Raw genomic sequence first — 41,754 nt, forward strand, 5'->3', positions numbered from 1 at the left:
TGATCGACGATTCCATATATCTGGTTGTAGGCGCCATCCGTCGCCGCGTACAGACGTAGGCAAGTGAATTGCCGCCCCTGATCCGCGTCGTTATAACTGATAACCAGGCACGCTTCAGGCCTCTGCTGATCGCCGATCGACATTCCGTACTGTCTCATTGCCGCTCCTGAAATTTGAAAGCGCACGTCGCGCTGCATTCAATCTAGCGGCTGTGCCTGTTCGGAACCATGAGGCATCGGACATAGGTGTAGCCAGGGGATGTTCTTCCCATGTCTATGACGTCGCGGCACGACGCGTTTGGTTCTCGGCCTCGCCCAAACGTCTCTCCGGTTTCTTACATCGTGTCATGTCCACGGGTTCATGGCGCTGAGTGAGTGGAGTCGTACAGTTGAGGGCATGCCGTGGCGATCAGCGAAACCGTGATGCCGGGGACGGTCGTACCGTCTACCAGCAAATCCGAAACGCGGCTTCCATGTCGTAAATACCCGCCCTGCAATTGATTGCAATCGCCCGGGCTAGATCAGAAAATCAGCGATCGCGGCACTGCGCCTTGTTCTCATCTTTGCGACGTTTTCGGCGCTCGCTTCTATCTCGCGGATAAAGACCGCGAACACGCGCCCACTGCAACAAAAAGCACCGTGTAGAGCGTTCCAGTCGACCGGTCTGGTGCCGCTGGTTTCACTCAGGCGCGTTACAAGATTGAAACGATTTGTGACGGTATAGAGCGTTTAAACAGTCACGGCACCTCGGCATTCAAATGCACGCCTTGGTTAGTTCAAGGATGGCTCGCTTTTTGCATTGACACACTACAGACCATCAAGACACTGCATCAAGCGAATTCAATACAGCAGCACAAGCAGCAAAAAGACAATATACGAACGGGGGAAAACGATGGAATTCTTACTTGGCTTTGGAGTGGGGGGATCCTTTGGCGCGTGCCTTGGTCTGCTGGTCGCAGTAATGCTTCGAGCAAGCAAGGACGACGCCTTGGAGACACGGTTCACTGAGCCGGACGGAGCAGCGCTGCGCAAAGCCTGCAGAGTCGCCGAATGACAGTCGGGTTCTCGTCGGAGAACAGGCACGAGGCCGGTCATTCTAGAACGACAACATCCGCTTGGACTGTCACATGGCGGTGACCGCGCGGATGTAATGGAGGACGTTCGGAGGTCGGGCGGGAGTCGTTCGCAAATGAACGAGGGCAGCGCCGCTGGCAAACCACCACAGCGGCGCTGATTCGAAGAAAGCCTGGAAACCCGCTCTCACCCTCTGCCGAGCGCGATAAACCGCTCGAGATGATGATCCTCATCGCCCAACTGATGGTCGATCATCACAAGGCGCTTCGCATAGTGCGCCATCGGCAACTCCCACGTCATGCCGATACCGCCATGCAACTGAATACATTCTTCGGCGACCATCGTCCCTATTCTGCCGATGCTGTATTTTGCCGCTGAAACCGCGCGTTCCCGCACGGTGCGCTCAGCGCCAAGCGCTGCCGCAGCATTGATCACGGCCGAGCGCGCCTGCTCGATCTCGAGTAGCAGATCCGCCATCCGATGCTGCAATGCCTGGAAGCTGCCGATCGGCACGCCGAACTGCTTGCGCGTGCGCAAGTACTCAAGCGTGTAGTCTTTCGCGACATCCATCGCGCCGACTGCTTCGGAACACAGCGCAAGCACGCCGCAACTGATCGCGTACTCGAGCGTCGCAAAACCTTCACCGACCGTGCCGAGCAATGCGTCGTCGCCCAGCGTAACGTTGTCGAACGCGACCTCGGCCGCACGACCGCCATCGATCTTGCGATAGCCACGAACGCTGACACCCGCTGCGTCGCGAGGGACGAGAAAGAGCGTGATGCCGGCTTCGGCGTCGTCGGTACCGGCGGTGCGCGCGGAAACCAGGAAGAGCGAGGCGTTCTCGCCCTGCTGAACGACCGCTTTCGCGCCATTCAGCTTCCACGCGTTGCCGTTGCGTTCCGCACGCGTTGTGACGCGCGATAGTTCGTAGTGGCCGTCCGGTTCGCCATGCGAGAGCGCAACCTGACGCGAGCCGTCGATCAGTTCGGCCAGCATCGCTTTCTGCGCTTCGCTGCCGTCACGTGCAATAGCCTGGCCGACGATCAACGTATCGAGAAACGGCTCGACCACGAGACCACGACCCAGGCTCTCGAATACAACGGCGATATCGAAGCCGCCGCCGCCAAACCCACCGTCCGCTTCATCGAACAGCGCGCCGATAATGCCGAGTTCCGCGAAACGATTCCACAGGTCCGCGCTGAATCCTTCAGGCGAGCCTGCGATCCGGTCGCGCGTCTCGAAGCCATATTGCTCAGTGACAAAGCGGTTGAGCGTATCCGCCAGCATGCGGCGGTCTTCGGTGTGCTGAAAATTCATGGCGTGAGCCCCTTACAGTCCCAGGATCATTTTGGAAATGATGTTCTTCTGGATTTCGTTGGAGCCGCCGAAGATCGACAGCTTGCGGTTGTTGAAATAAAGCGAGGCGGCACTCGCGGCTTCATCGGGGCCGACTGGCGTGCCCTCGAAGCCATCGTGCAAGGCTTCCTCGATGAACGGCTGCGCATACGGTCCCATCGCCCGGCGCGTGAGCGAAGAGATTTCCTGGCGGATCTCCGTGCCGCGAATCTTCAACATGGAACTCTCGGCGCCCGGCACGCCGCCGCCGGCCACCGCCGCGATCACGCGCAGATTGGTGGTCTTCATATTCTCCAGATCGATTTCGACTCGCGCCATGCGCGCCGCAAACGACGGATCTTCCGCGAGCGGCCGGCCGTTGCGCTGCTGCTTCGCGGCGATCTTGCGCAGCCGGTTGAATGCGGCCACTGAGAAGCCGACGCCCGCGATATTGGTGCGCTCATACGTGAGCAGGTATTTGGCGTAGGTCCAGCCCTTGTTCTCTTCGCCCACGAGGTTCTCAGCCGGTAGACGCACATCGGTGAAGAACACTTCGTTGACTTCGTGCTCGCCATCGAGTGTGATGATCGGGCGCACTTCGACGCCCGGCGTATTCATGTCGATCAGCAGGAAGCTGATGCCTTCCTGCTTGCGCACGTCGGTGGCGGTGCGCACGAGGCAGAAGATCATGTTCGCGTAGTGGCCGAGCGTGGTCCACGTCTTCTGACCGTTGACGATGTAGTGCTCGCCCTGCGCGTCGCTGCCGCGTACCGCAGTGGTTTTTACCGCCGCGAGATCGGAACCCGCGCCCGGTTCCGAGTAGCCTTGGCACCACCAGTCCGAGCCGTCGAGAATGCGCGGCAGCCAGTGGTGCTTTTGCGCCTCGTTGCCGTATTTGATCATCACCGGGCCAAGCATGTTGACGCCGAACGGCACGACACGCGGCGCCCCGGCCAAGGCACATTCATTCTCGAAGATGAATTTCTGCACGGCGTTCCAGCCCGGGCCGCCGTACTCCTTCGGCCAATGATTGGCGAGCCAGCCTTGCGCGTTGAGAATCGCGTGCCACTCAGCCATGTCGTCGCGCGTGAGGCGGCGGCCGCCGTGCACTTTGTCGGCGAGACGCTGCGGGAGCTTGTCACGCAAAAAGCGCTGCACGTCAGCGCGAAAAGCTTCTTCTTCAGGCGTGAAGTTCAGATCCATAGTGGGTTCTTCCCTGGATATTGATTGGATCGGCGGACCGGCGGACTGGCGGGAGGGCGGACCCCCACCGGTCAAGAATGCGCCAAATGATGTGCCGTCTCAAGCCGTTTGGTTGAGGCTCGCAAAATCGGCGCCGCGCTCGACCAGATCGATCAGCAGCGGCGATGCTTGCCAGAACAGCGGGTCTTCTTTGGCGAATTCGCGGATGTCCGCGAGAACCGTGGCGAGGCCCACGGTATCGGCGTATTTCATCGGACCGCCGCGATAACGCGGAAAGCCGTAGCCATAGAGAAAGGTCACGTCGACGTCGAGTGGCCGCAGCGCGATGCCTTCATGCACGACATTGGCACCTTCGTTGATCATCGCGGCCATATAGCGGCGCATGATTTCTTCGTCGGTGAAAGTGCGCGGCGTGATACCGGCGCGTTCACGCTCGGCGTCGATGATGGCCTCGACCTCTGGGTCGGGCGAACCGCTGCGCGAACCTTCGGGGTACAGATAAAAACCACGGCCGGTTTTCTGGCCGAACCAGCCGCGTTCGCAAAGACGATCGGCGATCTGCACATAGCGTGCTTTGGGGTTGCGCGTGGCTGCGCGCCGCTTGCGCGTAGCCCAACCGATGTCGCCGCCCGCCAGATCGACCACCTGGAACGGACCCATCGGGAAGCCGAACGCACGCACTGCCGCGTCGATCTGATACGGCGACGCACCGTCTTCCATCATCGCGTCCGCCGCGCTGCGATACACCGCCAGCACGCGATTGCCGATGAAGCCGTCGCACACGCCGGCACGCACCGGCGTCTTGCGCAGCTTCTTCGCAAGTTCGAACGCCGTGGCGACCACTTCGGCGCTGACCTGCTTCGGCACCACGACTTCCAGCAGCTTCATGATGTTGGCGGGGGAGAAGAAGTGCAGGCCGATCACATCCGCGGGGCGGGAAATACTGGTCGCAATCGCATCGATGTCGAGATACGACGTGTTGGTGGCGAGCACCGCGCTGGCTTTGCAGACGCGATCGAGTTCGGCGAACACGGCCTTTTTCACCTCCAGGTCTTCGAATACTGCTTCGATCACCAGATCGGCGTCGGCGAGTGCGTCGTAGGAGGTGCTGCCCTGCCAGCGCGACATCACGTCGGCTTTCTTCTCCGCACTCATGCGGCCTTTGGCGATCAGGCCGTCGTAGACCTTTTCGATGTGCGCGAGGCCGCGTGCGAGCGACGCGTCGTCGCGTTCGATCATCGTCACCGGCAGTCCTGCATCGAGCACGGCGACGGCGATGCCGGCGCCCATCGTGCCGCCGCCCACCACGCCGATCTTGTTCAGCGCGCGCGGTTTTGCCTCGCGTGTTTCCGGTGCTTTGAGCACTTCGCGTTCCGCAAAGAACGCGTGAATCAACCCGGCACGCTGCGGGCTGTCGATGCATTCCAGAAACAGTTTGCGTTCGAGTCGCAGGCCGTCTTCGAAAGATTGTTCTATGGCGGCTTCCACGGCATCGACGATTTTTAGCGGGGAGAACAGGCCGCGCGATTTCTTCGTCGTTTCCGCGCGTGCCGTGGTGACCGCGGCGAGGCTCGCGGCGCGGTCGCTTAGCGCAGCGGCGTCGCGCGTGCGTCGCACGGGAGCGTGAGCGGCCAGCAGTTCGTGCACATAGGCGAGTCCTTCAGCGAGGATGTCGTCGCTGCTGCCGAGCCGGTCGATGAGGCCGAGCGCGAGCGCTTCTTTCGCACCGGCATGGCGCCCGCTCAGGATCAGGTCCAGGGCGGCCGGCGCGCCGATCAGGCGCGGCGTACGCTGCGTGCCGCCTGCGCCCGGCAGCAGGCCGAGTTGCACTTCGGGCAAACCGAGCTTCGCGCCATTCACGGCGAGCCGGTAGTGCGCCGCGAGCGCCACTTCCAGGCCGCCGCCGAGCGCGGCGCCGTGAATGGCGGCGACCACCGGCTTTGCACACGCTTCGATGCGGTTGCAGACGTCCGGCAGCGACGGCGGCACCGGCGGCTTGCCGAACTCGCGAATGTCCGCCCCCGCGATGAAGTTGCGCCCGGCGCCGACGATCAGCACGGCCTCGACGGCGCTGTCGGCATCCGCGGCTTCGATCGCGGCGAGCAGGCCGCGCCGCACGTCGGCGGAGAGGGCGTTGACGGGCGCGTGGTCGATCGTGACCAGCAGGACTTTGCCGCGCAATTCGCGCGTCACAACGTCGGCGGAAGGGGTGGGGGTCATCGTGTCGTCTCCTGAGTGTTTATTACCGGACCAGATCGAGCCGAATGCGGACAGATTGGGGTATGCCGGGTCTGGCGAATTCTCCGATTGTCGGTTGGTCAAGGTTTATTGACAATTGCATAGTCCATTGACAGACTGTCAAAATTATTTTGACAAAGGCCGCATCATGGACGTCAATTCGCTGACCTTGCTGGTGGATATCCTCGATGCGGGCAACCTGAGCGAAGCCGCGCGCCGGCTGAAAATGAGCCGCGCGAACGTGAGCTACCACCTGAACCAGTTGGAACGCTCGATCGGTATGCAACTGGTGAGGCGCACCACGCGCCGCGTCGAACCGACCGAAATCGGTCTGCAGTTATACGAGCACGGCCGCACGATCCAGAACGCGCTGCTGGCCGCGCGGGAATCGGTGACCACCCTCGGGCAGAGCTTGCAGGGGCGCGTGAGATTGAGCGTGCCGAGCGGCTACGGGCAACTGGTGATGTCGGATTGGCTGATCGCGTTCAAGCGTCTTTATCCGGGCATCGTGCTGGATGTGATGTTCGAGAATCGCGTCGAGGATCTGATGCGCGACGAAGTCGACATCGCGGTCCGAGTGATGTCCGAGCCGCCGCAGAATCTCGTTGCGCGCGACATGGGGCCGGTGCGATATGTGGCTTGTGCATCGCCGGGTTTTGCCGAAAGCCGCGGCATGCCTGTGCGGCTCGATGATCTGCGCACAGCGCCGTTGATTACGTCGGCGGTGGTCGGCAGGCAGTTGCGCGTTGCGGCCTATCTGCGCGATGAACGCCACGAAGTGCTGCTTGAGCCGACAATTATTTCCGAGAACTTTCTGTTCTTGCGCCAGGCGGTGCTGGCTGGCCTGGGTGTCGGCCTTGTGCCCGACTATGTGGTGCAGGACGATCTGCGTCGCGGAGATGTGGTGACGGCGCTCGACGAATGGCGTCTAAGCATCTTCGGTACGAATATGTACCTGCTCTATATGCCGAATCGCCATCACACGCGGGCGGCGGCGAGTTTTATCGAGTTCATCCTGGAGCAGGCGCGGGGAAGTGGCAGAGGGGTGGCTGCTTGAGCCGCACTGAAGCGTTTTTCCCTCAGCGCGCTGATGATCTGTGCGCTGCAGGTGAGCAGATCGAAAATGGACTCACTGCGTTGGCGCCCAGAAGAAAGCAGCACCAGCACCGGTGCCTCACTCACGGGTATGCTTAACAAAACGGCGAGATAGCCGTGCGCCTGGCAGCACATCAACCTTCAGGGGAGACGGGGATGAAATGGACAATCGCATTTCTTGCTCTGCTTGCAATCGCCATTGTCATTGTGTTGGTCTCGCGTCTCCCGAGTGAGGACGCCATTCGCCTCGCCGGCTACGCGGCCACTGCGGCCTTCGCCGCATTGGTCAGCTTCCTGATTCGCTGGCGAGCAAATCGCGCTCAACGAAACAAACGCACCGGGTGAACACACACACGCCGGGTATTCGCCCGACCCGCGTGATGGCCCTGCAGCGCCCGGCTCACCGCACGCGCTAAGCCGATCGAACACTCGCTTGCAGTTCGTCGCCGAGAAAGTCGATGAACGTCCTGAGTTTCGCCGACAGCCGATGCCGCTCCAGATAGATCGCGTGAATGTCAGCGTTCGGCAGCGCCCAGTCCGTGAGCAACGGCACCAGCTCGCCGCATTGCAGGTGTCGGGAAATCTCCCATGCGGAGCGCACGGCAATGCCGCGCCCATCGAGCGCCCACTTCAGCACGGCGCTGCCGTCGTTGCTGCTCAACGGACCATCCACCTTCACCGTCTCGGACTTCTTGCCGCGCGCAAAATGCCACGTGCCATACGCCGATTCGTTTTCGCGTAAGACGAGGCACGCATGGCGCGTCAAATCGTGAGGCATGGCCGGCGCACCATGCCGTTTCACGTAGCCAGGCGTGGCACACACCAGCCGCTGGTTTTTCAGCAGCAAACGCGCATTGATACGCGCATCCGGCACCTCACCAAAGCGAATACCCAGGTCGAAGCCTTCTTCCTGCAAGCTGACCGGCCGGTCAGTGAGATGCAACTGAATTTTCATTGACGGAAAACGCTCGCTGAACCGCGAGATGGCCGGCGCGACGTGCGCGCGGCCGAAACCGAACGACGCGTTCACGCGCAAGAGTCCAGTCGGCTCGGCGCGGCTGCTGGTGACCAGTTGCTCCAGTTCAGCGAGGTCGTCGAGGATGCGCGAGCCATTCGCCAGATAGATCTCGCCCTCGGCCGTGAGGCTCAGGCGGCGCGTGGTCCGGTTGACCAACCGCACGCCCAGGCGCTGTTCGAGTTGCGCGAGACGCTTGCTGATCGACGGCGGCGTCACGCCGAGCTCACGCGCCGCGGCCGCCAGATTGCGGTGGCGCGCCACCAGCGCGAACAGATTCAGGTCGGAAAAGCCGTCCATCGATTCGTTCCCAAAAGTTAATTCCGGATTGCCTCAATAGAAACCATATCGCTGTAGGCATCAATTAGACTGCATTCAGATACGGGAGGCAACGATGTTTACAGAATTCACCGACGCGTCGACCCACGTCGACGGCATCCAGATCCACGCGATCCGTGGCGGCAGTGGCCCGGCTTTACTGCTGCTGCACGGCCATCCGCAGACCCATGCGATCTGGCACAAGGTCGCGCCCACGCTGGCACAGCACTTCACGGTCATTGCCGCGGATCTGCGTGGCTATGGCGACAGCGGCAAACCGCAAGGCGCGCCTGACCACAGCACCTATTCGAAACGCCGCATGGCCGCGGATCAGGTGTCGTTGATGCGCGCCCAAGGCTTCACACAATTTGCCGTTGTCGGTCACGACCGCGGCGGACGCGTTGCCGCTCGCATGGCGCTCGATCATCCGCAAGCCGTGACGAAGCTGGTCACGCTGGACGTCGCACCGACACTCGCCATGTACGAGCAAACCTCGTTCGAGTTTGCGCGCGCTTACTGGCACTGGTTCTTCCTCGTGCGTCCCGCACCGTTTCCCGAGACGCTGATCCGTGCGGACCCCGATCTCTATCTGAAGCAGACGATCGGCGCACGCAGCGCGGGGCTTGCGCCATTCACCTATGCCGCCTACGCCGAGTATTTGCGCTGTCTGTCAGACCCGGCCACCGCGCACGGCATCTGCGAGGACTACCGCGCGAGCATCACGATCGACCTCGATCACGACCGTGCCTCGCTCGCCGAAGGGCAGAAGATCGTGTGCGATTTCCTTGCGCTGTGGGGGGCACATGGCGTGATCGAGCAATGCTTCGAGCCGCTCGCCGAATGGCGGCAGTGGTCGGCGCACGTGAGCGGCGAGGCATTGCCGTGCGGCCATTACATTCCCGAGGAAGCGCCCGAGTTGTTGCTCGAACGCCTTCTGCCGTTCCTGCAGTCCTAGCCGCCGGCCGACCCATCATGTCAAAGCGAACCCTTTACCAGAAGCTCGTCGATTCGCACGTCGTCACGCGCATCGACGCGCAAAACGTGCTGCTGTACGTCGATCTGCATCTGATGAACGAATACACCAGCCCGCAGGCGTTCAGCGCGCTTGCGGCGAAAGCGCGGCCGGTGCGTCGTCCGCGGCAGCAACTGGCGGTAGTCAGCCACATCATTCCAACGCATGCGGAATCGCCGCGCGTGATTCGCGATGCCGCTTCGCTATTGCAGGCGAATAATCTCGCGCGCAACTGCGAGCAGGCGGGTATCGAACTGTACGCGGCGAACGATCCGCTGCAAGGCATCGAACATATCGTCGCGCCTGAACGCGGCCTGATTCGCCCGGGGATGGTCGTGCTGTGCGGCGATAGTCACACGACCACGTACGGTGCGCTCGGCGCGTTGGGTTTCGGCATCGGCACCTCGGAGGTCGAGCACGTGCTCGCCACGCAAACGCTGGTCTATCGCGTCGCGCAAACCATGCGCATCACGATCGAAGGGGCGTTGCCGTACGGCACATCCTCAAAGGACGTGATCCTGTTGATCATCAGCCGCATCGGTGCACAGGGTGCGCGTGGTTATGCGGTGGAGTTCGCAGGCTCGACGATTGCGTCGCTGTCCGCGGAAGCGCGCATGACCTTATGCAACATGACCGTCGAAGCCGGCGCGCGAGCCGCGCTGATCGCACCCGACGCGACCACGTTCGACTACGTCCGCGCGCACGCAACATCGCTTGACGGTGCCGCGTGGGCTGCTGCCATGAACGACTGGCGCGAACTGAAATCCGACGCCGGCGCGGCCTTCGATGTCGAACATCATTTCGATGCGCACGATATCGCGCCGTTCGTCACATGGGGCACGAGCCCCGATCAGGCGATCGCAGTCGATCAGCGCATTCCCAGCGCCGCTGCGCAAAAGACACTGGAGGCCGCCGCGGCGCTCCGACGCGCGCTCGACTATATCGGGCTCGATGCCGACCAGCCAATTGCGGGCACGCCGATCGATCGCGTGTTCATTGGCTCGTGCACCAACGGACGTATCGAGGATTTGCGCATCGTCGCCTCCATCGTGCGCGGGCGCCACGTCGCGGAAGGTGTGCGCGCGATGGTCGTGCCGGGTTCTGGCAGTGTGCGCCGCCAGGCCGAGGCTGAGGGCATCGCCGCGATACTGCGCGATGCCGGTTTCGAATGGCGTGAACCGGGGTGTTCAATGTGCCTCGCGATGAACGACGATTTTCTCGCGGTGGGCGAGCGCTGTGCATCCACGACCAACCGCAACTTCGAAGGGCGGCAGGGGCGCGGCGGCCGCACGCACCTGATGAGCCCCGCGATGGCCGCGGCCGCCGCACTCACCGGGCGCATCACCGACGTCCGCACGCTAGAGACGCAATCATGCTAACGAGACTCACCAAAATCGACGGAATTGCCGCGCCTTTGCCGATTGAAAACCTCGACACCGATCAGATCATGCCGAAGCAGTTTCTTCGCATCATCGACAAGGGCGGCCTGAGTGAGGGCTTGCTGTACGACTTGCGTGTCGACGCGGATGGCGAGCCGCGCCCGGATTGCGTGCTGAATCAGGCGGCGTATCGCGGCGCGCGCATTCTGATCGGCGGCTCTAATTTCGGCTGCGGCTCGAGTCGTGAGCATGCGGTATGGGGGCTTCAGCAATTCGGTTTCGAAGCGGTGATCGCGCCGAGCTTCGCGGAGATTTTTTATTCGAACGCGATGAATAACCGCTTGCTGCTGGTGCAACTGGAACGCGCAGCAGTCGACGTCTTACTGCATGACGCCGCGACACAACCGGCTGCGCCGTTACACATCGACATCGAACAGCAAACGGTGACGTCCGCCGGTGGTCGCGTGTTCCCGTTCCCGCTCGGCGCACGTCACAAACAAATGGTGATCGAAGGCATGGACACCATCGACCTCACGCTTGCTTCACTGCAGGACATTGAAGCGTTCGAGCGGGCCCATTTCGAACGGCACAACTGGGCCGCCGTACTGTAAATCCCCTGGCGGCACGTGTGCCGCCATTCAACCGGAACGCGCGTGACGATTTCCCCGCCAGAAGGGAAGGGATGCGCTTTGCCTTTAAAAAACGGAGGAGACATGAAGCGCAATCCGCTCTATAAGGTGCTGTACGTGCAGGTGATCGTAGCGATTGTTATCGGTGTGCTCGTCGGCCATTTCCTGCCTGCGGATGCCGTGGCGATGAAACCGCTTGGCGACGCCTTCATCAAACTCGTGCGCATGATCATCAGCCCGGTGATTTTCTGCACTGTCGCGACCGGTATCGCCAGCATGCACGACATGCGCAAGGTCGGCCGCGTGGGTGGCAAAGCGCTGCTGTATTTCGAAGTGGTGTCGACACTCGCGCTCGCGATTGGATTGCTGGCCGCGCACATCCTGAAACCCGGTGCTGGCTTTAACGTCGATCCCGCCACACTCGACGCCGGCGCCGTATCCAGTTACGCCGCGCAGGCCGCGCACGGCGAGGGACTCGCGGGCTTCTTCATGCACATCATCCCGGAGACCTTCGTCGGCGCGTTCACGCAGGGCGATATTTTGCCGGTGCTGTTGATCGCCATGCTGTTCGGTACCGCGCTCGCGGTGATGGGCGAACCCGCCAGACCGGTCATTGGTTTGATCGAACTGCTGTCGAAAACTTTCTTCCGCATGGTGCGCATGATTACGAGCCTCGCGCCGATTGGTGCGTTCGGCGCCATCGCGTTCACGATTGGCAAATATGGCATTGTCTCCTTGCTGCCGATGATGAAACTGATTGGCACGTTCTACCTCACCGCATTCCTGTTCGTCTCGTGCGGCCTCGGCCTGATTACGAGAGCGTGCGGCTTCAGCTTGTGGCGTTTCGTCGTGTACATCAAGGATGAACTGCTGATCGTGCTTGGCACGTCGACATCTGAAGCGGCCTTACCGCAGTTGATGGAAAAACTCGAACGGCTCGGATGCGCTCGCGGAATTGTCGGACTGGTCGTGCCGACGGGCTACTCGTTCAATCTCGACGGCACCAATATCTACATGACGCTTGCGGTGCTATTTCTCGCCCAGGCCACGAACACCCATTTGACGATTGTTCAGGAGATCACGTTGCTGGCGGTGACGATGCTGACGTCGAAGGGTTCGACTGGTGTCACGGGGGCGGGGTTTATCACGTTGGCCGCGAGTCTTTCGGTCGTGCCGACCGTGCCGGTGACGGCGATGGTGCTGATTCTCGGCATCGACCGTTTCATGTCCGAGTGCCGCGCGCTGACCAATACGATGGGTAATGGCGTGGCATCGATCGTGATTGCAGCGTGGGAGAAGGAGCTGGATCGGGACAAGCTCAAGGCGGCGTTGGCGAGGCCAGTTGGCGCGTCTGACGCAGTCGGGTTGGAGGAGGGGGCGGCCGTCGTGGATCGCTTGCCTGAACGTGAGGCGCAGCGCTCCATCTGACTAAGCCGCTGTGGTGGCCTCATACGCATGCACCAGCGACAACGGCCCGCCGTGCCGATACACCCCGTTGGTTTCCCTGGCATACCGATCCGCGACGCACGCAGTGCGGAGTGGGAGCTGATGAGCCCTTTTATATGGACGCCTCCCGTTTGCCAAGGAATTTTATGTGCTGGTAGACAGGAAGGCTGCGGCTTTATATCCGGCCTTGTTGCAGGTCGAACCCGCTGGCCTCGATGGATTCCGCTGGCTCACGCCTCATTTGTCACACGGGCTGTTAGCCCGCAAAGGGCTTCAGGTTTGGTGAGTCCCGGTCTGACCTGTGTGCCATCACACTCAATTACCTTGCACAACCTTTGACGTTTTCCTCTTTGCAAAACCGTTCTGTTCAGACTTCGCTGCGTTCACACCGGCCGAACACTGACATGAGCTTTCTCGTACTTCCGGTCGTGTGCCAGCAAGGCCCAGATCGTTCGGGCCAGCTTGTTGGCCAGTGCGACGGTCACCACGTTGTTCGGGCGGCGCCTGCGCAACTGCTCGATCCACGGCCCCGGCTCTTTTGTGCGTGCAAGCACCGATCGGGCGCCGTGTATCAGCAGCGTGCGCAGGTACACATCCCCACGTTTGCTGATCCCATGTAACCGGAGCTTGCCACCGGTGCCGGTCTGTCGCGGCACCAGCCCCAGCCAGGCCGCAAACTCACGGCCCGAACTGAATGTCTTCGGATCCCCCATCGTCGCCACGGCAGCGGTTGCCGTCAGCAACCCGACGCCTGGAATGTCCGCGATCTGCCTGCAGGCGCGCTCTTCCTTCATCCACTCCGAGAGCCGGCGCTCGATCTGCGCAATCTGCTCATCGAGCACGTCAAGCCGCTGCCATTGTTCACGCAGTGTGTCCATCAACATCGCAGGCAAACGCTCGCTCAGGCGCGCCAGCACACCGGCCATCGCCCGGTTCAGCGCGGCCCGGCCCACCGCCATCACCTCACCGTATTCCGTCAGCAGTCCACGCAGGCCATTAATCTGCATCGTGCGGAATCTGACCAGCTGCTGGCGCATCCGGTGCAGCGCCAGCACCGCCTGCTGCGTTTCAGTCTTGACCGCCACCGCCCTCACGCAAGGCTGCTGTACCGCGTTCCAGATCGCGCGCGCATCGGCCACATCGTTCTTGTTGCCAATCACGAATGCCTTGACCGCCTTGCCCGGCATCAACCTGACCTGATGCCCCATTTCGCCCAGCCGACGCGCCCAGTGCTGGGCTCCGCCGCACGCTTCCATGCCGATGAGGCAGGGCGTGCGATTGGCGAAATGCTCCAGAAACGCGGCGCGCCGGATCTGTCGGCTGATGACCTCGCCGGTTTGCGGATCAACCCAGTGCACCTGGAAAACCTGCTTTGCAATATCCACACCGACCGGAGTAAAGTTCATTTGGGTTCTCCTTCCTCAAGTGGTTCGTTGCCCAACTTCCACTCTGGCACATCTGATGCCGTCGGTTGCGAGAACCCACCCTACCTTTGCCCGCCCCCACGGTCAGTGATCAGCAGCCCTTACGGGGGGAGGCGTCCATTCCATTTGTCACTAACGCCAAATGTGCGAGGGCACAGATTCCAGATGCACCACTACCATGGCTGCGCGGGGGACCCGCTTATGAGCTAGCGGGGGTGAGCCGCTTTCTTTTGCCTACTTTTCTTTGCGGCAGGCAAAGAAAAGTAGGTGCCCGCCCCGCACAGGGGCGACGCTAATAGACCAATAACAAATCAAGGAAAGGCCAACACCGTAAGGGCACAGACAAAGAACGCCACGCAGGCAAACAACACAGGAAAAGCCCAACGCCATACGCACCCCCCCGCGTCTCCCGCGAAGGCGCCCAGCCCGCATGCTACGATGTTCCGCTCGCTGCAAAAACCGTCGGAGACATAGATGCGCCCAGAGAGTGCCGCCCGTTTCGATGAACAGTTTGCGCCTCGCATCGCCGAGGCGATCGCCGCCTGTTTCGCCACCACCGTGCACACCGAAGTCCTTCCATACGGCGGCCACGGACATCCCACCCGCGTGCGGATCCACGCAACGCCGATCGAAGACCTTCGCCACTACCCACATCCGCTGAATCTGTTTCTAACATGGGACAGCGACGAAATCGAACGGCTGATGGGCGCGGAAGGGCCGACGCGCTTCGCCAGCTATCTGGCGGCATTACCCCGCAAGCTCGAAGCATGGCGCCACGTGCGCGAACTGGATTTTGTCTCGCACACGCAGGCCGAGCCGGCAGTACTACTCGGCGGCCTCGACTTCGGGTCTTAGGAAACCGCCGCGCCGATCCGGAAGAAGCTCACGCTTTGCACCAGACCCGATGCCTTGCTCTGCACCGCATCAGCAGCCGCGGCCGCTTGCTCCACCAAAGCCGCATTGCTCTGCGTCACCTGATCCATCTGCGTGACCGCATCGTTCACTTCCGCAATACCCGCTGCCTGATCGACGCTGGCGGTCGCGATCGCCTCGACGATGCGCGTCACGCTGCCCGCGCTTTGCACCACGCCGTCCATCGTATTGCTCGCATGATTGATCAACTGCGTACCGGCGTCGATCGTGGCAACCGACTCGCGAATCAGCGCCTTGATCTCGCGCGCGGCATCGGCCGAGCGTTGCGCGAGACTGCGCACTTCGCTCGCGACAACCGCGAAACCGCGTCCTTGTGTGCCGGCACGCGCCGCTTCAACGGCTGCGTTGAGGGCCAGAATGTTGGTCTGCGCGGCAATCGCTTCGACCACCGCGATGATATCGACGATGCGCTTGGACGCCGCGTTGATCTGGCCCATTGTGCGCACCGCGTCGCTCATCACGGCGCCGCCGTCGCGCGCCGCCTGCGCAGCGGTTTGCGCGAGCGAGGTGGCTTCGCGGGCGTTGCTGGCGTTGCGCTGAACCGAGTCGGTGAAATGCTGCATCGACGCGGCGGTCTCTTCCAGCGAGGCGGCCTGTTGTTCGGTGCGTGCCGACAGGTCGAGGTTGCCCGCGGCGATCTCCTGCGTCGCTGAAGAGATCGTGTTCGCGCCTTCACGAATCTCGCTGACGATATGGCGCAAGCGCTGATTCATTTCATTGAGCGCGACCAGCAACTGGCCGGTTTCGTCGCGGCTCACCACGGCGACATCGGCGCGCAGATCGCCTGCCGCAACCGCTTGCGCGACCCCCACGGCCTGCCTGACCGGCAACGTGATGCTGCGGCTCAGGAACCAGATCGCGATGGTGCCCACGCCGAGCGAGCAGATCACGACCGACAGCAGCAGCGTGCAGGCGAGCGTGTACGCGCGTTCTGCGGCCTCGCTCGTGCGCACGTTGGAGTCTTGCGCCTGCTGCATCACCGTGACGACGATGTCGTCGATAGCGGCGGTCGGCGCGCGGTCGATGCCTTTGACCAGACCGTCGACGACGTGCGCCGTATTCGGATCGGCCGCATCGTAGTGCTTGAGCGCTTCGAGGTAGCTGTCCTGCAACGAGGCGTGTGTGGCGAGCGCTTTGTCGACCCCGTCCACGTTGGCGCCGAGTGCATTCAACTGATCTTTCAGCCGCAGCAGGGCAGCGTGCGTCGTGCCGCTTTCCTTGCTGAAGGCGTCGCGGTACTTGGTGAACGAAGCGGGATCAGCGCCGCGCAGCAACAGGTCTTTCCATTCCTGCACCTGCTTCTTGAATTCGACCTGCGCGACGCGCGCGGTGTCGGCGGTTTGCGCATACTGGCTGAGCGTCTGCGCGGACTGAATTTGCAACGCATGCGTATTGGACAAGGCGTGCCAGCCTTCGAGGCCCACCACCATCGTGGCGGCGAGCAGCACTGCGCCGAGCAGCGCCAACTTAACGGCGATCTTCAGATTTCTATAGAACGTCACTGCGATTTCCTTTGGCGAACCTTAGTCCAGTTTGAATTGCGTCACAGCAGTGGCAAGACTCACGGCCTGGCTTTGCAACGCGGCGGCGGCCGCCGTCGATTCCTCGACCAACGCGGCGTTCTGTTGAACCATTTCATCCAGTTGGCTGACCGCGCGGTTCACTTCCTGAATCCCGCGCGTTTGCTCGTTGGCGGCCTGCGTGATTTCGGAAATGATGGTCGTCACGTTGGCGACGTTGCTGACGATTTCCGTCATCGTCGCGCCGGCCTGGCGCACCTGGCCCGAACCGGAGGTCACGCTCCCGACGGTCGATTCGATCAGCGCCTTGATTTCCTTCGCTGCCTGCGCGCTGCGTTGCGCGAGGCTGCGCACTTCGCCGGCCACCACCGCGAAGCCGCGGCCCTGTTCGCCGGCGCGTGCGGCTTCCACCGCGGCGTTGAGCGCGAGAATGTTGGTCTGGAACGCGATACCGTCGATCACGCCGATGATGTCGGAGATCTTCACCGATGCCTGTTCGATCTCGCCCATCGTCGTAATCACTTCGGAGATCACCACGCCACCGCGCGAGGCGACTTGCGATGCGGACACGGCCGTATCGTCGGCCTGCTTCGCGGCGCTGGCCGATTGCGTGACCGTCGAGGTGATTTCTTCCATCGACGCCGCCGTCTGTTGCAGGCTGGCCGCTGCGGATTCGGTGCGGCCTGACAGGTCGACGTTACCGGCGGCGATTTCATTGGCGGCCACGCGCACCGATTCGCTGGCATCGCGAATCTGGCGCATCACGTGGCTGAGTTTGTCGATGAAGGTGTTGAACGAGCGCGCGATCTGCGCGACTTCGTCGTTGCCGACGGCCGGCAGACGTTGTGTCAGATCGCCTTCGCCCGAGCCGATCGCGTCCATCGCATCGCGTACTTTCGACAGTCGCTGGAACGACACCGCGGTGACCGCGGCCACGATTGCGGCGGCGATGGCGGCGATCACGATCAAGGCGATCACTGAAGCGGTCAACAGCGATCGCATGCCCGCCGTCGCTTCCGATTTGTCGAGCGCGACGACCGCGTACCAATCGGTGCCGGGAATGGCCTCGGCGCGCAGCAGCTTCGTGCTGCCGCTCACGTCGACCTCGACCGGGTGCTCGGCGCTGAAGAGCGCGGCCAGCTTGTCACCGGTAAGCGCGGGTGCGAGGTCCGATACCGGCTTCAGAGTCAGTTTGGCGTCCGGGTGCGCGACGATATGGCCGCTCGCGTCGATCAACATGCCGAAGCTCGCGGGCGTCGGATGAATCGCCTTGACGTTGGCAATCACGCTGTCCATCGCGACATCGCCGGACACCACGCCTTTCACCACGCCGTCGCGCACCACGGGCGCGGCGAACGCGACCACTAGCTTGCCCGTGCCCACGTCCACATACGGCGGCGTGACCACCGGTTTGCCGGCTGCGACGGCCTGCTTGTACCAGGGGCGGCCGGTCGGATCGTAGTCGGGCGGAATGCCGGTCGGGTCGGAGAACTTCGCGGTCTTGTCCGCGTAGCCGACGTACACGTTGGTGAACTTGCCGGCTGCGGCGATCTGCTTTAACGCGGCGGACGGATCGGGTTGCAGCACGGCGTCCTGCAGCGAGTTAATCATCTGACTATTGGAGGTGATCCAGTCGTTGATACCGTCTGCATGACCACTTTCGACGGCGTTCAAACTGCTTTCGATGGCATCGGCGTTATACGAGTTGGCGACGACATAGTTGAGAACCGCGTTAGCAGCGAGCGCAACCACAACGATGGCGACGCACAGGGCGACGATGCGCGCGCGAATGGAGGAGAACATGTTGGGAGTCTTTCGGAGTAAGCAGTAAGCCGTAGTCGGTGAGGCGGGGGCCTCATACGCGGTATACGGCGTGGGCAGGGGGGACTTGAGCGGGGAATGCTTACAGCTTGTGACGCTTGCCGGGAGAGCCGCTTGTGGCGGCGCGCCGCGATGCTACACACTTTTTCCTTCGATGCTGGGTTTTCAATAGATGCCGAAACAGTGCCGCTGCAATGGACTGCAGGGCGCTGTATTCATATGACGATAGCGGTGGGTACGACGCGATGTGAAGCTATGTGCCGATGCAGGCAGATGGTTTCACATCACCGGGGAATGCAGATGATGGGGATGATCGAGTGTCTCGCCCACGATGCGCAGCGCCTCTTCGCATTCGTCGCGCGTCTTTGAGCCGCCGAGGCACACGCGCATCGCGTTCGGCGGATTGCCGTCGGTGGAAAACGCCGCACCCGCAACCGCGGCGATGCCCTGGTTGCGCAGTTGCAATGCGAGTTCGGACGTGCTCCAGCCGCTTTCTACCGGCACCGGCAACCACAGATGAAAGCCGTCCGGATGCGCTTCGTAGGGCCACGCTTCGAGCATGCGCGATGCAATCGCCTGGCGTGCGCGCGATTCATTGCGGATCGCGTTGAGCATATCGAGCGCCGTACCGTCGACGATCCATTGCGTCGCGAGCGTGACTGTGAACGGACTCGCCATCACCGTTGTCGCGCGCAATGCGCCGGCGAGGCGCTGGGTTTGCCTGGCAGTCGGCGCGTGCAGATGCGCGACCCGCAAACCTGCGCCGAGGCTCTTCGATAAACCCGTCACGTAGTAGGTCAGTTCCGGCGCGAAGCTCGCGAGCGCATCGGGCGCGCTCTGCGGCAGCATCGCGTACGCATCGTCTTCAATGATCGGGACGCTGTAGCGCAACGCGACGTCGGCGAGCGCCTCGCGCCGTTTGTGCGTGAGCGTCAGCGTGCTCGGGTTTTGCAGCGTCGGATTGCAATAGAACGCGCTCGGCTTGTCGGTCTTGCAGAGCGCTTCGAATGCGTGGGCGAGCGGGCCTTCGTCGTCGCGCGGCAGGGCTTGCAGGCGCACGCCGAGTTGCGCGGCAATCGCCTTGATGCCGGGGTAAGCAAGCGTGTCGAGACAGATCGTGCCGCCGGGCCGCGCCAATTGCGAGACGAGCGCCACCAGCGCGCTATGAATGCCGGGGCACACCAGTACGTTCTGCGCGTCGCAATGCGGCACGCGACGCTTCAGCCATGCGGCGCCGGCGTCCTTGTCGGCAACCGAGCCGCCGAAGTCCTGATAGCGCAGCAACTGATAGGGATCGCTGCCGCTCATCAGGCGCGCTGCCGAGTCGCGCAAACGGGCCGCGTAATCGGGCGGCTCGGGTGGCGTATTCATCGACATCTCGATGCTGCTGCCGCCGGCGAGCGGCAGGGTTGCGGTTCGGCCACGCACGAAGGTGCCGCTGCCCGCGCGCGAATCGAGCAGGCCGCGCTTGCGCGCTTCCGCATACGCGCGCGCCACCGTCGTGTAGTTCAACGCGAGTTCTTCAGCCAGATCGCGCAGTCCCGGCAAGCGGTCGCGCGGACGTAGGCGGCCGGTAGCGAGATCTTCTTCGATCAGATCGGGAATCGCGAGGTAGGCCGGCTTGCGGATGTCGGCGAGGCGTTTGATCCAGTGATGTGTCGGGCTGCTCATTGATAGGCTCTGGCTGGAGGTGAAGACCACTGATCGGATTTAAATGCAATCAATGATCGGATTGATCGTCCGTGGTGAATGAGTGCACCACGCCGACACGTCTCTATCGGCAAACCGCACCTGGCTGGTGCGATATCGCGGAGTCGAGGGCGACTGCTCACGATGCCCCGGCTATATGCAACCTTCGCGCCAAAAAAATTTTCAAGTCGCATGTCGAATCGAGACCGAATTGATTGCTGATTGATCGCATTTACGCGGGCCATCAATGGCACGGCCGTTGCATTAGGAGAAGCGCGCACACATTGAACGCGCCATCTTTTACTTAGCAAACCTGATCGGAGAGTGTCATGCCAGCCGTCAACAAACCGCTGCATCAAAAAGGCGATTACCTTGTCGACTACGAAGAGAAAGTCTTCGAAGACGTGAAGGCTGAACCAGGCGAGAAGGCGCTCGTCACATTTCATACGGTCGCGTTCGAAGGTTCGATCGGCTTCGTCAATTTACTGCAGGCCACGCGGCTGCAACGCAAGGGCTTCGAAACGTCGGTGCTGCTTTACGGGCCAGGCGTCACGCTCGGTCTGCAACGCGGATTTCCAACGCTCGGCGACGAAGCATTCCCCGGCCATCTGAATTTCAACAAGCAACTAATGAAGTTCATGGAAGAGGGCGGCAAGGTGTACGCCTGCCGCTTCGCGCTGCAAGCCTTGTATGGACACGGCGAGGCCTCGCTGATCGAAGGCATCCGCCCGATCAGTCCGCTCGACGTGCTCGATATCCAGCTGCTTCATCGCAAGGACAACGCGCTGATCATTCACACGTGGACGGTTTGACGAGAGGCCGGTGACCACTATGTCCGACAAACGCATCGTGCGTGCCGCCGCAGTCCAGATCGCACCGGACTTCGAACGCAGCGGCGGCACCCTCGAAAAGGTATGCGAAGCCATCGAGAAAGCGGCGCGCGAAGGCGTGCAGTTGATCGTGTTTCCCGAAACTTTCGTGCCGTACTACCCGTACTTTTCTTTTGTGCGCCCGCCGGTTGCTTCCGGCGCCGATCACATGAAGCTCTACGAGGAAGCCGTGATCGTGCCGGGCCCGGTGACGCAAGCGGTGGCCGAACGGGCGCGTTTGCATCGGATGGTAGTGGTGCTCGGCGTCAATGAGCGCGATCACGGCAGCCTCTACAACACGCAGTTGATTTTCGACGTGGACGGCCAACTGCTGCTCAAGCGCCGCAAAATCACACCGACGTTTCACGAACGCATGATCTGGGGGCAGGGCGACGCGGCCGGTTTGAAAGTCGCTCAAACGGCGGTGGCGCGTGTCGGTGCGCTTGCCTGCTGGGAGCATTACAACCCGCTCGCGCGCTACGCATTGATGACGCAGCACGAAGAGATTCATTGCAGCCAGTTTCCCGGTTCGCTAGTTGGGCCGATCTTCGCCGACCAGATCGAGGTGACGATCCGGCATCACGCACTGGAGTCGGGTTGCTTCGTGGTCAATGCAACGGGCTGGCTGAGCGAAGCGCAGATTGCGTCGGTCACGTCCGATACGAGTTTGCAGAAGGCGCTGCGCGGCGGCTGCAATACCGCGATCGTGTCGCCCGAAGGACAGCATTTGGCGCAACCGCTGCGTGAGGGCGAGGGCATGGTGATTGCCGATCTCGACATGAGTTTGATCACCAAGCGCAAGCGCATGATGGATTCGGTCGGCCACTACGCGCGGCCTGAATTGCTGAGTCTTGCGATCAACCGGCGGCCGGCGGAAACCGTCGCGCCGATGCCGGCCTGGTCCAGTGCTTCGAGCACGGGTTTCAATTCAAACGAGGGATGGCGCGATGAACTCCAGCGAGACACTGTCGGCAGCGAGCCGGCAATTGATGACTGAATTGCAGTCGACTGGTTTGCGTCTCGTGTCTCCGGATGCGGGCGCCGCGAGCCGGCGTGGCGGTGCGGGACCCTCGGACCACAAGGCGGTCACGGTCGACGGCGTGACGATCATGGTGCCGGTGCATACGAGCACCGCTTGGCACTCGCCGTTCGTCGCGCAGACGCCGGATGCAAATGGATCGAGCGCATTGCTGCGCGGCACGATTCCGATTGCCAATATCAGCTTTCCCAAAGCACCGCGCTTTTACGGCATGCAGACGCTCGACGGTGTGCCTTACTCGCACATTGCCGCGTTGCATAGTGCGGACGTGCTGGCCACGACGGTGCTGCAAACCTGCATCCGCTACGAGAGCCGTCGCAAGAGTTGCAAGTTCTGCGCAATTGGGCAGTCGCTCGCCGCAGGCCGAACGATTGCGCGCAAGACGCCGGAGCAACTGGCCGAAGTGGCGCGTGCGGCGGTATTGCTCGACGGCGTCAAGCATATGGTGTTGACCACCGGCACGCCACCCACGCCCGACCGCGGTGCGCAGATCCTGTGCGAAAGTGCGTTCGCCATCAAAGCGGCGGTCGATCTGCCGATCCAGGCGCAATGCGAGCCGCCCGACGACGACCGCTGGTTCGGGCGCATGAAAGCGAGCGGCATCGATACGCTCGGCATGCATCTCGAAGTGGTGACGCCCGCATTGCGCGAACGCATCATGCCGGGCAAAGCGAGTGTGCCGCTCGCGCACTACATGGAAGCGTTCAAAGCGGCGGTTGCCGTGTTCGGACGCGGCCAGGTCAGCACGTACATACTCGCCGGTCTCGGCGATAGCGCCGAGGCGATTCTGGCAATGTCGCGCGAGTTGATCGAACTCGGCGTCTATCCGTTCGTTGTGCCATTCGTGCCGATCAGCGGCACGCCGCTCGAAGATCATCCGGCGCCCACGCCCGAATTCATGAAGTCGGTTCTGCAGCCGCTCGGCAGAATGCTCAACGCCGCGGCGATGCGCTCGAGCGATATCAAGGCGGGTTGCGGAAAATGCGGCGCGTGTTCGTCGCTCTCATCCTACGAGGTGTGATCATGTTTGGTGAAGCGATTGCAGGCGAGGCACTGGATGGCGAAGTGGGCTTTGAGCCCTATGCGCCGAGCGAATTCCGCATCAAGTGGACGACGCTCGACTGGGAAGCCGATGAAGCGTACAAGTTGCGGCGCGCGGTGTTCTGCATCGAGCAGGGCATTTTCGTCGGCGACGATCGGGATGATATCGACATGCAAGCGCAGCAACTGGTGGCAGTAAGTTGTGTGGCCGGCATGCCGGAGCAGGTGGTCGGCACGGTGCGGATTCATCGCGATGAGGGCAACGTGTGGTTCGGTTCGCGCCTGGCTGTGCATACCGCGTTTCGCCGTCACGGAAAAATTGGCGCGACGCTGATTCGTCTCGCAGTGAGCAGTGCCCATGCGCTCGGCTGCGAGACTTTTCTCGCCCATGTGCAAAGCCAGAACGTGCCGCTTTTTCGCGCGTTGCATTGGGATGTGCTGGCAGAGGAAACATTGTTGGGCCGACCGCATCATCTGATGCAGGCTCAACTGGACTGGTACCCGCCGTGTGTGACGCCGTATGGCGGCTTCGTAACTCACACGCAACCGCGCGGCCTGGCTTCTGCAAGGAGCGCGGCATGAGCGTGGCAGATCTCGTTGCGAGCTTGCGCGAGAGTCGCGGATTTCGGCACAAGACGGACATCGTCGATGTGGTCGGCTCGCTCGCACGACGTCTGCCTGGCGGCACGCGCGATCTCGCACAGGCCGTCGCGCTTGGCGACGATTGCGCGGCCATTGCCGACGGCGATGGCTACCTGCTGTTCGCAATCGAAGGCATGGTCAGCGATTTCGTGAGCGCGATGCCGTGGTTCGCCGGTTACAGCAGCGTGATGGTCAACGTCAGCGATATCTACGCGATGGGCGGACGGCCGCTGGCGGTGGTCGACGCGCTATGGAGCCGAGGAATCGGAGCGGTCGAGGAAGTACTAGCGGGCATGGCGGCGGCCTCTGTCGCTTATGGCGTGCCGATCGTGGGCGGTCATACGAATACGCGCAGCGATGCGGCGCAACTGGCTGTGTCGATCGTGGGGCGCGCGAAGACGCTGCTGTCGAGTTTCAATGCGAAACCCGGTGACCGGTTGATGATGGCTGTCGATTTGCGCGGCCGCTTCGAGGAACCGTATCCATTCTGGAATGCCTCGGTGGATGCGCCGCCTGACCGGTTAAGAGCGGATCTCGAACTGCTTGCGCAGTTAGCGGAAAGTGGCCTGTGCGACGCGGCGAAAGACATCAGCATGGCCGGCACACTCGGCACAGCGCTGATGTTGCTCGAATGTTCGCAGGTGGGCGCACAGATCGATCTCGATCGTATTCCGAAGCCTGCGGACGTTTCGTTGGAGCGTTGGGTCACCGCATTTCCGAGCTTCGGTTATCTGCTATCGGTTCGGGAAGAGCAGGTGGACGCAGTGCAGGCCCAGTTCGATTCGCGTTCGCTCGCATGCGCCGTGATCGGTTCGGTCGATGCGAGGTCCGAAGTAGTGTTGCGTCAACACGATGAGGCTGCGGTGTTGTGGGATTTCGAGCGCGAGCCGTTCATGGTCGCGAAGGACGGTCCGCGATGAACACATTGCGCATCGCGCTGCTGACGCATTCGGTGAATCCGCGCGGTGGGGTAGTGCATACCCTTGAACTGGCGACCGCGTTGACAGCACTCGGCCATGACGTGACCGTCTTTGCGCCGGCCGTGCCGGGCGAGACGCTGTTTCGCCAGCCGCCGTGCCGCGTGGTTTATGCGCTGGTCGCGCTGTCTCAGTCCAGCACGGTAGCCATGGTGGAGGCGCGCATTCATGCATTCAAGCAGACGTTGATGGAACACGACGCATGGTCGTTCGATGTGCTGCACGCACAGGACAGCATCAGCGGCAACGCACTCGCTGAGCTGAGAGCGCAAGGGCTCATTCGCGGTTTCATGCGAACTGTTCATCATCTGGATCATTTCGACGATCCTCGTCTCGCTGCCTGGCAGCGGCGGGCATACGAGGATGCGGAGCAAGTGTTGTGTGTCAGCGATACATGGACAGGCGAGATGCGTTCGGCTTACGGCATCGCGGCGCTGACGGTGCCGAACGGCGTCGACATTGCGCGCTTGACGCCTGACGAGGACGTTCGTGATTCGCAGTTCAGGCGGCGCATGGGCATTGACGGCGGGCCGATCGTGCTCTCGGTAGGCGGTATTGAAGCGCGCAAGAACACACTCGCACTGCTCGACGCGTTCGCGTTGGTGCTGCGCACGTTGCCGGGCGCGCAACTCGTGATCGCCGGCGGCGCAAGCCTGCTCGACCACGACGTCTACGCGCGCCGCCTGTTTGAACGAGCGGCGGAGTTGGAGTTATCGATTGGTCCACACGAGAACATTGTGGTGACCGGACCGCTCGAAGACGCCGCAATGTCCGGGCTCTTTCGCAGCGCCGACGTGTTGTCGATGGTGTCGTTGCGCGAGGGTTTCGGTCTGGTGGTGCTGGAAGCGCTGGCTAGCGGCACGCCGGTGGTTGCCTCGGCAATCGCGCCGTTCACCGAATACCTCGACGACACCACGTGTTGCTGGGCAAACCCGGCCGATGTCGAGTCGATAGCGGCGGCCCTGCTGCTTGTTCTCACCGGCAGCGGTTGCCGCATTGATTTCGACCGGGCAGTGCCCGCGTTACTCGCACGCTTTAGCTGGGCGGCAAGCGCGCGGCGTCACGTCGACGTATACCGCCAATTGCTCGCAACGCGCGCATTGGCTATTCATTGATCGATTGAGGATTTGCGATGCCTGTCATGCACTTTCGGATTCAGTGGCCCAATGGCGATGAAGCGAACTGTTATTCGCCGTCGCTCGTCATTGGTGATTTCTTTACGCCAGGTGAGGCCTATGCGTTGGACGATTTCGTCGAACGTTCGCGGGAGGCGTTAGGCATTGCGTCGGAGCGCGTACGGGAGAAATACGGTTTTGCCTGCTCGGCGGCGATGGATCAGCTCGCGCAGATCGAACGTGACGCCGAGCGCTTTCGCGATCAGCCCGAGGCGACCGTCAAGATTATCGAACTCAGCTAGGCGCCTATTTTTGCAAAGGAAGCATCATGTCGAATCCAGCACATCACGCACGTGCTGACGGGCATTACAGCGTGCTCGTCGTCGGTGGCGGGCAGGCCGGTCTGTCGGTCAGCTACTACCTCAAGCACGCCGGAATCGACCATCTGGTTCTGGAAAAGAACACGGTGACGCACACGTGGCGCCAGCAACGCTGGGACGCGTTCTGTCTCGTGACGCCGAACTGGCAGTGTGCATTGCCCGGCTACCCATACCCGGGCGAGGATCCGCACGGGTTCATGAAGAAGGACGAGATCATCGACTATCTCGACGGCTTCATCGCGCACGTCGATGCGCCGGTGATCGAGCACGCGGAAGTCAAACGCGTGAAGCAGCGTGACGATGGCGTCTATACGATTGTAACCACGCAAGGCGATTTCACCGCAAATCAGGTCGTGGTCGCCTCGGGCGGCTATCACACGCCGATCGTGCCGCGCCTCGCCGAGCGTTTGCCCGCAAGCATCGTGCAATTGCAATCATCGGCATATCGGAATCCGCAGGCGTTGCCCGAAGGGACGGTCATGGTTGTCGGCACGGGGCAGTCCGGCGCACAGATCGCGGAGGACTTGCATCTGGCGGGGCGCAAGGTGGTCCTCGCGGTCGGCGAGGCGCCGCGCTGTGCGCGTTTCTATCGGGGGCGTGACGTGGTCGATTGGCTTGCCGACATGCAGTACTACGACATGCCGGTCGAAAAGCATCCGTTGCGCGAAGGCGTGCGCGACAACACCAATCACTATGTGACCGGCCGCGACGGCGGGCGCGACATCGACTTGCGCAAGTTCGCCGCCGAAGGCATGGAACTGTACGGCAGGCTCGACGATCTGCGCGACGGGAAATTTCATTTCGCGCCGACGCTTGCTGCCAACCTCGACGCCGCGGACGATACGTATAACCGGATCAACGCGAGCATCGACAGCTTCATTGACAGGCATGGCATCGACGCGCCAGCGGGCGAGGTCTACGAACCGGTATGGCGGCCGGCCGAAGAGCGTGCGACGCTCGATCTTCACACGAGTGGCATTTCGGCCATCATCTGGTGCATCGGCTTTACACCGGACTTTAGCTGGCTCGACGCGCCGGTTTTCAATGGGCGTGGTTATCCGGCACATACTCGTGGCATCACGCCCATCGACGGGTTGTATTTCGTCGGCCTGCCGTGGCTGCATACATGGGGTTCGGGGCGCTTCTCAGGCGTCGCGCGCGATGCGGAGTTCGTCGTGCAGGCGATTCGGGAGAAGGTGCGCGAGTGTGCGTCGGTGAGGGCGGCTGTGGCAGCTTGAGCCTATGGTTTAAACGCTACGAAGTAATCGCATGAAAAAACGGCCGCTGCTTTTTATCGCAGCGGCCGCTTCATTGCGTACGGACTGAATTGAAACTTAGCTCCCCAGCGCCGGATCGCTCATGCTGCTCTTACCGGTTTCCACGTGTCCGGCCAAGCGTCGCGCGAACGTCGGGTCCGTGTCGACTGTAATGACCAGGTCGTACCAGCCATAGGCGTTGCGCAGATCGAGGTACAACTGTTCGGTATCGCCGCCGCGTACCGAATGCTTGACCACGTTGTTCGCATCATAGGCATTGACGATAGTGAACTGGCAGCGCGCGCTGCCGACGTTCTCCAGGCGCAATTGCAGATTGCCGTTTGCGACGTCGTAGCCTTCCGCGACTTCCGGCCGTGCGATATCGGAGCCGTTCCACCAGCTTCTCGCGACTGGCTTGCCCGCGAAGCGGCGCAGAAAACCGTTCGGGCCGTACACCGTGAAATCGTACGTGCCGTCGACATTCAACGGTAATTGATCCTGCAGCCGCTTGCCGGCTTCGACCGTATATGTGAGCGGTGCGGCGAGACTATTCGCTGCATAGACGAGAAACACTGCACCCGTGCGGCCCGAGTTGACGAAACGCATCGTCAGCTTGTTCGCCGAGCCTTCACCGTGCACGCGCACGAACAACTCATACGGCAGCGCGCGAGCCGGGCGCACGCCGGGTTCCTGCTTCGGCACGGCCTGCAGGAGCGGCGGCAGCGGCACATAGTCGGGATGCCGATTCTGGTCGGGCGGCACATAGCCGCTCGTGCTCGGCAGCGTCGGGAATGCGTCGTTCGGGGTGCTGAAGTTGAACGCCGACATCAGATCGCCGCACACCGCGCGACGCCACGGCGTGATGTTCGATTCACCGAGATTGTGCTGCTGGCCGAAGCGCTTTTCGATGAAGCGGATCACCGACGTATGGTCGAACAGTTCCGAGCACACGTAGCCGCCTTTCGACCACGGCGAGACCACCAGCATCGGCACGCGCGGGCCGAGGCCGTACGGACCCGCCGGCGTATTACCGTTGCCCGCATAGTTTTCGTTGCTGGTGTCGACGGTGGACAAACCGTTCGCACTCGTTGCCGGCGCAAACGGCGGCGCCATGTGATCGAAGAAACCGTCGTTCTCGTCGTAGTTGATCAGCAGGACGGTCTTGCTCCAGACTTCGGGATTCGACGTGAGAATCTGCAAGACCTGATCGATGTACCACGCGCCGTAGTTCGACGGCCAGTTCGGGTGCTCGGAATACGCTTCCGGCGCGACGATCCACGAGACTTGCGGCAGGGCGTTGTTCTGCACGTCGCGCTTGAGGATGTCGAAGTAGCCATCGCCGTTCGCTGCGTTGGTGCCCGTGCGCGCGTTGTCGTACAGCGGGTTGCCCGGCTGTGCGTTTCGGTACTGGTTGAAGTAGAGGAGCGAGTTGTCGCCGTAGTTGCCGATGTAGGGGTTTTGTGTCCAGCCCCACGAGCCGCTTGCGTTGAGTCCTGTACCGATGTCCTGATAGATCTTCCAGGTGATGCCGGCGTTTTGCAGCACTTCCGGATAGGTGGACCAGCCGTAGCCGACCTCCGCGTTGTTGATCACCGGGCCGCCGCCGCTGCCGTCGTTGCCGACCCAGCCGCTCCACATGTAGTAGCGGTTCGGGTCGGTCGGACCCATCAGTGAGCAGTGGTACGCGTCGCAGATCGTGAATGCGTCGGCGAGTTGGTAGTGGAACGGGATGTCGTCGCGGGTGAGGTAGGCCATCGTCGTGGTGCCCTTGGACGGCACCCATTGATCGTAGCGGCCGCCATTCCATGCTGCGTGCGTGCTGGTCCAGTCGTGCGCCAGGTCCTGCAGGAATTGCAGGCCAAGATTCGGCGCAGTGGGGCGGAACGGCAACACATAACCGACATCCGCGGCAAGCGGCTGATACCACACCGGTTTCCCGTTAGGCAGATTGATCGCGCGCGTGTCGCCGAAACCACGTACGCCCTGGAGCGTGCCGAAGTAGTGGTCGAACGAGCGGTTTTCCTGCATCAGCACGACGATGTGTTCGACGTCGCGAATGCTGCCGGTCTTGTTGTTGGCGGGAATCGCGAGGGCGTTGCGAATGCCCAGCGGCAACATGCTTAACGCGGTGGCGGAACCGGCTGCATGCGCGGCGGAGCGTAGAAAATCACGGCGATTTTTTGAGGTCATGGTATTGGCTTTCGATCTTCGGTGAAGGAACGATGCACGCAACACGCGAGCCTCGCCCGCGCGAAGCGTGACGCGCGGAACTCAGTCGACGGTGTGAATGACAGGTGTGGCGAGTGGCGTCGACGCGGCGGCGGACAATGCCGGGTCGGCGCTTGATGCAGGTAGTGCAGGGGTTTGAATCGTAACTGCGGTGGGCGCGGATGCAACGGAGGACGGATTCGCCGACAGAACCGTGGCGGTGTTGCTGTCGCCGGCGGAACTTTCGGTAGAACTATCCGCGCGCGTGTCCGGGGTTCTGTCATCGTCGTTGCCGCAAGCGCCGAGCAGCATGCAGAGCGACACGGCGGCGAGTGCGCCCGCCAAACGTTTGCGATAGAAGGCAATGGACGGCTTCGACACAACAGACATGGCAATGTCTCCGGCACGGGGAAGATGCGCCAGGGCATCCATGTGCCCAGGTCAGCGATGCGCAAGAATAGTCGCTGACCTGTGTAACTTTTGTGAAGATGTGGAAATTTGGGTATTTGTTGAGAATTGGGCGGCCGTCAATCCTGGATCGCGACGATGGCTTCGATCTCGACGGTAATATTGCCCGGCAGGGAACCCACACCGACCGCCGAGCGCGAATGCCGACCGGCATCGCCGAATACATCGACGAACAGATCCGAGCAGCCGTTGATCACGCGCGGATGCTCAGTGAAATCCGGTGCCGCGTTGACCATGCCCAGCAGCTTGACGACGCGCTTCACGCGCCGCAAATCGCCCAGTTCGTTATGCAACACGGCGAGCAGATTCAGGCCGACCATCTGCGCGTGCCGGTACGCTTCGTCGGCGCTGACGGTGGCGCCGACCTTGCCGGTCATCAGCGAGCCGGTTTCGTCGAGCGGGCCTTGGCCGGACAGAAACAGCAGATTCCCCTCGCGTGTGCAGTGCGTGAAATTGCCGATCGGCGTCGGCACTTGCGGGAGCTTGAGGCCGCGCGTGTGCAGCCGGTCGTAGCAGTTCATCGATGGGGAAGTGATGGTGAGCGGCCTTTAAGGAGTCAGCGTTGCGCGCCGGGGTGGGACTTCAGGCTTCGTACTTCGGACGTTGGGCTCTCGGCTTTAGGCTTAAGGCGGTGTTACGCCGCCGGCTCCTGCTCGCGATGCCGCCAGCCGAGGCGTGCTTCGATACGGGCGGCCACCGCCTGCACGGCTTGTACGAAACGTTCGGTGCCGAGTGCGGCTTTTGCCTCGGGCATCACGATGGAAATCGCAAAGACGCACGTGCCGGTGTTGTCGAGTACGGGCGCCGCGAGACACGCCACGGACGCATCCGATTCGCCGATCTGGATCGACAGCCGCGCCTCCAGCGCTTCGCGGGCAATCTGTGCGAGCACTTGCGGGCGGGTTTCCGCGCGCCCGGTAGGCGAGCTTTGCGCGTGCTGTGCGAAGAACGCGACCCGTTCGGCATCCGGCAAGTGTCCGACAAGCAAACGGCCGGACGCGGTCCAGTTGAGCGGCACGCGACTGCCTACGCGCGAGGTCACGCGAAAATGCCCGGGCCCTTCGGCCATTTGCTGCACGACCATCATGCCGTCTTCGAGTCCGCAGATCTGCACGGTCTCTTCGACTTCGGCGGAGAGCCGCTGCATTTCTTCATGAGCGACCGCGAGGTAGTCGAGCGAGCTGGCGTACGTCAAACCGTAACCATACAGACGCGAACCGAGCCAGATCGTGCCGTCCATGCGCCTTGCCAACAGGTTCTTCTCGACCAGATCGTTGATGATCGAATACACGGTGGACAGCGGCGCGCCGACCATGCGCGCGACTTCATACGCGGTGGCGGGACGGTTCGCTTGCTGGAGCGCGTCGAGAATCTGCACCGCACGATCGATCGCGCTGGTGCGCGTGCGCGGCGCGGCGCTCTCCGCCCGACTTTCAGGCTGGGTTTCGGCGGCGGTTGCCGACGCGGGTGCTGCTTCGGACGCGGAAGGTCGGGGCGTGCGAGCCATCGTGTTCCTCTGACGCGGGTTGTTTTTGTCCAGTTGACGCTGGGTGATTGTATGCTAGACTGATCCTCAATTACAACATATATTCCATAATTAAGAAATACCAGGTTGGAGACGCTTCATGGACATTCGCTCTCGCTTTGGCTTACGCCCTGTCATCAATGCTTCGGGCACGATGACGAGTCTGGGTGCGTCCAGTGTTAGCGCACCGGTGATCGACGCGGTAGCGCAGGTGCTGCCGCAATTCGTCGAGATCGACGATCTGCAACGCAGAGCCTCGGCGGCAATTGCCGAAGCGTGTGGCAGCGAAGCCGGGTACATCACCGCGTCGTGCTCGGCGGCAATCACGCTTTCCATCGCCGCCACCATGACGGGCGACGACCACGGCCTGATAGAACGGCTACCCGACACGACTGCCATGCAGCGCAATGAAGTGGCGATTCAAACCGGCCACCTCGTCAATTATGGCGCACCGGTGGACCAGGCGATCCGTCTTTCCGGCGCGCGCGTCGTGCCGGTGGGTGCGGCGACCGAAGCGCACGGCTACCAGTTGAATACCGCCATCACCGAACGTACGGCTGCGGCGCTTTACGTCGTCTCGCATCATACGGTGCAATTCGGCATGATCCCGCTCGAAGAATTCATCGCGGTCGCGCATGCGAAGGGTGTGCCCGTGATCGTCGACGCGGCTTCCGAATACGACCTCAAACGCTTTATCGCAGCCGGCGCGGATATCGCGCTCTACTCGGCGCACAAATTTCTCGGCGGGCCGACCGCCGGTATCGTTGCGGGTATGAAAGCGCTGGTACGTGCCGCGTATTTCCAGAATGGCGGCATTGGCCGCGGCATGAAAGTCGGCAAAGAGGGCATTGTGGGTGCGATCGCCGCGCTCGAACAATGGCAGCAGCGCGACCATGTTGCGGTTCGCGCCCGCGAACGCGGCTACCTCACGCTGTGGCGCGAAACCTTGAATCGTTGCGACGGCGTCTGGGCGGAGATCGACGCCGACCCGACCGGCAATCCGCTCGACCGTCTGAAACTGCAGATCGATCCCAAGCAGGCTCGTATCACTGCATGGGATCTCGCCGATGCGCTCGCGCGGCCGCCCGAAGGCGAGGTGCCGGTGATCGTGCGCGATCATGAAGCGGAACTGCATTTCTTTTTCCTCGACCCGTGCAATCTGCATCCGGGCGAAGAACAGATCGTACTGGCGCGGCTCACTGCCGAACTCGAGCGCGCGCGACAGTCGCCCGAACCCGTCATCACCCCGTTCTACCAGCGCGACGCACGCCGTATTGCCGCGCGCCGGAATTGGCCTGATTGATTTTCTCCCGGTTTATATCGATTCATCGATGATCGTTGTTTGACCGTAGCACCGGACTTCGCTCCGGTGCCGCTTTGACTTGCCCGCTTAGTACTACTGATATCGCCGGAACATCACCGTGTAACCGGCGTTCGTTTATCTATCGACTTGAGGAAACCATGATGCACAAGCAGATTCTTCGTACGGTCGTCGCGCTCGCTGCCGCCGGACTCGCCGCGCAGGCCGCCCACGCGCAAAGCAGTGTGACGCTATACGGCATTGTCGATGCCGGCTTTACCTACACCAATAACCAGAAGGGTGAAAGCGCTTATCAGGCGACACAGGGCAATGTGCAGGGTTCGCGCTGGGGCCTGCTCGGCAGCGAAGATCTGGGCGGTGGCAACAAGGTACTGTTCAAGCTCGAAAACGGCTTCAGCCTGGAGAGTGGCGCAGCCGGTCAGGGCGGCCGCATGTTCGGCCGTAGCGCATGGGTTGCGCTTTCCAACAACACGGCGGGCACGATCACACTCGGCCGGCAGTACAACAGCGTGCAGGATTATCTGTCGAACATGCAGATCAATGGCGTCGGCGCGATGAGCCAGTACGGCAACGCGATCTACGACAACGACGATCTCAACAACACGTACCGTACCGACAACGCGGTCAAGTACACCACGCCGACGTATGCCGGGTTCACCGCAAATGCGATGTACGCGTTCTCGAACACGGCGGGCCAGTTCGCCAACAACCGTGCATGGAGCGTCGGGGCTGACTACGTGAATGGTCCGCTGCACCTGGACGCGGCTTACTCGCTGGTCAATCAGCCGGCTAGCAACACCGTGGGCGCGGCGCCGTCGGACAACTACTACAGCACGAGCTCGTCGATCATCAGCGGCGTGCAGCGCAACCAGGTGTGGGGGGCGGGTGGCTCGTACGTGTTCGGCCCGGCAACCGTCCTGCTGCTGTACACGAACTCGCAATTCCAGTTGCTCAACGGCGGCAGCCTGCGTTTTGCCAACTATGAAGCCAGCCTGAAGTATCAGTTGACGCCGGCTACGCTGCTCGCGCTCGGCTACATCTACACGACGCAGAACGCCAGCGGCACCACCGCCACCGACGCTCACTACAACCAGTTGAGCGTGGGCGGCGAGTACTTCCTGTCGAAGACCACCGACCTCTACCTGAACGGCATCTACCAACGCGGCTCCGGTTCGCACGCATGGATCGAAGGCATTTCGAATCCGTCGAGCAACAACGGCCAGTTCGTGACCGTCGCCGGCATCCGCCACAAGTTCTAAGTACGCCGCCCGCGCCGCTGCTCATACAACATTCCGCTTAACGGAAACCGCGGCGCGGATCTTTCTCTTCAGGAGCACCTATGGCGACCGTTCAAGGAAGTCTGTTACTCGTCTATGCATTGATTGCCATCATCGCGCTGGTCGTGTTGATCGCGCGCTTCAAGATGAATCCGTTCATCACGTTGATGATGGTGTCTGTGGCGTTGGCGCTCGCGGCAGGCATGCCGATGACGTCGATTCTCAAATCGTTTGAAACCGGCGTGGGTGGCACGCTTGGCCACATTGCGATCGTGGTCGGGCTGGGCACGATGCTCGGCAAGATGATGGCCGAGTCGGGCGGGGCGGAGCGCATTGCCCGCACATTGATCGACCTGTTTGGGCCGAAAAATGTCCACTGGGCGATGATGTGCATCGCGCTCGTCGTCGGTTTGCCGGTGTTTTTCGAAGTCGGGTTCGTGCTGTTGATTCCGATCGCCTTCAATGTTGCTCAACGTACTGGCACGTCAATAATTCGCGTCGGCATTCCGATGGTGGCGGGGCTGTCCGTGGTGCACGGGCTGATTCCGCCACACCCCGCCGCGTTGCTCGCGGTCACCGCATACAACGCGGATATTGGCCGTACGATCTTCTACGCGCTGATCGTTGGCATTCCCACTGCGATGATTGCAGGCCCGCTGTTTTCGAAACTGATCAACGGCTACGTCGTGATCGAGGGTGTAAATCCGATCGCGCAGCAATTCATTGAGCAGGACGCGGCACGGCCGCACAAGGAACTGCCCGGTTTCGGCCTCACATTGCTGACGGTGCTGCTGCCTGTGCTGCTGATGCTGGTGGGCAGCTGGGCCGATCTGATCGTGCCGGCGAAGACGACCGCCAACAATCTGCTGCATTTGATCGGGCACCCGGACATGGCGCTGCTCCTCGCCGTGCTGCTGAGCTTCTATACGTTCGGCAAGTCGCGCGGCTTTAACCGCGAGCAGATCCTCAAGTTCACCAACGAGTGTCTTGCACCGACCGCGAGCATTACGCTGGTGGTGGGTGCGGGGGCCGGCTTCGGGCGTATCCTGATCGACAGCGGTGCGTCGAAGGCGATCGTCGATGTGGCGATGGGCGCGCACATGCCGCTGCTGATTCTCGCGTGGCTGGTCGCAGCGCTGATCCGTGTCGCCGTCGGCTCATCCACTGTCGCGATGGCGACTGCGTCGGGCATCATTGCGCCGATCGCCGCAGCGGCGGCTGGCACGGTAGGCGGTGTGCGGCCCGAACTGCTGGTTCTGGCCACCGGCGCGGGTTCGCTGATCCTGTCGCACGTGAACGACGGCGGCTTCTGGCTGGTGAAGGAGTACTTCGGCATGAGCGTGCCGCAAACCTTCAAGACCTGGAGCCTCTGCGAAACGATTATCTCGCTGACAGCACTGGCGTTGACGCTGGGGTTATCGGCGGTGATCTGAAGTGTATGACAGAGATTCGGCTGGCGACCTCGATGGTCATGAAGAGCAAGACGCCGTGCAATCCATTGCCCGCAGGGATCGCGAAGGTGATGAAACGACTGCACTATCCGCTGGACACGGATTCAAAGCCGGGGGACCGCGTTGGCATCAGAATTAACGGCAATCTGCGCGTGTTCCATGCGCTGGCTATCGCTCCCTGAACCAGAGCGCAGCGACGAGACGCCCAACATCTACAATCGGTAAGAAGCTCGGAGGAATTATGACTATGTCTGTTCTCGATCGGTTCAAACTTGACGGCAAGCGTGCCTTGGTCACCGGCGCGAGCCGTGGCCTCGGTCTTCAGATGGCACTCGCCCTGGCCGAAGCGGGTGCCGAAGTTGGGATCACCGGCAGGGACGCGGTTAGCCTCAAGGAGGCCGCAGATACCATCAGGTCCAGAGGACGAAAAGCGTGGACGTTCCAGGGCGACATGTCAAAGCCGGCAGAATGCGAAGCAACATGCGAGGCGGCACTCGCCGAAATGGGACTAATAGATATCCTGATCAATAACATCGGCGAACGCGGCATGAACGTCAAGATTGAGGACACCACACTTGAGACGTGGCAACACTACGTCGACCAGAACCTCACTTCCTGCTTTCTGGCGACGCGGATCATCGGCGGCGCGATGCTGCGGCGCCCCGAGGGCGGCCGCATTATCAACACCGCTTCGATCAGCGGGATGATAGCCAACAAGGGCATTGCCGGGCGTCACTATGAGACTACGAAGGCAGCAGTGATTCATTTTACCCGCTGCGCTGCGGCGGACTGGGCGCCGTATGGTGTGCGCGTGAATGCGATCTGCCCCGGCCTCTTCATGACACAGCCAAACCGGAAATGGGCGGAGAACAATCCAGAGGTCATCAAGACTTTCGTTTCTGCAGTCCCGATGGGACGTGCTGGTGAGCCGGAGGAGCTCGGCCCCCTGGCGGTGTTTCTTGCCTCGGACGCCTCTTCTTACGTGACCGGATCCACCTTCGTTATCGACGGCGGGTACACAATCTGGTGAGAGACCGGTACAGTTCGAGGCCCTGTGAAAACGGAAAACTACTCGGTTTTCGGGTGTCGTTTTACCCTTTCTGAGTTGCTCCGGCGCAACCGCTTCGCGATAGCCGAGCCGCGTCGAGATCGCGAGACGCGACTGCCTGAGGAGGGCGACGTAGTGCGATTTCGTGTCGGCGCCTCTATCGCCGCGATCTCCCGCTATAGAAGACGCGATAACCTGCGAGCGCAAGTGGGAGACGGTAGCCTTGACGACGTTCAACGCTGCCGCGAAACAAACGCTGCAATTGCTTCATTCAACGCATCCGGTGCATCGCGATGCGGCGAGTGCCCACAAGCGTCGAGTTTGACCAATTGGGCATGCGGCACGCGCTCGGCGATCGTATCGATCTGCGCCATCGTGCCGTAGTTGTCGTCGTGGCCTTGCACCGCGAGCAGAGGTTGTTTGATAGCGTTCAATTCACCGGCGATGTTCCATTCCATGAACGCCGGATTCAACCAGATATCGTTCCAGCCATAGAACGCGGAATCGACGTCGGCGTGATAGCGACTGAGCTTACTGCGCAGATCAGTGGTCTCGTAGAGCTGCTTGGTCTGCGTGATGCTTTCCACCGAGATGTCTTCGACGAACACGTGTGGCGCGATGACTACCGCGCCTGCCAATGCGCCCGGATGCATCGCTGCGTATAGCAGCGTGATCGAGCCTCCGTCGCTATGGCCGATCACCCACATACGCTTGCGCTCCTGCATGCTGATATTGAGCGCATCGAGCAAAGCGGGCAGGATATCGCGCGCTTGCGCGGTCATGAAATCGACTGGCCATTTAACGTCGTGCGCACGCGGCGTCGAAAGTCCATAACCGGGCCGCGAGTAAACGAGGCCACGCATGCCGAGCCGCTCGCACAACGCTTGTGGCCAGTCGCGCCACATCTCAATCGATCCGAGTCCTTCGTGCAGAAATACGGCGATCGGTGCATTGCCCGTCGCTTCATTCACCCAACGATACTCGATGCGCAATGGCCCATGCGATGCCGTGGCGGGCAACTCAGCGAAGTCGCTAATAGAGTGTGCGGTTGCGGGGTTCTGCATGGATCACCTTATGACTGTTCGCGCAGTTTGAAGCGTTGGATCTTGCCGGTCGCGGTTTTCGGCAGATCGTCGACGAACAGGATATCGCGCGGATACTTATGCGGCGCGAGCCGTTCCTTGACGAAGGCCTTCAACTCATCCGCGAGTATGTCAGACGGCGCGAATTCACGCTTCAAGACCACGAACGCGCGGGTCTTGACGAGGCCGCCGTGATCCACGCCGACCACCGCCGCTTCGAGCACCGCGTCGTGCTGCACGAGTACCATTTCCACTTCGACCGGCGATACGTACTGGCCGCTTACTTTCATCATGTCGTCGCTGCGGCCCGCGTACACGTAGCAACCGTTCGCGAGGCGGCAGTACTTATCGCCGCTGCGAATCCACTCGCCGAGGAACGTCGCGCGCGACTTCTCGCGATTGCTCCAGTACATCAGCGCCGCGCTCGGCCCTTTGATATAGAGATCGCCGACTTCGCCGTCCGGCACCGGATGACCGGCTTCGTCGCGCAATTCGACTTCATAGCCGGGCACGGGGCGGCCCGTGGTGCCGTATTCGACTTCACCCGCGCGATTCGACAGGAAGATATGCAGCATCTCGGTCGAGCCGATACCGTCGAGAATTTCGCAGCCGAAGTGCGCGGTGAAGCGCTCGCCAATCTCGCGCGGCAGCGCTTCGCCCGCCGAGATGCACACGCGCATCGAGACATCCGTGCGCTCGGGCAGGTTGGGCGAGACGAGCATGCTCGCGTATAGCGTCGGCACGCCGTAGAAAATGGTCGGGCGATGTCGAACAAGGCGCGTGAAAATCGCATCGGCGGTGGGGCGCTCGGCCATCAATACGGCCGTGGCGCCGACCGAAAGCGGGAACGTCAGACCGTTACCCAGACCATACGCAAAGAACAATTTGGCCGCTGAGAAAACCACATCGCTTTCGACGATGCCAAGAATCGGCTTCGCGTACAACTCGGCAGTCCAGTACAGATTCGCGTGCGTGTGGACGGTGCCTTTCGGTTTGCCGGTCGAACCCGACGAATACAGCCAGAACGCGATATCGTCGCAGCCCGTCGCGGACGCTTTGGTGGCCGGCGTGGCCGCGTCAATCAGATCGTTGAGTCGCGGCGCCGTTAAAGGCTTGCTTTCGGGCGGTTGTGAGACGATCAACTGGCAGCCGTCGTGTTCGGCGGTATCCATCGCTTGCATGACGTTCGGCAGCAATGCGTCGGATGCGGTCACGGCGCGTGCGTGGCTGTGTGTCAGCATGTACACGTAGTCGGCAGCGGTGAGCAGCGTGTTCGCGACGACCGGCACGACGCCCGCATAGAGCGCACCGAGAAAGGCGATCGGCAGGTCGACGGTGTCGAGCATCACCAGCAGCACGCGTTCTTCCGGATGCACGCCGAGTGTGCGCAATGCGCTGGCGAAGCGCCGGGCCCGTTCTTCGAGTTCACCGTACGTGGTGGCGCCGGTGTCGTCGATATAAGCGGTCTTGCCGGCGCGCGATTCATTCAGTCGAAACAGGTAGGCCGCGAAATTGAATGACGCGGGCGGCGGCTCGACCGTTACCGCGGGTTGACTCGCAGCGGGTTCCAGCAGGGCTTCCATATGTCTCCTCCATCGGGTGGGGCGGTCCGGCTGTTTTGTGCTCATGATCCGCGCGATGCTTACGTGCTTTTTTGCTCGCCTATTGCTTCCCTCGTGCCGCTACGCCGTGGGCAAATGGGCGTTTGGCGTCAATGCGTCAATTGCAGCGCTTGATGCCTGAACCGCCGAGCGCCGGTGATAGAAACCCAGTGCGCGCAGGCCGCCGAGTTCTTCGCCGCCGCCCGCACGGCCCGGTCCGCCATGCAGCGACATCGGCATCACGTTGCCGTGACCGGTTTGGCTCTGTTGGACTGACGGCGAGATCGCGTGGACACGCCCATGCGAATCGGCGAGTTCCAGTGCAAGGCGGCCGAGATGCGCGTCGTCGTTCGAATAGATCGACGCGACGAGCGAGCCCTGGCCGCGTCGCGCGAGCGCGACCGCGTGCGCTTCGGGGAGGGTGTCGTTTGCTGCCGCTGCGACGCGATAGGGCGCGACGGTCGCCACCGGTCCGAACACTTCGACGTCGTGCAGCAGTGTCGCGCTATCGGGATCATTGACTACGAACAGATGCGGTGCGACGCACGCGGCAATCGTTGCGTCCGCATCGATAAGCGGTACTGCCGAGCCGTCATACGCGAGTACCGCTTCCTCGCGCAACGCAGCGATTCCGGCCAGCACGTTCTCGTACTGCTCGCGGCTCACGAGTGACCCCATTCGCACGGTGTCGTCGCGCGGATTGCCGACGGTGATTTTCGCGAGCTTGGCTTTGAGTGCATCGAGCACCGCTTCGAGCGATGCTTCCGGCACGAACGCGCGCCGGATCGCCGTGCATTTCTGACCGGACTTCACGGTCATTTCCCGCACCACTTCCTTGATGAACAGTTCGAAGGCCGGCGTGTCGGGGGTTGCGTCGGCACAGAGGATCGCGCTATTGAGACTATCGGCTTCGACATTCAGACGCGCGCCGCGCTCGACAAAAGCCGGATGCGCGCGCAGTGTTGCGGCGGTTTGCGCGGAGCCGGTGAACGACACCACGTCGAACGCCTGAATCTGATCGAGCAGTCCCGCAGAACTGCCGCAGATGACGGACAACGCGCCGGGCGGCAGAATGCCTGCGTCGACCACATCGGCCACCATTCTTTGTGTGAGCCATGCCGTCGCCGTGGCGGGCTTGATGATGACGGGCACGCCGGATAGCAACGCGGGCGCTGCTTTCTCCCACAAGCCCCACGACGGAAAATTGAACGCGTTGATGAAGAGCGCGACGCCGCGCGTTGGCGTGAGCACGTGCTGCACGCTGAACGATTGGTCTTTGCTCAACGAGACGGCGTTGCCGTCGCGCAGCGCATGCACGTCGCCGAGCGACGCACCGAGTTTCGCGTAGTACGACAGCGTGAAGATTCCACCGTCGATGTCGACCGCCGAATCATTGCGTGTGGTGCCCGAGTTCGCGGTCGCGATCGCATAGTAGTCGTCGCGTTTCGCCTGTAGCAGTTTGACGATCTCGGCGAGACGCGCGGCGCGCTGCGCATAGGTCAGTTCGCGCAAGGCGGCGCCGCCTTCTTCTCTAGCGAAGCGAAATGCATGGGTGAGATCCAGGCCCTGGCTCGATACGCGCACAAGGGCGTCACCGGTGACCGGATCGGTCAGCGTCACGCCTTCACCGTCACCCGCGACCCACTGGCCGGCAACGTAGTTTTTCAATAGTTCGGTCATGGCGAGTCTCAGGCGGAAGGTGGGGCGGGGGTGAATTCGATCGCGCCTTGCGGCAACAGATACAGCACCAATGCCTGCCCGTTCGCGACGGTCGGACGGTGCGCGCTGCCGGGGCCATACACGCACCAGCCGGCCGGATGACCGTCGAAGGTGGCGCCCTCGGTGAGCGGCATGATCAGATCGATTTCTCCGTTCGGATGCACGTGGTGCGGGCCGGCAATATCTTTCATATCGACCACGTCGACGGAAAAACCGTGGGTATCCGGCAGCGCCTTGAAGATCCGGCCATAGCGAATGCCGCCGCCTTCGCGGTTGCACAGCCAGCCTTCGGCCACGCCGGTGCGGCAGGTATCGGCCAGGGCGCGGAAGGTCGCGCCGTCCGCGGGATACGTGTCGTTGAGCCACGTGGCCAGCGTGCCGTCGAGCGGCCGGCCGGCGAGTTGTTCTGTCACGCCTGCAATCAGGCGTTGGAAATCATGTGGGGACATGCGAGCCTCCAGATCGACGCACGCACCTTAATTCATGCGTGTTGTTGCGCCGTCTCCGTGACGCTGCCGAAAAACCTCGACAGCGTTTGTTATTGGATCAATATTTGGCGAAAATTAACCGTTCACCTAGCACCTGTCAAGCACTATAGTACATGT

Annotated in this window: 35 protein-coding genes and 1 pseudogene; 19 read left to right on the top strand and 17 right to left on the bottom strand. The window is 61.8% G+C overall.

All coding sequences use genetic code 11. The annotated features are described in order from the left end of the window. Window positions 1-1,259 precede the first annotated feature (1,259 nt). From GNZ12_RS08015 to GNZ12_RS08025, 3 genes are all read right to left on the bottom strand, one after another. The gene (locus GNZ12_RS08015; RefSeq protein ID WP_172309822.1) at window positions 1,260-2,390 is read right to left on the bottom strand and encodes an acyl-CoA dehydrogenase family protein; all 1,131 of its coding nucleotides are present in this window, start codon (window positions 2,388-2,390) and stop codon (window positions 1,260-1,262) included. A 12-nt stretch (window positions 2,391-2,402) separates the two neighbouring features. Further along, window positions 2,403-3,611, bottom strand: coding sequence for an acyl-CoA dehydrogenase family protein (locus GNZ12_RS08020; protein ID WP_172309823.1), 1,209 nt, complete (start codon window positions 3,609-3,611; stop codon window positions 2,403-2,405). Window positions 3,612-3,710: 99 nt separating this feature from the next. Continuing rightward, on the bottom strand, window positions 3,711-5,831 hold the full coding sequence (locus tag GNZ12_RS08025; RefSeq protein ID WP_172309824.1) for a 3-hydroxyacyl-CoA dehydrogenase NAD-binding domain-containing protein: 2,121 nt from the start codon (window positions 5,829-5,831) through the stop codon (window positions 3,711-3,713). 166 nt (window positions 5,832-5,997) lie between these two features. Between GNZ12_RS08025 and GNZ12_RS08030 the strand changes: the two genes are divergently transcribed. Beyond that, a complete protein-coding gene (locus tag GNZ12_RS08030) occupies window positions 5,998-6,906 on the top strand; it encodes a LysR family transcriptional regulator (RefSeq protein ID WP_172309825.1) in 909 nt (302 codons plus the stop codon). A 450-nt stretch (window positions 6,907-7,356) separates the two neighbouring features. Here the strand turns inward: GNZ12_RS08030 and GNZ12_RS08035 are convergent, their stop codons facing one another. Further along, window positions 7,357-8,259, bottom strand: a complete 903-nt coding sequence (locus GNZ12_RS08035) for a LysR family transcriptional regulator (protein WP_172309826.1) — start codon at window positions 8,257-8,259, stop codon at window positions 7,357-7,359. A gap of 94 nt (window positions 8,260-8,353) precedes the next feature. Here GNZ12_RS08035 and GNZ12_RS08040 point away from each other — a divergent pair, with 94 nt between their 5' ends. The 4 genes from GNZ12_RS08040 (at window position 8,354) to GNZ12_RS08055 (ending at window position 12,725) form a co-directional block, all read left to right on the top strand. Continuing rightward, a complete protein-coding gene (locus tag GNZ12_RS08040) occupies window positions 8,354-9,232 on the top strand; it encodes an alpha/beta fold hydrolase (protein ID WP_172309827.1) in 879 nt (292 codons plus the stop codon). Between the two features lie 17 nt (window positions 9,233-9,249). Further along, window positions 9,250-10,668, top strand: a complete 1,419-nt coding sequence (gene leuC, locus GNZ12_RS08045) for a 3-isopropylmalate dehydratase large subunit (protein WP_172309828.1) — start codon at window positions 9,250-9,252, stop codon at window positions 10,666-10,668. Continuing rightward, window positions 10,662-11,279 carry a 3-isopropylmalate dehydratase small subunit gene (gene leuD / locus GNZ12_RS08050; protein WP_172309829.1) on the top strand — a complete coding sequence of 206 codons (618 nt, stop codon included), beginning with the start codon at window positions 10,662-10,664 and terminating at the stop codon, window positions 11,277-11,279. Before leuC ends, leuD begins: the two co-directional genes overlap by 7 nt. Before the next feature lie 102 nt (window positions 11,280-11,381). Next, window positions 11,382-12,725 carry a dicarboxylate/amino acid:cation symporter gene (locus GNZ12_RS08055; RefSeq protein WP_172309830.1) on the top strand — a complete coding sequence of 448 codons (1,344 nt, stop codon included), beginning with the start codon at window positions 11,382-11,384 and terminating at the stop codon, window positions 12,723-12,725. 401 nt (window positions 12,726-13,126) lie between these two features. Here the strand turns inward: GNZ12_RS08055 and GNZ12_RS08060 are convergent, their stop codons facing one another. After that, entirely contained in the window at window positions 13,127-14,149 is a 1,023-nt protein-coding gene (locus GNZ12_RS08060) for an IS110 family RNA-guided transposase (protein ID WP_172309831.1), read from the bottom strand. Between the two features lie 492 nt (window positions 14,150-14,641). On the opposite strand from GNZ12_RS08060, the gene GNZ12_RS08065 reads away from it, so the two are divergent. Beyond that, window positions 14,642-15,022, top strand: coding sequence for a DUF5594 family protein (locus tag GNZ12_RS08065; RefSeq protein ID WP_172309832.1), 381 nt, complete (start codon window positions 14,642-14,644; stop codon window positions 15,020-15,022). Here GNZ12_RS08065 and GNZ12_RS08070 read toward each other — a convergent pair. The 3 genes from GNZ12_RS08070 to GNZ12_RS08080 all read right to left on the bottom strand — a co-directional run bounded on the left by GNZ12_RS08070 (window position 15,019) and on the right by GNZ12_RS08080 (window position 20,112). Next, entirely contained in the window at window positions 15,019-16,602 is a 1,584-nt protein-coding gene (locus GNZ12_RS08070) for a methyl-accepting chemotaxis protein (RefSeq protein ID WP_172309833.1), read from the bottom strand. The two genes, GNZ12_RS08065 and GNZ12_RS08070, sit on opposite strands and share 4 nt — an antisense overlap. A gap of 21 nt (window positions 16,603-16,623) precedes the next feature. Next, window positions 16,624-18,423 (bottom strand): methyl-accepting chemotaxis protein, encoded by a 1,800-nt coding sequence (locus GNZ12_RS08075; protein WP_172309834.1) that lies wholly within the window; start codon window positions 18,421-18,423, stop codon window positions 16,624-16,626. Window positions 18,424-18,720: 297 nt separating this feature from the next. Beyond that, the gene (locus tag GNZ12_RS08080) at window positions 18,721-20,112 is read right to left on the bottom strand and encodes an aminotransferase-like domain-containing protein (protein ID WP_172309835.1); all 1,392 of its coding nucleotides are present in this window, start codon (window positions 20,110-20,112) and stop codon (window positions 18,721-18,723) included. A 347-nt stretch (window positions 20,113-20,459) separates the two neighbouring features. Here GNZ12_RS08080 and GNZ12_RS08085 point away from each other — a divergent pair, with 347 nt between their 5' ends. From GNZ12_RS08085 to GNZ12_RS08120, 8 genes are read left to right on the top strand one after another with little or no spacing between them, the layout of a single operon-like run. Then, complete coding sequence (locus GNZ12_RS08085) at window positions 20,460-20,942, top strand: MSMEG_0572/Sll0783 family nitrogen starvation response protein (RefSeq protein WP_054040483.1); 483 nt, start codon at window positions 20,460-20,462, stop codon at window positions 20,940-20,942. 19 nt (window positions 20,943-20,961) lie between these two features. Continuing rightward, entirely contained in the window at window positions 20,962-21,996 is a 1,035-nt protein-coding gene (locus tag GNZ12_RS08090) for a Nit6803 family nitrilase (RefSeq protein WP_172309858.1), read from the top strand. Continuing rightward, window positions 21,989-23,059, top strand: a complete 1,071-nt coding sequence (locus GNZ12_RS08095; RefSeq protein ID WP_172309859.1) for an MSMEG_0568 family radical SAM protein — start codon at window positions 21,989-21,991, stop codon at window positions 23,057-23,059. The genes GNZ12_RS08090 and GNZ12_RS08095 overlap by 8 nt, the downstream gene beginning before the upstream one ends. A gap of 2 nt (window positions 23,060-23,061) precedes the next feature. Further along, the gene (locus tag GNZ12_RS08100; protein ID WP_172309836.1) at window positions 23,062-23,661 is read left to right on the top strand and encodes an MSMEG_0567/Sll0786 family nitrogen starvation N-acetyltransferase; all 600 of its coding nucleotides are present in this window, start codon (window positions 23,062-23,064) and stop codon (window positions 23,659-23,661) included. Further along, entirely contained in the window at window positions 23,658-24,641 is a 984-nt protein-coding gene (locus tag GNZ12_RS08105) for a sll0787 family AIR synthase-like protein (protein WP_172309837.1), read from the top strand. Before GNZ12_RS08100 ends, GNZ12_RS08105 begins: the two co-directional genes overlap by 4 nt. Next, window positions 24,638-25,813, top strand: a complete 1,176-nt coding sequence (locus GNZ12_RS08110; protein ID WP_172309838.1) for an MSMEG_0565 family glycosyltransferase — start codon at window positions 24,638-24,640, stop codon at window positions 25,811-25,813. The genes GNZ12_RS08105 and GNZ12_RS08110 overlap by 4 nt, the downstream gene beginning before the upstream one ends. Window positions 25,814-25,830: 17 nt before the next feature. Continuing rightward, the gene (locus GNZ12_RS08115; RefSeq protein ID WP_172309839.1) at window positions 25,831-26,115 is read left to right on the top strand and encodes an MSMEG_0570 family nitrogen starvation response protein; all 285 of its coding nucleotides are present in this window, start codon (window positions 25,831-25,833) and stop codon (window positions 26,113-26,115) included. 26 nt (window positions 26,116-26,141) lie between these two features. Continuing rightward, entirely contained in the window at window positions 26,142-27,431 is a 1,290-nt protein-coding gene (locus GNZ12_RS08120; protein WP_172309840.1) for an MSMEG_0569 family flavin-dependent oxidoreductase, read from the top strand. Between the two features lie 96 nt (window positions 27,432-27,527). On the opposite strand, the gene GNZ12_RS08125 is transcribed toward GNZ12_RS08120, so the two are convergent. The 4 genes from GNZ12_RS08125 to GNZ12_RS08140 form a co-directional block, all read right to left on the bottom strand. Continuing rightward, window positions 27,528-29,639 (bottom strand): phosphocholine-specific phospholipase C, encoded by a 2,112-nt coding sequence (locus tag GNZ12_RS08125; RefSeq protein ID WP_172309841.1) that lies wholly within the window; start codon window positions 29,637-29,639, stop codon window positions 27,528-27,530. Window positions 29,640-29,720: 81 nt separating this feature from the next. Then, window positions 29,721-30,047 carry a hypothetical protein gene (locus GNZ12_RS08130; RefSeq protein ID WP_172309842.1) on the bottom strand — a complete coding sequence of 109 codons (327 nt, stop codon included), beginning with the start codon at window positions 30,045-30,047 and terminating at the stop codon, window positions 29,721-29,723. A gap of 137 nt (window positions 30,048-30,184) precedes the next feature. Next, window positions 30,185-30,646, bottom strand: a complete 462-nt coding sequence (locus GNZ12_RS08135; RefSeq protein WP_172309843.1) for a RidA family protein — start codon at window positions 30,644-30,646, stop codon at window positions 30,185-30,187. A 113-nt stretch (window positions 30,647-30,759) separates the two neighbouring features. Continuing rightward, window positions 30,760-31,632 (bottom strand): IclR family transcriptional regulator, encoded by an 873-nt coding sequence (locus GNZ12_RS08140; RefSeq protein ID WP_172309844.1) that lies wholly within the window; start codon window positions 31,630-31,632, stop codon window positions 30,760-30,762. 118 nt (window positions 31,633-31,750) lie between these two features. Here GNZ12_RS08140 and GNZ12_RS08145 point away from each other — a divergent pair, with 118 nt between their 5' ends. The 5 genes from GNZ12_RS08145 (at window position 31,751) to GNZ12_RS08165 (ending at window position 36,729) form a co-directional block, all read left to right on the top strand. Then, on the top strand, window positions 31,751-32,953 hold the full coding sequence (locus GNZ12_RS08145; RefSeq protein WP_172309845.1) for an aminotransferase class V-fold PLP-dependent enzyme: 1,203 nt from the start codon (window positions 31,751-31,753) through the stop codon (window positions 32,951-32,953). A 161-nt stretch (window positions 32,954-33,114) separates the two neighbouring features. Beyond that, a complete protein-coding gene (locus GNZ12_RS08150; RefSeq protein ID WP_407947686.1) occupies window positions 33,115-34,230 on the top strand; it encodes a porin in 1,116 nt (371 codons plus the stop codon). Window positions 34,231-34,310: 80 nt separating this feature from the next. Then, window positions 34,311-35,681, top strand: coding sequence for a GntT/GntP/DsdX family permease (locus tag GNZ12_RS08155; RefSeq protein ID WP_172309847.1), 1,371 nt, complete (start codon window positions 34,311-34,313; stop codon window positions 35,679-35,681). 38 nt (window positions 35,682-35,719) lie between these two features. Beyond that, the gene (locus tag GNZ12_RS08160) at window positions 35,720-35,881 is read left to right on the top strand and encodes a hypothetical protein (RefSeq protein ID WP_172309848.1); all 162 of its coding nucleotides are present in this window, start codon (window positions 35,720-35,722) and stop codon (window positions 35,879-35,881) included. A gap of 65 nt (window positions 35,882-35,946) precedes the next feature. Continuing rightward, window positions 35,947-36,729 (top strand): SDR family NAD(P)-dependent oxidoreductase, encoded by a 783-nt coding sequence (locus GNZ12_RS08165; RefSeq protein ID WP_172309849.1) that lies wholly within the window; start codon window positions 35,947-35,949, stop codon window positions 36,727-36,729. Window positions 36,730-36,807: 78 nt separating this feature from the next. On the opposite strand, the pseudogene GNZ12_RS44200 reads toward GNZ12_RS08165, so the two are convergent. From GNZ12_RS44200 to GNZ12_RS08185, 5 genes and pseudogenes are all read right to left on the bottom strand, one after another. After that, window positions 36,808-36,903, bottom strand: a pseudogene (locus GNZ12_RS44200) (DNA-binding transcriptional regulator KdgR); the annotation flags it as partial. A 77-nt stretch (window positions 36,904-36,980) separates the two neighbouring features. Next, window positions 36,981-37,811 carry an alpha/beta fold hydrolase gene (locus tag GNZ12_RS08170; protein ID WP_172309850.1) on the bottom strand — a complete coding sequence of 277 codons (831 nt, stop codon included), beginning with the start codon at window positions 37,809-37,811 and terminating at the stop codon, window positions 36,981-36,983. Window positions 37,812-37,819: 8 nt separating this feature from the next. Next, window positions 37,820-39,412: a benzoate-CoA ligase family protein gene (locus GNZ12_RS08175; RefSeq protein ID WP_172309851.1), complete on the bottom strand. Its 1,593-nt coding sequence runs from the start codon at window positions 39,410-39,412 to the stop codon at window positions 37,820-37,822. 99 nt (window positions 39,413-39,511) lie between these two features. Further along, window positions 39,512-41,110 (bottom strand): 3,4-dehydroadipyl-CoA semialdehyde dehydrogenase, encoded by a 1,599-nt coding sequence (locus GNZ12_RS08180; RefSeq protein WP_172309852.1) that lies wholly within the window; start codon window positions 41,108-41,110, stop codon window positions 39,512-39,514. An 8-nt stretch (window positions 41,111-41,118) separates the two neighbouring features. After that, window positions 41,119-41,598: a DUF4863 family protein gene (locus tag GNZ12_RS08185; RefSeq protein ID WP_172309853.1), complete on the bottom strand. Its 480-nt coding sequence runs from the start codon at window positions 41,596-41,598 to the stop codon at window positions 41,119-41,121. Window positions 41,599-41,754 lie beyond the last annotated feature (156 nt).

Source organism: Paraburkholderia solitsugae (assembly GCF_013177695.1).
Classification (GTDB): Bacteria; Pseudomonadota; Gammaproteobacteria; order Burkholderiales; family Burkholderiaceae; genus Paraburkholderia; species Paraburkholderia solitsugae.

Excerpts from the sequence above, each read along its gene's own strand:
- GNZ12_RS08030 (WP_172309825.1), top strand. The coding sequence starts at position 5,998 with ATGGACGTCAATTCGCTGACCTTGCTGGTGGATATCCTCGATGCGGGC.
- GNZ12_RS08120 (WP_172309840.1), top strand. The coding sequence starts at position 26,142 with ATGTCGAATCCAGCACATCACGCACGTGCTGACGGGCATTACAGCGTG.
- GNZ12_RS08150 (WP_407947686.1), top strand. The coding sequence starts at position 33,115 with ATGCACAAGCAGATTCTTCGTACGGTCGTCGCGCTCGCTGCCGCCGGA.
- GNZ12_RS08035 (WP_172309826.1), bottom strand. The coding sequence starts at position 8,259 with ATGGACGGCTTTTCCGACCTGAATCTGTTCGCGCTGGTGGCGCGCCAC.
- GNZ12_RS08105 (WP_172309837.1), top strand. The coding sequence starts at position 23,658 with ATGAGCGTGGCAGATCTCGTTGCGAGCTTGCGCGAGAGTCGCGGATTT.
- GNZ12_RS08040 (WP_172309827.1), top strand. The coding sequence starts at position 8,354 with ATGTTTACAGAATTCACCGACGCGTCGACCCACGTCGACGGCATCCAG.
- GNZ12_RS08075 (WP_172309834.1), bottom strand. The coding sequence starts at position 18,423 with ATGTTCTCCTCCATTCGCGCGCGCATCGTCGCCCTGTGCGTCGCCATC.
- GNZ12_RS08160 (WP_172309848.1), top strand. The coding sequence starts at position 35,720 with ATGAAGAGCAAGACGCCGTGCAATCCATTGCCCGCAGGGATCGCGAAG.
- GNZ12_RS08080 (WP_172309835.1), bottom strand. The coding sequence starts at position 20,112 with ATGAGCAGCCCGACACATCACTGGATCAAACGCCTCGCCGACATCCGC.
- GNZ12_RS08085 (WP_054040483.1), top strand. The coding sequence starts at position 20,460 with ATGCCAGCCGTCAACAAACCGCTGCATCAAAAAGGCGATTACCTTGTC.
- GNZ12_RS08135 (WP_172309843.1), bottom strand. The coding sequence starts at position 30,646 with ATGAACTGCTACGACCGGCTGCACACGCGCGGCCTCAAGCTCCCGCAA.
- GNZ12_RS08165 (WP_172309849.1), top strand. The coding sequence starts at position 35,947 with ATGTCTGTTCTCGATCGGTTCAAACTTGACGGCAAGCGTGCCTTGGTC.
- GNZ12_RS08125 (WP_172309841.1), bottom strand. The coding sequence starts at position 29,639 with ATGACCTCAAAAAATCGCCGTGATTTTCTACGCTCCGCCGCGCATGCA.
- GNZ12_RS08095 (WP_172309859.1), top strand. The coding sequence starts at position 21,989 with ATGACTGAATTGCAGTCGACTGGTTTGCGTCTCGTGTCTCCGGATGCG.
- GNZ12_RS08185 (WP_172309853.1), bottom strand. The coding sequence starts at position 41,598 with ATGTCCCCACATGATTTCCAACGCCTGATTGCAGGCGTGACAGAACAA.
- GNZ12_RS08065 (WP_172309832.1), top strand. The coding sequence starts at position 14,642 with ATGCGCCCAGAGAGTGCCGCCCGTTTCGATGAACAGTTTGCGCCTCGC.
- GNZ12_RS08115 (WP_172309839.1), top strand. The coding sequence starts at position 25,831 with ATGCCTGTCATGCACTTTCGGATTCAGTGGCCCAATGGCGATGAAGCG.
- GNZ12_RS08180 (WP_172309852.1), bottom strand. The coding sequence starts at position 41,110 with ATGACCGAACTATTGAAAAACTACGTTGCCGGCCAGTGGGTCGCGGGT.
- GNZ12_RS08145 (WP_172309845.1), top strand. The coding sequence starts at position 31,751 with ATGGACATTCGCTCTCGCTTTGGCTTACGCCCTGTCATCAATGCTTCG.
- leuC (WP_172309828.1), top strand. The coding sequence starts at position 9,250 with ATGTCAAAGCGAACCCTTTACCAGAAGCTCGTCGATTCGCACGTCGTC.
- GNZ12_RS08055 (WP_172309830.1), top strand. The coding sequence starts at position 11,382 with ATGAAGCGCAATCCGCTCTATAAGGTGCTGTACGTGCAGGTGATCGTA.
- GNZ12_RS08090 (WP_172309858.1), top strand. The coding sequence starts at position 20,962 with ATGTCCGACAAACGCATCGTGCGTGCCGCCGCAGTCCAGATCGCACCG.
- GNZ12_RS08155 (WP_172309847.1), top strand. The coding sequence starts at position 34,311 with ATGGCGACCGTTCAAGGAAGTCTGTTACTCGTCTATGCATTGATTGCC.
- GNZ12_RS08175 (WP_172309851.1), bottom strand. The coding sequence starts at position 39,412 with ATGGAAGCCCTGCTGGAACCCGCTGCGAGTCAACCCGCGGTAACGGTC.
- leuD (WP_172309829.1), top strand. The coding sequence starts at position 10,662 with ATGCTAACGAGACTCACCAAAATCGACGGAATTGCCGCGCCTTTGCCG.
- GNZ12_RS08170 (WP_172309850.1), bottom strand. The coding sequence starts at position 37,811 with ATGCAGAACCCCGCAACCGCACACTCTATTAGCGACTTCGCTGAGTTG.
- GNZ12_RS08140 (WP_172309844.1), bottom strand. The coding sequence starts at position 31,632 with ATGGCTCGCACGCCCCGACCTTCCGCGTCCGAAGCAGCACCCGCGTCG.
- GNZ12_RS08015 (WP_172309822.1), bottom strand. The coding sequence starts at position 2,390 with ATGAATTTTCAGCACACCGAAGACCGCCGCATGCTGGCGGATACGCTC.
- GNZ12_RS08060 (WP_172309831.1), bottom strand. The coding sequence starts at position 14,149 with ATGAACTTTACTCCGGTCGGTGTGGATATTGCAAAGCAGGTTTTCCAG.
- GNZ12_RS08130 (WP_172309842.1), bottom strand. The coding sequence starts at position 30,047 with ATGTCTGTTGTGTCGAAGCCGTCCATTGCCTTCTATCGCAAACGTTTG.
- GNZ12_RS08100 (WP_172309836.1), top strand. The coding sequence starts at position 23,062 with ATGTTTGGTGAAGCGATTGCAGGCGAGGCACTGGATGGCGAAGTGGGC.
- GNZ12_RS08110 (WP_172309838.1), top strand. The coding sequence starts at position 24,638 with ATGAACACATTGCGCATCGCGCTGCTGACGCATTCGGTGAATCCGCGC.
- GNZ12_RS08025 (WP_172309824.1), bottom strand. The coding sequence starts at position 5,831 with ATGACCCCCACCCCTTCCGCCGACGTTGTGACGCGCGAATTGCGCGGC.
- GNZ12_RS08020 (WP_172309823.1), bottom strand. The coding sequence starts at position 3,611 with ATGGATCTGAACTTCACGCCTGAAGAAGAAGCTTTTCGCGCTGACGTG.